This is a genomic window from Sphingomonas epibiotica, assembly GCF_039615155.1.
In the GTDB taxonomy this organism is placed as follows: domain Bacteria; phylum Pseudomonadota; class Alphaproteobacteria; order Sphingomonadales; family Sphingomonadaceae; genus Sphingomonas.
Genome location: NZ_JBDGHY010000011.1, coordinates 1 through 57046, shown reverse-complemented (window position 1 = coordinate 57046; position 57046 = coordinate 1). Strand labels below are relative to the sequence as shown.

50 protein-coding genes, 3 pseudogenes and 1 other annotated feature (1 of these 54 cut by a window edge) are annotated in these 57046 nt (G+C 64.0%); of the genes and pseudogenes, 22 read left to right on the top strand and 31 right to left on the bottom strand.

Going from position 1 to position 57046, the window contains the following annotated elements; all coding sequences use genetic code 11:
• A protein-coding gene (locus AAIO73_RS18085; protein ID WP_345879933.1) for a GFA family protein crosses the window boundary here: on the top strand, positions 1–265 show its 3' portion. Its footprint begins 230 nt before the window's first position; only the last 265 of its 495 coding nucleotides appear in the window; its start codon lies off the left edge, out of view; it ends in the stop codon at positions 263–265.
• Between the two features lie 30 nt (positions 266–295).
• Here AAIO73_RS18085 and AAIO73_RS18080 read toward each other — a convergent pair whose 3' ends face one another.
• The 3 genes from AAIO73_RS18080 to parA all read right to left on the bottom strand — a co-directional run bounded on the left by AAIO73_RS18080 (position 296) and on the right by parA (position 1487).
• Positions 296–436 (bottom strand): hypothetical protein, encoded by a 141-nt coding sequence (locus AAIO73_RS18080; RefSeq protein ID WP_345879931.1) that lies wholly within the window; start codon positions 434–436, stop codon positions 296–298.
• Positions 437–558: 122 nt separating this feature from the next.
• Complete coding sequence (locus AAIO73_RS18075) at positions 559–837, bottom strand: ribbon-helix-helix domain-containing protein (protein ID WP_345879928.1); 279 nt, start codon at positions 835–837, stop codon at positions 559–561.
• Complete coding sequence (gene parA, locus AAIO73_RS18070) at positions 834–1487, bottom strand: ParA family partition ATPase (RefSeq protein ID WP_345879927.1); 654 nt, start codon at positions 1485–1487, stop codon at positions 834–836. Before parA ends, AAIO73_RS18075 begins: the two co-directional genes overlap by 4 nt.
• Before the next feature lie 386 nt (positions 1488–1873).
• Between parA and AAIO73_RS18065 the strand changes: the two genes are divergently transcribed.
• Positions 1874–3610, top strand: a complete 1737-nt coding sequence (locus AAIO73_RS18065; RefSeq protein WP_345879926.1) for a methyl-accepting chemotaxis protein — start codon at positions 1874–1876, stop codon at positions 3608–3610.
• A gap of 40 nt (positions 3611–3650) precedes the next feature.
• Here the strand turns inward: AAIO73_RS18065 and poxB are convergent, their stop codons facing one another.
• From poxB to AAIO73_RS18050, 3 genes and pseudogenes are all read right to left on the bottom strand, one after another.
• A complete protein-coding gene (gene poxB, locus AAIO73_RS18060) occupies positions 3651–5369 on the bottom strand; it encodes a ubiquinone-dependent pyruvate dehydrogenase (RefSeq protein WP_345879925.1) in 1719 nt (572 codons plus the stop codon).
• A gap of 120 nt (positions 5370–5489) precedes the next feature.
• Entirely contained in the window at positions 5490–5699 is a 210-nt protein-coding gene (locus tag AAIO73_RS18055) for a hypothetical protein (protein ID WP_345879922.1), read from the bottom strand.
• A gap of 108 nt (positions 5700–5807) precedes the next feature.
• Positions 5808–6092 (bottom strand): annotated as a pseudogene (locus tag AAIO73_RS18050) (ABC transporter ATP-binding protein); the annotation flags it as partial.
• A gap of 57 nt (positions 6093–6149) precedes the next feature.
• On the opposite strand from AAIO73_RS18050, the pseudogene AAIO73_RS18045 reads away from it, so the two are divergent.
• The 3 genes and pseudogenes from AAIO73_RS18045 to AAIO73_RS18035 all read left to right on the top strand — a co-directional run bounded on the left by AAIO73_RS18045 (position 6150) and on the right by AAIO73_RS18035 (position 9271).
• Positions 6150–7110: pseudogene (locus AAIO73_RS18045) on the top strand (IS481 family transposase).
• 119 nt (positions 7111–7229) lie between these two features.
• Positions 7230–7883 carry a calcium-binding protein gene (locus tag AAIO73_RS18040; RefSeq protein WP_345879920.1) on the top strand — a complete coding sequence of 218 codons (654 nt, stop codon included), beginning with the start codon at positions 7230–7232 and terminating at the stop codon, positions 7881–7883.
• Positions 7884–8104: 221 nt separating this feature from the next.
• Complete coding sequence (locus AAIO73_RS18035; RefSeq protein ID WP_345879919.1) at positions 8105–9271, top strand: nucleotide sugar dehydrogenase; 1167 nt, start codon at positions 8105–8107, stop codon at positions 9269–9271.
• A gap of 146 nt (positions 9272–9417) precedes the next feature.
• Here the strand turns inward: AAIO73_RS18035 and AAIO73_RS18030 are convergent, their stop codons facing one another.
• The 3 genes from AAIO73_RS18030 to AAIO73_RS18020 form a co-directional block, all read right to left on the bottom strand.
• Positions 9418–10062 (bottom strand): helix-turn-helix transcriptional regulator, encoded by a 645-nt coding sequence (locus AAIO73_RS18030; RefSeq protein WP_345879917.1) that lies wholly within the window; start codon positions 10060–10062, stop codon positions 9418–9420.
• A gap of 140 nt (positions 10063–10202) precedes the next feature.
• On the bottom strand, positions 10203–11582 hold the full coding sequence (locus tag AAIO73_RS18025; protein ID WP_345879915.1) for a hypothetical protein: 1380 nt from the start codon (positions 11580–11582) through the stop codon (positions 10203–10205).
• A 171-nt stretch (positions 11583–11753) separates the two neighbouring features.
• Positions 11754–11909 carry a hypothetical protein gene (locus AAIO73_RS18020; RefSeq protein ID WP_345879914.1) on the bottom strand — a complete coding sequence of 52 codons (156 nt, stop codon included), beginning with the start codon at positions 11907–11909 and terminating at the stop codon, positions 11754–11756.
• Positions 11910–11975: 66 nt separating this feature from the next.
• Here AAIO73_RS18020 and AAIO73_RS18015 point away from each other — a divergent pair, with 66 nt between their 5' ends.
• A complete protein-coding gene (locus AAIO73_RS18015) occupies positions 11976–12149 on the top strand; it encodes a hypothetical protein (RefSeq protein WP_345879912.1) in 174 nt (57 codons plus the stop codon).
• Between the two features lie 87 nt (positions 12150–12236).
• Here the strand turns inward: AAIO73_RS18015 and AAIO73_RS18010 are convergent, their stop codons facing one another.
• Positions 12237–13574 (bottom strand): ABC1 kinase family protein, encoded by a 1338-nt coding sequence (locus AAIO73_RS18010; protein ID WP_345879910.1) that lies wholly within the window; start codon positions 13572–13574, stop codon positions 12237–12239.
• A 474-nt stretch (positions 13575–14048) separates the two neighbouring features.
• On the opposite strand from AAIO73_RS18010, the gene AAIO73_RS18005 reads away from it, so the two are divergent.
• The 3 genes from AAIO73_RS18005 (at position 14049) to AAIO73_RS17995 (ending at position 16986) form a co-directional block, all read left to right on the top strand.
• The gene (locus AAIO73_RS18005) at positions 14049–14417 is read left to right on the top strand and encodes a helix-turn-helix domain-containing protein (RefSeq protein WP_345879908.1); all 369 of its coding nucleotides are present in this window, start codon (positions 14049–14051) and stop codon (positions 14415–14417) included.
• A 251-nt stretch (positions 14418–14668) separates the two neighbouring features.
• Entirely contained in the window at positions 14669–15871 is a 1203-nt protein-coding gene (locus AAIO73_RS18000) for a GGDEF domain-containing protein (RefSeq protein ID WP_345879906.1), read from the top strand.
• Between the two features lie 77 nt (positions 15872–15948).
• Complete coding sequence (locus AAIO73_RS17995) at positions 15949–16986, top strand: GSU2403 family nucleotidyltransferase fold protein (RefSeq protein WP_345879904.1); 1038 nt, start codon at positions 15949–15951, stop codon at positions 16984–16986.
• Between the two features lie 38 nt (positions 16987–17024).
• Here the strand turns inward: AAIO73_RS17995 and AAIO73_RS17990 are convergent, their stop codons facing one another.
• Positions 17025–19511: a TonB-dependent receptor gene (locus tag AAIO73_RS17990; RefSeq protein WP_345879902.1), complete on the bottom strand. Its 2487-nt coding sequence runs from the start codon at positions 19509–19511 to the stop codon at positions 17025–17027.
• A gap of 195 nt (positions 19512–19706) precedes the next feature.
• Between AAIO73_RS17990 and AAIO73_RS17985 the strand changes: the two genes are divergently transcribed.
• Positions 19707–20891: a Fic family protein gene (locus tag AAIO73_RS17985; protein WP_345879901.1), complete on the top strand. Its 1185-nt coding sequence runs from the start codon at positions 19707–19709 to the stop codon at positions 20889–20891.
• Here AAIO73_RS17985 and AAIO73_RS17980 read toward each other — a convergent pair.
• The 4 genes from AAIO73_RS17980 to AAIO73_RS17965 all read right to left on the bottom strand — a co-directional run bounded on the left by AAIO73_RS17980 (position 20888) and on the right by AAIO73_RS17965 (position 24370).
• The gene (locus AAIO73_RS17980; protein ID WP_345879898.1) at positions 20888–21742 is read right to left on the bottom strand and encodes an MBL fold metallo-hydrolase; all 855 of its coding nucleotides are present in this window, start codon (positions 21740–21742) and stop codon (positions 20888–20890) included. The two genes, AAIO73_RS17985 and AAIO73_RS17980, sit on opposite strands and share 4 nt — an antisense overlap.
• 333 nt (positions 21743–22075) lie before the next feature.
• Positions 22076–23191 (bottom strand): glycoside hydrolase family 130 protein, encoded by a 1116-nt coding sequence (locus AAIO73_RS17975; protein ID WP_345879897.1) that lies wholly within the window; start codon positions 23189–23191, stop codon positions 22076–22078.
• Entirely contained in the window at positions 23188–23946 is a 759-nt protein-coding gene (locus AAIO73_RS17970) for an SDR family oxidoreductase (RefSeq protein WP_345879895.1), read from the bottom strand. Before AAIO73_RS17970 ends, AAIO73_RS17975 begins: the two co-directional genes overlap by 4 nt.
• Before the next feature lie 202 nt (positions 23947–24148).
• Positions 24149–24370 carry a hypothetical protein gene (locus AAIO73_RS17965; RefSeq protein WP_345879894.1) on the bottom strand — a complete coding sequence of 74 codons (222 nt, stop codon included), beginning with the start codon at positions 24368–24370 and terminating at the stop codon, positions 24149–24151.
• A gap of 356 nt (positions 24371–24726) precedes the next feature.
• Between AAIO73_RS17965 and AAIO73_RS17960 the strand changes: the two genes are divergently transcribed.
• From AAIO73_RS17960 to AAIO73_RS17950, 3 genes are all read left to right on the top strand, one after another.
• Positions 24727–25353 (top strand): hypothetical protein, encoded by a 627-nt coding sequence (locus AAIO73_RS17960; protein ID WP_345879893.1) that lies wholly within the window; start codon positions 24727–24729, stop codon positions 25351–25353.
• A gap of 243 nt (positions 25354–25596) precedes the next feature.
• Positions 25597–27552, top strand: coding sequence for a polysaccharide biosynthesis protein (locus tag AAIO73_RS17955; RefSeq protein ID WP_345879892.1), 1956 nt, complete (start codon positions 25597–25599; stop codon positions 27550–27552).
• 162 nt (positions 27553–27714) lie between these two features.
• Positions 27715–28281 (top strand): acyltransferase, encoded by a 567-nt coding sequence (locus tag AAIO73_RS17950; RefSeq protein ID WP_345879891.1) that lies wholly within the window; start codon positions 27715–27717, stop codon positions 28279–28281.
• A 592-nt stretch (positions 28282–28873) separates the two neighbouring features.
• Here AAIO73_RS17950 and AAIO73_RS17945 read toward each other — a convergent pair.
• The 11 genes from AAIO73_RS17945 to AAIO73_RS17895 all read right to left on the bottom strand — a co-directional run bounded on the left by AAIO73_RS17945 (position 28874) and on the right by AAIO73_RS17895 (position 41605).
• Positions 28874–30136 (bottom strand): glycosyltransferase, encoded by a 1263-nt coding sequence (locus AAIO73_RS17945; protein WP_345879890.1) that lies wholly within the window; start codon positions 30134–30136, stop codon positions 28874–28876.
• Positions 30137–30138: 2 nt separating this feature from the next.
• Positions 30139–30735 (bottom strand): sugar transferase, encoded by a 597-nt coding sequence (locus AAIO73_RS17940; RefSeq protein WP_345879888.1) that lies wholly within the window; start codon positions 30733–30735, stop codon positions 30139–30141.
• A gap of 4 nt (positions 30736–30739) precedes the next feature.
• Positions 30740–31957 (bottom strand): hypothetical protein, encoded by a 1218-nt coding sequence (locus tag AAIO73_RS17935; RefSeq protein WP_345879886.1) that lies wholly within the window; start codon positions 31955–31957, stop codon positions 30740–30742.
• A 4-nt stretch (positions 31958–31961) separates the two neighbouring features.
• Positions 31962–33071 carry an O-antigen ligase family protein gene (locus AAIO73_RS17930; protein WP_345879884.1) on the bottom strand — a complete coding sequence of 370 codons (1110 nt, stop codon included), beginning with the start codon at positions 33069–33071 and terminating at the stop codon, positions 31962–31964.
• A 105-nt stretch (positions 33072–33176) separates the two neighbouring features.
• Positions 33177–34301, bottom strand: coding sequence for a glycosyltransferase family 4 protein (locus AAIO73_RS17925; RefSeq protein WP_345879882.1), 1125 nt, complete (start codon positions 34299–34301; stop codon positions 33177–33179).
• A gap of 40 nt (positions 34302–34341) precedes the next feature.
• Positions 34342–35511: a DegT/DnrJ/EryC1/StrS family aminotransferase gene (locus AAIO73_RS17920; RefSeq protein WP_345879881.1), complete on the bottom strand. Its 1170-nt coding sequence runs from the start codon at positions 35509–35511 to the stop codon at positions 34342–34344.
• Positions 35512–35833: 322 nt separating this feature from the next.
• A complete protein-coding gene (locus tag AAIO73_RS17915) occupies positions 35834–37009 on the bottom strand; it encodes a DegT/DnrJ/EryC1/StrS family aminotransferase (RefSeq protein WP_345879880.1) in 1176 nt (391 codons plus the stop codon).
• Positions 37006–37962 (bottom strand): GDP-L-fucose synthase family protein, encoded by a 957-nt coding sequence (locus AAIO73_RS17910; protein WP_345879878.1) that lies wholly within the window; start codon positions 37960–37962, stop codon positions 37006–37008. The genes AAIO73_RS17915 and AAIO73_RS17910 overlap by 4 nt, the downstream gene beginning before the upstream one ends.
• Positions 37959–39026, bottom strand: coding sequence for a GDP-mannose 4,6-dehydratase (gene gmd / locus AAIO73_RS17905; protein ID WP_345879876.1), 1068 nt, complete (start codon positions 39024–39026; stop codon positions 37959–37961). Before gmd ends, AAIO73_RS17910 begins: the two co-directional genes overlap by 4 nt.
• A gap of 138 nt (positions 39027–39164) precedes the next feature.
• Positions 39165–39911, bottom strand: coding sequence for an O-fucosyltransferase family protein (locus AAIO73_RS17900; RefSeq protein ID WP_345879874.1), 747 nt, complete (start codon positions 39909–39911; stop codon positions 39165–39167).
• A 92-nt stretch (positions 39912–40003) separates the two neighbouring features.
• Positions 40004–41605 (bottom strand): hypothetical protein, encoded by a 1602-nt coding sequence (locus AAIO73_RS17895; protein WP_345879873.1) that lies wholly within the window; start codon positions 41603–41605, stop codon positions 40004–40006.
• A 143-nt stretch (positions 41606–41748) separates the two neighbouring features.
• Here AAIO73_RS17895 and AAIO73_RS17890 point away from each other — a divergent pair, with 143 nt between their 5' ends.
• From AAIO73_RS17890 to mqo, 8 genes and pseudogenes are all read left to right on the top strand, one after another.
• Positions 41749–43134 carry an O-antigen ligase family protein gene (locus tag AAIO73_RS17890; RefSeq protein ID WP_345879871.1) on the top strand — a complete coding sequence of 462 codons (1386 nt, stop codon included), beginning with the start codon at positions 41749–41751 and terminating at the stop codon, positions 43132–43134.
• Positions 43135–43175: 41 nt separating this feature from the next.
• The gene (locus AAIO73_RS17885) at positions 43176–43886 is read left to right on the top strand and encodes a polysaccharide biosynthesis/export family protein (protein WP_345879869.1); all 711 of its coding nucleotides are present in this window, start codon (positions 43176–43178) and stop codon (positions 43884–43886) included.
• Between the two features lie 13 nt (positions 43887–43899).
• Positions 43900–46095: a GumC family protein gene (locus AAIO73_RS17880; RefSeq protein ID WP_345879867.1), complete on the top strand. Its 2196-nt coding sequence runs from the start codon at positions 43900–43902 to the stop codon at positions 46093–46095.
• Complete coding sequence (locus tag AAIO73_RS17875; RefSeq protein ID WP_345879865.1) at positions 46095–47330, top strand: hypothetical protein; 1236 nt, start codon at positions 46095–46097, stop codon at positions 47328–47330. Before AAIO73_RS17880 ends, AAIO73_RS17875 begins: the two co-directional genes overlap by 1 nt.
• Positions 47331–47374: 44 nt before the next feature.
• Entirely contained in the window at positions 47375–47734 is a 360-nt protein-coding gene (locus AAIO73_RS17870; protein WP_345879864.1) for a hypothetical protein, read from the top strand.
• A 136-nt stretch (positions 47735–47870) separates the two neighbouring features.
• Positions 47871–48815 (top strand): replication initiator protein A, encoded by a 945-nt coding sequence (locus AAIO73_RS17865; protein WP_345879863.1) that lies wholly within the window; start codon positions 47871–47873, stop codon positions 48813–48815.
• Positions 48816–49230: 415 nt separating this feature from the next.
• Positions 49231–50052, top strand: coding sequence for a helix-turn-helix domain-containing protein (locus tag AAIO73_RS17860; RefSeq protein WP_345879861.1), 822 nt, complete (start codon positions 49231–49233; stop codon positions 50050–50052).
• A 263-nt stretch (positions 50053–50315) separates the two neighbouring features.
• Positions 50316–52036 (top strand): annotated as a pseudogene (gene mqo, locus AAIO73_RS17855) (malate dehydrogenase (quinone)).
• A gap of 204 nt (positions 52037–52240) precedes the next feature.
• Here mqo and AAIO73_RS17850 read toward each other — a convergent pair.
• The 5 genes from AAIO73_RS17850 to traD (AAIO73_RS17830) all read right to left on the bottom strand — a co-directional run bounded on the left by AAIO73_RS17850 (position 52241) and on the right by traD (AAIO73_RS17830) (position 56396).
• A complete protein-coding gene (locus tag AAIO73_RS17850) occupies positions 52241–53728 on the bottom strand; it encodes a SulP family inorganic anion transporter (protein ID WP_345879860.1) in 1488 nt (495 codons plus the stop codon).
• A gap of 62 nt (positions 53729–53790) precedes the next feature.
• Positions 53791–53846: a sequence feature (sul1 is cis-regulatory element that is thought to sense ions involved in sulfur or methionine metabolism; They are found in Alphaproteobacteria), on the bottom strand.
• A gap of 152 nt (positions 53847–53998) precedes the next feature.
• Positions 53999–55546: a type IV secretory system conjugative DNA transfer family protein gene (locus tag AAIO73_RS17845; protein WP_345879858.1), complete on the bottom strand. Its 1548-nt coding sequence runs from the start codon at positions 55544–55546 to the stop codon at positions 53999–54001.
• Positions 55546–55830: a hypothetical protein gene (locus AAIO73_RS17840; protein ID WP_345879856.1), complete on the bottom strand. Its 285-nt coding sequence runs from the start codon at positions 55828–55830 to the stop codon at positions 55546–55548. The genes AAIO73_RS17845 and AAIO73_RS17840 overlap by 1 nt, the downstream gene beginning before the upstream one ends.
• Positions 55817–56053 (bottom strand): conjugal transfer protein TraD, encoded by a 237-nt coding sequence (traD, locus tag AAIO73_RS17835; RefSeq protein WP_345879854.1) that lies wholly within the window; start codon positions 56051–56053, stop codon positions 55817–55819. Before traD (AAIO73_RS17835) ends, AAIO73_RS17840 begins: the two co-directional genes overlap by 14 nt.
• 16 nt (positions 56054–56069) lie before the next feature.
• On the bottom strand, positions 56070–56396 hold the full coding sequence (gene traD / locus AAIO73_RS17830; RefSeq protein ID WP_345879852.1) for a conjugal transfer protein TraD: 327 nt from the start codon (positions 56394–56396) through the stop codon (positions 56070–56072).
• A gap of 171 nt (positions 56397–56567) precedes the next feature.
• On the opposite strand from traD (AAIO73_RS17830), the gene mobQ reads away from it, so the two are divergent.
• Positions 56568–57046: MobQ family relaxase (mobQ, locus tag AAIO73_RS17825; protein WP_345879851.1), on the top strand; the 479-nt coding region annotated here is incomplete at its 3' end.

Below are 57046 nucleotides of genomic sequence, written 5' to 3'. Positions count from 1 at the left end.
CTTCGCCGGGGACCGCGTGTCGCTGGACGGACCGACCAGTCGCTGGTCGGCAGTCGAGGGCGACGGCACGCGAACGACCTATCATTTCTGCGCAACCTGCGGATCGACGCTCGCTTATACCAACGACGCCCGGCCGGGGCAGATCGCGATCCCCGTCGGCAGCTTTGCCGATCCGACGTTTCCGCCGCCCACCGTATCGGACTGGGAACAGACCCGCCAGCCCTGGGTCGCCATCACCGGCGACGCGGTCGAGCATCGCGACTGACGGAACCGTCGACCTGTCGACAGGTCGACGTCAGTGGCCGTAGCGTTTGATTCCGCGCTGGCGCAGGCGGCGGCGCTGGCGGCGGCGATAGGCGACGATCGCCCAGGGTATGACGATCAGTGCGACGACACCGATGATCGCATAGGCCAGGAATTCACGGGACAGGTCCATGGGCGTTTCTTGCAATCTCGAACGCGCCCTGTCCATCACCTGGAACGGTGGCAGGGCGGAAAATTAGATCCGGTCACCGATCCTGACTGCTCGACGTGTCGACAGGTAGAGCCGTCGACAGGCTATTCGCCGATCGGACTCTCGCCATATTTGCGCAGCACGTCGTTGAACGCCTCGGCCATCAGCGCCTGCAGGCTGCGGTCCTGCCGCCGCGCGAGCATGTGCATCGCCAGCGACATGTCGGGGGTGAAGAAACCGGCGATCTGCTTGCGACCCTGCCGGCTCGCCGGACCCTTGGCATCGGCAGTGACCGCCGGCGCCGCCGGCGCGGCCGCTACCGGGGCAGGGGGCGGCGGGGTCGCGCGGTCGCGTAGATGGGCGAAGGACGGCTTGCGGCTCATGCCATGACTTTCCGGAAACGGGGGGTCGGCATGTCGAGTTGTCGACATGTCCACTTGTAGAGTTCGCGAACTTCCTCGGCGGCTTTGCCGGCGGGTTCGCTTTCCATGACCGTGCGCCCCTCGGCACTGGCATGGCGGTATGCGGCGCGATCGGGCAGCAGTACGGGGCAGGGCGGTGTGCCGAAGCTGTCGACCAGCTCGCCCGCCTCCTGATACACGCGCGGCGCGTTGGGCGGGCCGGCGGTGAACACCACGAAGGCCGGGCGGCGCAACAGCTGCACCAGCTTGGCGGTGGTCTGGATCGCCGACAGGTCGAATGCGCTCGGCCGGCACGGGATCAGCACCAGATCCGCCGCTTCGACCGCGGCGCGCGCCGCGCTGTCGGCATGCGGCGGCGTATCGATGACGATCACCTCGGCGCCTTGCGTACGTGCAGCGGCGATCTTGGCGGCCAAGCGAGGCGGGGGACTGTCGATGACTTCGGGAGGCGCCTCGCCGCGCCACGACGCCCATTGGCTGGCGGTCGCCTGCGGATCGGTATCGACGACCAGCGCGACCCGGCCCGACGCCTGTGCGGCGGCAGCGAGGTGCAGCGCCAGCGTCGTCTTTCCTGCGCCGCCCTTCTGGCTGATAATGGCTATTGTCGGCATGTCGGCGCTTCTACGTGTCGACATGCCGACAGGTCAAGCTGTCGCACTGTCGACCCGCATCAGGCCGGGATCGACGATCGGCCCGACCGTTGCGCATGCGTTGCGAAAACCAGCAAAATACATAAATGTTTGAATAGTTCCATTGTTTGGCAAGATCTTTGTTGTTGCGCGAACGTCGTCTATACTTGCCGAGCAGCATTCCGATTACAGGAATTCTTAACAGTCTTTCGTATACCTGTCGACCGGTCAGACGCGGACGAACCGGTGGCAACGATGCGCAACATCGATCCTTCGCACTGTAAAACAACCATTATTTGTCCATCCACCCTGCCAATCCCGGCAATATCAATGGGACGCAGCCGATGCGGTTCTTCAACAACCTTTCCATGCCTCGCAAGCTTGCCGTCTGCCTCGGCATCATCCTCGCGCTCGCGCTGGTCGCGAACCTGATTATTTTCTCAAAACAACAACAAGTTCGCGAGACGACTGCGATCAACGAACATACGTTCAAGGTTATCGCGACCTCGAACAAGCTGGTCGAAGCAATGGTCAATCAGGAAACCGGATTTCGCGGATATCTGCTGACCGCCGACCGCAGCTTCCTCGCGCCCTATACGCAGGGGCGGACGGACTTCGCACAGGCGATGCAGAATGTGCGCACGCTGACCGCCGACAACCCGGCCCAGCAGCCGCGCCTCGCGCAAATCGCGGCGCTTGCCGAACGCTGGCGGGGCGAGGTCGCGGCACCGGCGATCGCGCAGATGGCCGATCCCGCGACCCAGGCATCAGCACGTGCGATGACCATGGGCGGCCGCGGCAAGGAATTGATGGACCAGTTGCGGGCACAGGTCGGCACGGTCATCGCGACCGAAAACATGCTGCTCGGCCAGCGACAGGCATCGCAGGCCGCGGCCTTCGCCACGATCACCCGGGCGATCTTCGGCGGCATGGCGCTCAGCCTGATCGCCGCCATCGGCATCGGCATATTGATGACCCGCACCATCGCCCGTCCGCTGGAGCGCGTGACCAATCTGCTGGGCAAGCTCGCCGATCCGGTCGACACCGGTCGCCGCGACGAGATCGGCCGGATGGAAGGCAGCGTGCAATCGGTCGAGGCGGCGTTCCATGACCTTTCGCGGGTGATGACTGCGCTGGCAGCCGGCGACCTGTCGGCGCGAATGGAGCGCGACCATGGCGGGATCAGCCGCGACGTCGCCACCGCCGCGCAGACGATGGTCGCCCGGCTGCGGACCGTGATCGGCGATGCGACTGGCGCGGCGCAGAACGTCGCTTCCGCCAGCCAGCAGCTATCCTCCTCGTCGGAACAGGTCAGCCAGGGCGCGACCGAACAAGCGGCGGCGACCGAGGAGGCCTCGGCATCGATGGAGCAGATGGCGGCCAACATCAAACAGAATGCCGACAATGCCGCTCAGACCGAAAAGATCGCGCGCCAGTCGTCGAAGGACGCCGAGGCCAGTGGCATCGCGGTCGGTCATGCGGTCGACGCGATCCGGGCGATCGTCGAAAAGATCGGTATCGTCCAGGAAATCGCGCGCCAGACCGATCTGCTGGCGCTGAACGCGGCGGTCGAGGCCGCGCGTGCCGGCGAACATGGTCGCGGCTTCGCGGTCGTCGCCGCCGAGGTCCGCAAGCTCGCCGAACGCAGCCAGTCGGCAGCGGGGGAGATTGGCGGCATGTCGTCGGAAACCATGGCGGCGGCGGCGCAGGCCGGCGACATGCTGACCAGGCTGGTGCCCGATATCCGCCGCACGACCGAACTGGTGTCGGAGATCAGCGCCGCGTGCCGCGAACAGGACATCGGCGCCGCCCAAGTCAATCAGGCGCTGCAACAGCTCGATCAGGTCATGCAGCAGAACGCGGCCGCCGCCGAGGAGATTTCGGCGACGTCGACCGAATTGTCCGGTCGTGCCGACGCACTGGAGGACAGCATCGCCTATTTCCGCCTGTCCGATGATGCGGTCCCCACGCGCCCGGCCACCCGGCACGCAAAGCCCCGCCCGGCAAAGGCCATGGCGAAGTTCGTGCGCCCGCGCGGCCATGCGCTCGACCTGACCACCGGCACGGCGGATCACGACGACGCCCGCTTCCACCGCGCCGCCTGACCTGCTCCCACGCTACCGGCCATCGATGGCCGGTAGCGTTTCACCGCAGCAAATTCGCCTTGGCCAGCTCGATCACCTCGTCGCCACGTCCGCTCATGATCGCGCGCAGCGTATAGAGGCTGAAGCCCTTGACCTGTTCGGCCTGGATCTTGGGCGGCATGGCGAGTTCGAGCGTCTCGGTCACCACATCGACCAGCGCCGGGCCGTCATGGGCAAAGGCGGCGCGCAGCACGCTCTCCAGCTCGTCCGATCGCGTCACCCGTGCGCCGAAAAAGCCCATCTGCGCCGCGACCGCGCCGAAATCGGGGTTCTTCAGCGCGACATTGGTGTCGACATAGCCCGCCGCCTTCTGCTCCATCTCGACGAAGCCCAATGTCGAATTGTTGAAGACGACGATTTTGATCGGCAGCTTCATCTGCACCGCGGTCAGCATGTCGCCCATCAACATGGTGAGGCCGCCATCGCCCGACAGCGACACGACTTGTCGCCCCGGATAGGCCGCCTGCATGCCCAGCGCCTGCGGCATCGCATTCGCCATCGATCCATGGTTGAACGACCCGATCAGCCGCCGCCGGCCATTCATCGTCAGGTATCGCGCCGCCCATACCGCCGGCGTACCGACGTCCGCCGTGAACACTGCATCCTCGGTCGCGAGCCGGTCGATCACCTTCGCCACATATTGCGGGTGCAGCGGCTTGTCGCCGTCGCGCGGGCTGGCGAGATCGTCAAGCCCCTCGCGCGCCTTGGCATAATGCGCCCGCGCTTTCGTCAGGAAGGCGTCGGAGCGATCGGGCGCGATCTGCGGGGTCAACAGCGCCGCCGCCTCGCGCACGTCGCCGACGATGCCGAGTTCGATCTGCGCCCGCCGCCCGAGCGCCGAGGGGTCGCGGTCGATCTGCGCGATCTTCGCCTTCTCGGGGTAGAAGTTGCGATAGGGAAAATCGGTGCCGAGCATCAGCAGCGTGTCGCACTCCATCATCGCATGATAGCCCGACGAAAAGCCGATCAGCCCGGTCATGCCGACGTCATAGGGGTTATCCCACTCGATCCATTCCTTGCCGCGATAGGCATGGACGATCGGAGCCTTGAGCGCCGCCGCCAGCGCCACGACCTCGTCATGCGCATGCGCCACCCCCGCGCCGCACAGCAGGGTCACCGCCTGCGATCGGTTGAGCAGTTCAGCGAGCCGCGCGATCTCGCCGGTCTGCGGCACGATGCGCGGGGGCAGGGGGGTCGCGAAACCGGCGCGAGCATTCTTCGGCGCGTCCTTCAGCGCGACGTCGCCGGGGATCACCAGCACCGCCACCCCCTGTTGCCCGATCGCGGTACGCAGCGCGCGGTGGAGCAGTTCGGGCATCTGTTCGGGGGTCTGCACCATTTCGCAGAAATGGCTGCATTCGCGGAACAGCTCGGTCGGGTGCGTCTCCTGGAAATAGTTCAAGCCGATCTCGCTCGACGGGATATGCGCGGCGATGGCGAGGACGGGTACGCGGTTGCGCTGGCAATCGAACAGCCCGTTGATCAGGTGGAGATTGCCCGGCCCGCAGCTCCCCGCGCACACCGCCAGCCTGCCCGTCGCCGCCGCCTCCGCGCCTGCCGAGAACGCCGCGACCTCCTCGTGGCGGACATGCATCCATTCGATCGCGCCCAAGCGACGCAAGCTGTCGTTGATCGCGTTCAGGCTGTCGCCGGTCACGCCCCAGATCCGCTCGACCCCCGCGGCGATCAGCGTGTCGGTGATGAGATCGGCGATCTTCATGGCATTTCCCTCCGATGCTATTCGAGGAAGGAAACCAGTGAAGGGCGTTTTGGCTTCGTCGTTCCGGTTGCAACGATGGCAAGCCGGGTTTCAGAGGAACCGCAGCGGCGGCGTTCGCGTCTATTGCGCGGTCGTGCCGGCAATGGCGACTTCCGCTACCCGCCCGCGACGGCGTTCCAGCATCTGCCGTTCGGACAGCCCATTGCCGACCGCCACCCGGTCCGCCGATCGCGCGCCTATCTTGTCCTCGGCATATCCGACCGCGATCATGCTGCCGAGAACGACGGCGCCGAATGCCCCGGCGGCGAGATACCCGTTACGCTTCGTCATAGGATCCATCCCGATGCCATGGGAAAATATCCCCTGAAAACAGGCATCGTCCCGTTTGGGTCCCCGCCATCCCGTTCGGTCTGAAGCGTACCTTTCGATTTTGGGCGATCAGGCGATCTCCGCCACCGCGGTTCCCGCCTGTCGCTCGAACAGCCGCCGACACTGGCCATCCTCCGCCGCAAGCAGCGTATCGTGGGTGCTGTCCTCGACGATCCGCCCGCCGGCGAACACCAGGATGCGGTCGAGCGCGTGGACGGTCGACAGGCGGTGGGCGATGACCATCGCGGTGCGGCCGACCATCAACCGCTCCATCGCCTGCTGAATCGCCGCCTCGCTTTCGGAATCGAGGCTGGAGATCGCTTCGTCGAGGATCAGGATCGGCGCATCCGCTAGGTGTTTGATCCCACGGTTTGATGGTGCGATCCTTTCGTTGGAATGGAAGGAAGCCATATGGGACAGGTTCGTCATGGGTGCGCCACGACCACGCACGCCGTCCGAGCAGCAATACAGCATGTCGCAAGCTTCGCTCACGACGCTGAGCCGTGAGTTGGGGATCAATCCCAAGACCGTGGCCAAATGGCGGAAGCGGGCCACGGTCGAGGATTTAAAGACCGGGCCGAAGGCCCCCAATTCCACCACCTTGTCCGAGGCCGAAGAGGCGATGGTTGTGGCGTTCCGCCGGCACACGCTGCTGCCGCTCGACGACTGCCTCTACGCCCTGCAGCCGTCGATCCCGCATCTGACCCGCTCAGCGCTGCACCGATGCCTCCAGCGACACGGGATCTCCCGCCTGCCGGACATCGAAGGCGACAAGCCGAAGCGGCAACGCTTCAAGCGTTACCCAATCGGCTTCTTCCATATCGATATCGCTGAGGTGCAAACTGCCGAGGGCAAACTGTATCTGTTCGTCGGCATCGACCGTACCAGCAAGTTCGCGGTCACCCAGCTGGTCGACAAGGCTGACAGGCGGACAGCGTGGGAGTTCCTCGAATACCTGCTGAAAGCTGTGCCTTGCCGCATTCACACCATCCTGACGGACAATGGCATTCAGTTCGCCGAGCAGCCTCGCAACCGCAACACCGCCTGGTCGCGCCAGATGCGCTTCGACATGATCTGCGAAGCGAACGATATCGAGCACCGGCTCACGAAGCCGAACCACCCTTGGACGAACGGTCAGGTCGAGCGGATGAACCGCACCATCAAGGAGGCAACCGTCAAACGCTTCCACTACGACAGCCATGACGAGCTCCGGACTCACCTCGCCGACTTCATGGCAGCCTACAACTTCGCCCGCCGGCTGAAGACGCTCAGTGGCCTCACGCCCTACGAATACATTGCCAAGATCTGGACGTCAGAGCCAGACCGGTTCATCGTCGACCCGATCCACCAGATGCCGGGACTAAACACCTAATGGTTGTGAGTAGCCCCCACCAAGTTGCCCAGGAACCGGCAACACCGGTAACACATGCCGACTCCCTCAGTGGTGGTGCTAGTAACGATACGCTCGGTAGTGGATACGGTGTAGGTACGATGGCCGGCGGCATTGGCGACGACGGCTATGTCGTCGACAATGCCGGCGACGTGATCGTGGAGGCTGCCGGTGAGGGAACCGATACGGTTACGACCTCGCTGCTCAGCTACACGCTGGGTGGCAACGTCGAGAAGCTCGTTTATTCGAGCAGTAAGGCCTTTACCGGCGTCGGCAACGCCCTTGGCAATACGATCACGTCCGGCAGCGGTGCGGACCTGTTGCAGGGCCTCGACGGCAACGACACGCTGTCCTCGGGTAGCGGCAACGACACGCTGGAGGGTGGCGCGGGCAGCGACGTGCTGACCGGTAGCACCGGCGGTGACGTGATGACCGGTGGCACGGGGGCGGATCGCTTCGTCTTTACGAAGGTCAGCGACTTCGGGACGGCTGATCTGCTCGACCGGATCACCGACTTCGTCGCGGCGGATGGGGATCGCATCGACATTGCGACGATCGACCCGTCGAGCGCCAGCAGGAACCAGGCATTCACCTTCATCGGCACCGCCGCGTTCACGACGACGTTCGAGCTGCGCTATCAGGCGGCCGCCGACGGCTATCTGCTGGTGCAGGGCGACAGCAACCGCGACGGCGTCGCCGACTTTGCGTTCCTGGTCTATGCGACGTCGCTCAGCGCGGGTGATTTTATGCTGTAATGGGTCGGGAGCGGCCGGTGCCCTGCGGGGCACCGGCGGTTCGGGTCGGCATCGCTTTTTTGCAACGCAACATTTTCTGGTCCGAAAAACCTTTATCTGCCCCGGATCGAAGCGCTTCGCCCTGTGCGACGCCGCGCCTAAAGGGGTTGTTGCATGCCCGTTCCGGGGTTAGGCGGTTTCGCATGCGGCGATGCGCCGGGCGGGCAAAGGGTGCTACGAACATGAAGATCGCGGTTTTCGGACTTGGCTATGTCGGCATGTCGAACGCGGTGCTGCTCGCGCAGCACAACACGGTTGTCGCCGTCGACATTTCGGACGACCGCGTCGCGCTGGTCAATGACCGCAAGTCGCCGATCGTCGATGCCGAGCTGGAACGCTTTCTCGCCGAACGCACACTCGACCTGACCGCGACCACCGATGCCGCACAGGCACTCGACAATGCCGACTATGTCATCGTCGCCACGCCGACCAATTACGACGTGCAGACCGACAAGTTCAACACCAGCTCGGTCGAGGCGGTCATCATCAAGGCGGCGGCAGCCGCACCGAACGCGACGATCATCGTCAAGTCGACCATCCCGGTCGGCTTCGTCGATGAAGTCCGCCAGCGGCTGAACGCGCCGAACGTTGTGTTCAGCCCCGAATTCCTGCGCGAAGGGCGCGCGCTGTACGACAATCTCCACCCGTCGCGGATCATCGTCGGCGAGCGGTCGGAGCGCGCGAAGATCTTTGCCGACCTGCTGCTGCAGGGTGCGGAGAAGAAGGATGCACCCATCCTCTTCACTGACAGCCGGGAGGCGGAGGCGATCAAGCTGTTCGCCAACACCTATCTCGCGATGCGCGTCGCCTTCTTCAACGAACTCGACAGCTATGCGATCGCCGGCGGCATGGACACCAAGCAGATCATCGAGGGCGTCGGCCTCGATCCGCGGGTTGGCATGCACTACAACAATCCGAGCTTCGGTTATGGCGGCTACTGCCTGCCCAAGGATACCAAGCAGCTGCTCGCCAACTATTCGGAAGTGCCGCAGAACCTGATCCGCGCGATCGTCGATGCGAACCGCACCCGCAAGGATTTCCTGGCCGATCAGATCATCGCGCGCCGCCCGAAGAAGGTCGGCGTCTATCGCCTGACGATGAAGGCCGGATCGGACAATTTCCGCCAGTCGTCGATCCAGGGGATCATGAAGCGGGTGAAGGCCAAGGGGATCGAGGTCGTCGTGTACGAACCGACCCTCGACGAGGACAATTTCTTCGGGTCGAAGGTCGTGAAGGACCTCGACGCGTTCAAGGCCGAGTGCGACGTGGTGATCGCGAACCGCGCCGCCCCCGAACTGGCGGATATCGGCGACCGGCTGTTCACCCGCGACATCTTCGGTTCGGACTGAGATCGTTGATCTGATTCAGCGAAGCTGGATCAAAGCGGCACCGGCCCGCTCCCCCCACCCGGCCACCCATTCAGGATACGCTGTGGGTGGCCGGGTGGGGGAGCGGGCCGGTGCCGCATCCCCGCTAGTGGATCGAATGTCGCCTGTTACCCCCGCCCGATCCGCGACAACAGGCTGACCAGGTCGGACTGGCGGGATACGCCGGTCTTGGCAAAGATGTGGCGCAGATGGACGCGCAGCGTCGTCTGGCGGCAATCGCGCGCTGCCGCCGCCGATTCCAGCGAATGCCCGGCCATCAGCAGCGCGGCGAGCGCGACCTCGCTGGGGGTCAGGTCGAATGCCTCGCGCCACAGCTGCGTCGCCGGGGCGGGGCGCTCGGCCGGGTCGATCAGCGACACCACCGCCGTGCCGGGCGTCGCATGCAGCAGCCGCATGCCCCATGGCACCGGCCGCGCGACCAGGATCAGCGGCGTGCGGCCGGGCGCGGGGTGATAGCGCAGCGCCGCCGCCTCCGGGGCGATGCGCGCGGTGGCGCGAGCGAGGGCGGCGTCGATCCGCGCCTGTTCGCACGGCAGCAGCGTCCAGCGTGCCACCCCGTCGCCGCCGGTGACCAGCAGGGCGTCGCAGGCAGGCGTCGTGCGCAGGATGCGCCCGGTGGCGTCGATGAGCGCGCCGGCTTCGTCCGCCTGATCGACGCGGCCCTGCCAATACAGGTCGCGGCCGGGATCCCCCGATCCCTGGTCCGCGACCTTCCCCCATTCGGTCGAAACGACCGTGCGTACCCCCGTCATATGGCTCCCCCGAACCGGTCGTTACCGAGGGGTGAAGGCTAAGCCCGCCGCAGCGGAATCGTCCGGTGGCAAGGTGTCGCAAAGCGTCGCATCGGGTGGTGACGCCGCGGAATCGGTGTAGAATCAGCCGGATCGACCGGTCAGGTGGGATCGATCCGCGGCTGTGCGAGTGCGCTCAGCGTGGCATCGATCGCCCGGTCGCCGGCATAGCGCGCGCGGATGCGGCGGACGAATCCGGCCGACCCCCATTGTTCGCCGCGCGCCCGCGCATCGTTCAGGATCGTGACCAGCGTCGCCCGGTCGCCCGCCACCGCCGCGACGAAGGCGGGCCAGCTATGGTCGGGCTGGTCGTCATTCTGGGTGATCGCCACCGCGCGGCTGAGGATCACCGCATAGGTCGCGGCCGGGCCGTTGCCGGCACGCCGGTCGCTGTCGATGGTCCGCTGGAGCGCGGTGCTGTAGGTGATGAGCTCGGGCTCGCCCCGCGCGTGGGCGCGGGCGGCGAGGTGGCGGGCATAGCCGGCAAGGTCGCCCTCGGCGAGCGCGGTGACGCTCAGCGCGTCATGGACGCTGGCTAGCGTCGGATACTGGCTGGCGAGGGTGGTGAGCAGCGCCTGCGCCTGCGCGGTGCGCCCCGCCGACCACAGGCCCCAGCCATAATCGGCGAGCAGCCATGGCGCGCCGGGCGCCAGCGTGCGTGCGGCGTCGAATTCGCGCTGGGCGGCGGGGTCCTCGCCATTGTCGGCAAGGATATTGGCATACCAGAGATGCGCCAGCGGATCGCCCGGGGCGTGGCCGATGGCGCGGCGGAACAACTCGCCCGCCAGCTGCGGCTTGCCGTCCCACCAATAGGCGATGACCCCGTCGACCCGGTCGGCGACCGCCGAGCGCGGATCGATCGCCCGCGCCGCCGCCGCCGCCGCCCGCGCCCGGCCGATGCTGAGCGTGTCGGAGGCCGATCCGAATTCGCGGGTCAGCAGCCATGCCTCGGCCAGCGCCTCCTGCACCTCGACATTGCCGGGATGGGTCTGGGCGAGGCGGGTGAGCGTGGCGATGGCGGCGTGGAGGCGCGGGGCGCTGCGCATCGCCACATCGTCGCGCGCGGCGACGAAACGGGCATGGGTCACCGCGTCGAGCCGGTCGATCGAGGGGCCGATCCAGTCGATCGCGGCGACGCTGACCCCCAGCAGCGCCAGCGCGCCGAGCACGATCGGCCAGCGCCGCGGCGGGGCGGGGCGGGGCAGCGCCAGCGGGTCGGAGGCTGGCAGTGGAACAGGGGGCGCGGCGGGTGGCGGGTCGGCGGGCGCGGGGTCGGGCGGCAGCGCCTCTTGTCCCGAGATCCAGGCGTCGAGTTCGTGGGCCAGTGCATAGACGCTGCGGGCGCGGCCGCCGGGCAGGGCATGGACCGGCAGGCCGCGCTCGCGTGCCCAGCGGATCGCGGTCGAGCGGTCGCGGCCGAGATAGGCGGCGATCGACTTCCATCCCTCGATCCGTCGTGCCGCTTCCCCGCCCTGCGCCATCGTGTCGCCACCCCCCGGCTTTCCTACTCGATACCGGGTACGCCACGGACCGTCCAGCGAGGGGGCGGGCAAAGGTGACGAAGGTGCCACGTAACGCATGGTGCGCGGGGTGGGGACGCGCATCCGGCCGGACCGGCCGAGCATGACGGGGGCGGGGCGTGTAGGAAAGGGTTAGGTGGCCTGTGTCTGCAGGCTGGCGAGGATCCGCTCAACGACGAGGTCGATCCCGCCACCAATCCGCATTTCGGCGAGACTTTCGGCGATCGAGGCGTCGAGCGCTGACAGCAGGGCGGGATCGGCGGGGGGCGGTGTGTCGTTGGCGGACATGGGGCGGCAGGCTATCGTGTCGAGATCGGATCTGGAAGACGGACCGGTCGAGCAAGGGAGAGCGTCATGACGACGAAGCCGGAAGGCGGCGATGGAAGCGATGATCTTGCCCGGATCAACGCGGCGATCGCGCGGGGGCTGGCCGATGCCGAAGCGGGGCGGGTCACGCCGGCGGAGGAGGTGTTCGATCGGCTCGAGGCGAAATATCGGGCGATGCTTCGGCACAAGGTTGGCGGCTAGTACCTTTTGCAGCCTCAGCGCGTGCGGCGGCGCCCCTCCACCAGCTTCGCTGGTCCCCCTCCCCATAGGATGGGGAGGATTAGTGGTCTACATGTCGACACGTCGACCCGTTGCCTTCGCCGCCATGCCGCGCACATCCACCCGTGCCTTCAGCCTTGCCCCCAATAGCGCGGTGCCGCTGATCTTGCGTTGGACGAACAGGGTTTCGACATGGGGCACGTGCCACGTCGCCCGGTCGGTGGCGAGCGCGCGGGCTTCCTCGCGGACCACCGGCACGAAGGCGCGGTCGCCGAAGTCGAAGGGGCCGGGGCGCGCCATGGCGTCGTCGATCGCGGCGATGATCCGGTCGACCGCGCCACGATGCGCCGCTACCGCCGCTTCGCCCAGAAAGCCGGTTTCGACCGCCACGTCGCGGATCGTGTCGCGGTCGTGCGCGAGGCCAGCGGCGATCAGGCGGGCGTACGCGTCGGCAGTGTCGGGCGGGACCGGACGGGTCGCGCCGAAATCGAGCAGGACGATGCGGCCGCTGTCCGCCTGCCAGCGATAGTTGGCGAAATTGGGGTCGGTCTGCATCTTGGCGAATTCGAACAGTTCGCGGAGCACCAAGTCGATCAGCGCGGTCATCGCCGCGTCGCGCGTCGCCTGCGGTGCGGTCGCCAGCCCCTCGATCGGGGTGCCGTCGATATAGTCCATGGTGAGGATGCGCGGCGTGGTCAGCGCGTCGACCGGTGCCGGCACGACATAGCGGGTGTCGCCGGCAAGCCGCTCGCCATAGCGGCGCATCGCGTCGGCCTCGCGCAGATAATCGGCTTCGTCGGCCAATTGGCGCTTGGCCTCGGCGAGCAGTGGTTTGAGGTCCAGTTCGCGCGGCAGCAGGTTGGAGACGCGCAGCAGCGTCGCGACATTGTCGACATCGGCGTCGATGCTTTCGCGCACGCCGGGATATTGCACCTTGATGGCAAGGCGGCGGCCGTCCTTCAGCTCGCCGCGATGGACCTGCCCGATCGAGGCGGCGGCGATCGGGTTCGCGTCGAACTTGCCGAGCTTCGTCCGCCAGTCGGGGCCCCATTCGGCGATCAGCAGCCGGTCGAGCTGCGCGGGCGGCATGGGCTGGCCCTGATTGCGCAGTTGGGCGAGGATGGTCGACAGTTCGGGCGGCAACAGGTCGCCCGCATCCATCGAGATCATCTGCCCCAATTTCATCGCCGCGCCGCGCAGGTGCGACAGGCGATCGGCCATGCGCTTGGCATTGGCGGGGGTGAGGATCAGGTCGCTCATGTGCGGGCGCTCGCCGCTGGCGAGGCGTCGTGCCCCCTCGGCCAGCACGCCGCCCGCTATGCCGCCGGCCAGGCGGCCGAAACCGGACAGGCGCGACAGGCGGCCGGCGGGAACGGCGCGGCCGGGGCGGTTGGGTTCGTCGGTCATATCGGCGGAGCGACTGGGGTGGCGTTGGGTTCCGGTGCGTGGGGGACGGCGCCGAAGAAGGCTGGTTCACGCGGAGGCGCGGAGATGCGGAGGGAAGAAGATATGGGTTCACGCGAAGGCGCGAAGGGCGAAGAAGAAATGGTTCGCGCAGAGGCCCAGAGGGGGTGCGCCTTTGGTGGACGTCCCTCCGCGCAAGCGGCCTTTGGCTACCTGTCAGCGGGGAAGAGGTGTCTCCCCGATCGCGGGCGCTCGCTCGGACCCCTCTGCGCCTCCGCGCCTCTGCGCCTCTGCGCCTCTGCGCCTCTGCGCCTCTGCGCCTCTGCGCCTCTGCGCCTCTGCGCGATCAATCTATCTTCTTCGCGCCTTCGCGTGAACCATTATCCCTTTTCCATGAAAATAGATCAGAAACGGGATAACGTATCGGACCATCCGAACCCTGACGGTGAGCCTGTTTTGATGGAAGGAAATGCGACCATGCATATTCGCCCGATCCGGAGCGATACCGATCATGAGGACGCGCTGCGCGAAATCGAAACATTATGGGGGGCGGAGGAAGGGACCGAGGCAGGGGACCGGCTCGACGTGCTGGTGACGCTGGCCGAAACCTATGAACGCCAGCGCTGGCCGATCGAGTCGCTCGATCCGGTGCAGGCGATCGAGGCAGCGATGGAAACGAACGGCTATACCCGTGCCCAACTGGCCGCGTTGATCGGACAGTCGCGTGCGACCGAGATACTGGGTCGCCGCCGGGGGCTGACGCTGCCGATGATCCGGGCGATTTCGCAAGCGTGGCACGTTCCTGCCGAGGTGCTGGTACAGGATTATGCGCTGACCGGTCGTTAGGGCGGTGATCGGGATGTCGACATGTAGGCGTGTCTAAGCTGTTAGGCGGCTATTGCCGATCAGGCCCTTGATCGGGGTAGGATGACCCGGTCCTTCCCTGCATAACCTGCCCCGGGCAGAGGCGAAATGCCCCTCGCACTGACTTGTCAGGCGCGACGATGGCGGTTCGGCAATGCCAAGTAATCGCGACCGGTCGTCACTCGCGAAGGATGTAGTACAAATTCTTAATCCTGTATGTCTATCGGCGGGACATGCAAATCCCGGTCCATCCGATCGATCTGACGACGATGTTTTTCGCCAATGGGATGACGTCGCTTGCGACTGCATTGCTGTTCCTGGGGTTCTGGCGCGTTACCAATTACCTGACGCGATCGGACAGCCTGTTGTACTGGGGGGCGGCCTATGGGCTGTTGAGCATCGGTTTTATGATGATGGCGTCCAATATCGTCGGGTTGGTGGTGCCGCGGGGCCAGTTGATCGCGAACCTGGCGATCGATGCCGGGATCGCGCTGTCGCTGGTCGCGACCAACCGGTTGTTCGGCCGCCCGGTGCGTGAGAACTGGCCGATCGCGGTCGCGGTGGTGATTGCGGTCGGCGAAGTTGCCTATGCCCTGTCACGGCCGGTGCCCGATTACAGCGTCATGCTGATCGTCGGCGTCGCGGTGCGCGGCCCGTTGACGGTCGCCACCGGGCTTGCATTGTGGCGCCATGCCGATGCGTCGCATCGCCCGCCGGCTAGGCTGGCGGCGATATTCCATTTCGCCTGGGCCGCGACGATGGCGATGCGGGCGGTGCCGGTGCTGATCGAAACGCAGGATATGCATGCGTTCGAAATCAGTTCGGTCGTGGCGCTAGTCGTCCGGCTGCTGCTGTCGTGGGTGATCGCGATCTGCCTGTTGTGGATGATCGCACGGCAGCTCGACGAACGGCTGATCCGCTATGCCAATTGCGACACGCTGACCGGCCTGTCGAACCGGCGGGTGATGTGGGAGGCGGGCACGCAGCGCATCGCCGCGCCCGACCGCAACGGGGGCGATGTGGTGCTGATCCTGCTCGACATCGATCATTTCAAGCAGGTCAACGACCGCTGGGGGCATCCGGCGGGCGATGCGGTGCTGGCAACGGTGGCGAAGCGGATCGGCGAAACCGTGCGGCCGGGCGATCTGGTCGGCCGGGTCGGTGGTGAGGAGTTCATGATCCTGCTCGGCACCGCATCGCCGGTTGTCGTCGCCGATCTGGCCGAGCGCGTCCGCTCGGCGATCGAAGCGACGCCGATCGTCGTTGCCGAGGGCCATGAGATCCGCTGCACGATCAGCTTGGGGTGCAGCCGGACCGGCCGGGGCGGCGCGAGTTGGGAAACGCTGATCGCGCAGGCCGATGCCGCGCTCTATGCCGCCAAACATGGCGGGCGCAACCGGGTGGTCGACCATGCCGCGCTTGCCGAAGCAGCCTGACGCGGGCGGGTTGACGTTCCGCTACCAGTTATCCCTTTTACATTGGAATTTCCCGAAAAAGGGATAACGGTGCGGTCATGTTGGACCTGACCGCACAACAGACCCGGCAATGGATCGATTGCGAACAGCTTTACGCCACCTATCGCGACACGACCCGCGAACTGGCGACACGTTTTGCCGGGGCAATGTCCTGGAAGACGGTCAAGGACCGGACCTATCTGTACCGCAAGACGGGCGATACGTGGAAAAGCCTGGGCCCCGAGGATGATCGTACCCGGGAAGCGTATGCCGCCTTTCATCAGGGGCGCGACGCGTTGCGTGCGCGACGCGAGATGCTCGACCAGCGGTTGCGCGAAATGGCACCGGTCAACCGGGCGATGCGCCTGGGCCGGGTGCCGGTACTGTCCGCGCGGATCATCCGTCGGCTCGACCGTGAGCGGTTGCTGGGGGGCGGGCTGAAGATCGTCGGGACGCACGCCCTCTACGCCTATGAGGCGATGGGGGCGGTACAGTTCGGCGAGGAAGCGATGACCACGATGGACATCGACATCCTGTACGACGCGCGGGTGTCGCTGAAGATGGTCGGCACGATGCAGGCCGACGGACTGATCGGACTGTTACAAGGACTGGACAAGAGCTTTCGCGCCAGCGCGCCGGGCAGTTTCCGGGCGGTCAACGATGCCGGCTATATGGTCGACCTGATTACGCCCGCCGCGTGCTTTGCGACCGTCCCACGGTCGCAGGCACGGATCGGCGAGCGCGACGACGATCTGGCGGCGGTGGAGATTGCCGGGCTGGCATGGTTGGAAAACGTACCGGTGATCGAGCGGATCACCATCGACGAACAGGGGTTTCCGCTGCTGCTGATCGTGCCCGATCCCCGCGCGTTCCTGTGCCACAAGCTGTGGGTTGCGGGTCGCAACGATCGCGAGGTGATGAAGCAGCGGCGCGACCGGCATCAGGCACATACGCTGGCTGAGATGCTGGCGACCCGGCTGCCGGGAATGCGGTTCGACGATCCGGTACTTACCGCCGTGCCGGCGGCGGTGCTGGCGCCGGGGGCCGATCTGGTCGCGTCGTTTGCCGGTGGTTCGGGAGTGGGCTGGGACGAATGAACGGCGCGATCCGGGCATTACCGGATCGCGCCCTATCTTCAGAACGATGCCGAGATCGTCACGCCGTACGTCCGCGGGTCGCCGGGCTGGCCGACGATCAGGCCGGTATTGCCCGACTGGGTCGCGAGCAGTTCATAGTAATTCTGGTCGAAGGCGTTGCGCAGCCACAGGAACGCGTTCCACCCGGCATCGGCGCGATAGCCCAGACGGAAATTGGTGAGGGCGTAGCCGTCGATATAGGTATAGGCCGAGGGCGACGGGTTGGACGAGAAGCGCGAGCGATAGCTGCCGTCGAAGCCGAGATAGGCATTGCCGTCCTCTCCGCCGATCCGCGCGGGCAGGGCATATTCGGCGCCATAGCTGAACGCCCATTTCGAGATGCCGGGCAGCCGCTGTCCCGATACGTCGCAGGCATTGGGGCTGATCCCGCCGGGGGTGCCGGGCGCGCTGGGCGTCTCGCCCGCCGCCGGTGCGCGGCCGCCCGACAATTCGGGCGGGCAGGGCGCGTCGGTGAAGCGGACATATTTCGCGTCGGTATAGGCGGCGTTGGCATAGAGGTTCAGCCGCTCGGTCGGGCGGAAGGCGGTGTCGAGCTCGACCCCGCGGGTGCGCACCTGATCGGCATTCGCCAGATAGCCGCGCAGCACACCGAGCTGTCCGTTGGTGACGGTCGCCTGATAGTCGCTGATATCGGTCCAGAAGGCGGCGAGGTTGGCGGTGATCCGCCGATCAAGCCACTGGGTCTTCACGCCCAGTTCGTAGTGATTGACCTGTTCGGGCTTGACCTGTGCCGCCGCCAGGATCGGGTTGTTGCTGCCGTCGAGCGGCAGGCCCGACAGGTTGATGCCGCCCGACTTATAGCTGCGGGCATAGGTGGCGTACGCATGGACGTCGCGCGCCACGTCATAGGCGAGGGTGACGTCGCCCGACACGTTCCAGTCGTCAAAATCGGGGCGGTAGCTTTGCGGGGCGAGCACGCCGCGCTGGTCGTTGGTCAGCGTGGTCGATCCGCTGCCGGTGGTGACGACCGAGACATACGACCCAGTCTTCTTGTCATAGTTCACGCGCACGCCCGGCGCGATCGAGAGCGCGTCGGTGATGTGCCACGTCGCCTTGCCGAATACCGCCGCGCTGGTGTTCGAGAAACCGATGGTGTTGCGCGCGGTCAGGCCGTTCAGCACCGCCGGGTTGCACGCCGCGGTCGTCGCGGTGGCGCAGCCGGCGCTGCCCGGCGCGACATTGCCGGGGTTGAGCAGGAAGCGCGAGGCGGCCGGGCCCTGTACCTGCAGTCCCTGGGTATCAATGGTCTGGTGGAAATAGAACAGGCCGGCGACGTAATCGACCGGACGCTTGCCGTTCGACGCGACGCGCAGTTCCTGGCTCCACTGGCGCTGCTGCGACGGATTGGCGGAGACGGTGGTGATCGGCAGGCCGGTGAAGTCGCGGTCGTTCGACGGGTCCCAGTCCCAGAACCGCCATGCGCTGACCGAGGTCACCGTCGCGCCGCCGAGATCGAGATTGCCGACCAGCGAGACGCCGCCCAGCTCCTGTCGTGCACGCAGCGGCGTGTCGAGGTCGGTCAGCCGGTCGAAGGCGTTGGTCGAGGGCGGGGCATAGCCGAACGCGGCGGCGAGCGCGGCATATTGCCGGTTCAGCGGGCGCTGCGTCGTGCCGGTGCGGACATAGATTTGCGCGCAGCAATCGGGGTTCTGGTGCCCATAATCGCCGTACAGCGTCACATCGAGGTTCGGCGCGGGCGTCCACAGCAGCTGGCCGCGCACGCTCTGATTGTCCTGTGCATTGGCATAGCCGCCGAGCACGGTGTTGCGGATCGTGCCGCGCCGCGAGGTGACCGAGGCGGAGATGCGCGCGGCCAGCTTGCCGTCGACGAGCGGGCCGGAGGCGGAGGCCTTGGCCTGGATGAAGTCGTAATTGCCGGTGGTCAGTTCCACGCGCGCTTCGGGGGTGAAGCTGGGCTTGCGGGTCGTGATGTTGATCGCGCCCGCCGTGGTGTTCTTGCCATAGAGCGTGCCCTGCGGCCCGCGCAGGATCTCGATGCGTTCGGTGTCGGTGAAGTCGAACGTCGCAGAGGCAATGCGGCTGTAATAGACGCCGTCGACATAGATGCCGACGCCCTGTTCGATGCCGTCGTTGGTGAGACCAAAGGGCGCGCCCAGGCCCCGGATATTGGCAGCCGAATTGCGCGGGTTGGTCGAATAGAATTGCAGCGTCGGTTGCAGCTGGGTCAGGCGGTTGACGTTGTACGCGCCGGTATCGGCCAGCGTCGTGCCGCCAATGACCGAGATGGCGATCGGCACCGACTGCACGGTTTCGACGCGGCGCCGCGCGGTGACGACGATCTCGCCGCCGCCCTGTGCCGGGGCGAGGCGGCCGGTGTCGGGGCGGGGCGTGTCCTGTGCGTCGGTGGTTTCGGGGGTGGCGGGGGTGGCTTGGGCGGGCGCGACCGGTTCGGGCGCCACCGGGGTGGCGACCTGCGCCAGAATCAGCGCCAACGACAATGCCATAGATAATCTCCCTGTATTGAGTGGGAGAATGGCGGAGGCGGCATTGCCGAGCAATAGAGTGGGGATTTAGGCCGGGGGTAGTTTTGCTTGGGGGGCAGTAATCTTCGGCAAGGTGCCGGCATCCGCTTCTTGTGCAGGTTTAACCTGCTAACCTTTATTATGGATCGAGTATAGCGGTCATGATAAAGGCTGCCGATGCGCCGTGACGACCTGTGCCATGCGATCCGCCAGCGGCTCGAACGCCTGCCCGAACCCTATGCGGCGCATTATGGCGTGGTGCCGCCGCCCCCACCCGAGGACGCGGTGCCGCTGGGGCAGGGGCTGGCTAGCCATCAGCGCGCGACCGAGGCGCTGGCGCAGATCGACATGCTGGCGCGGCAGATGGGCGACCCCTATCCGGTCAGCCGCCTGCTCAGCCGGCGTGAGGCGGTGAGCAGTTCGTCGATCGAGGGGACGCACAGCACGCTCGACGAGCTGCTGACACTGGAGGAGGAAGCGGGTAACGAGCGGCGCGACGCGGCGCGGCAGGTCCGCGACTATGCGCTGATCCTCGACCGGCTCGTGCCGCAGGCGGCGGCGCAGGGGCCGGCGATCTTCACGCGCGAGCTGATCGCTGAACTGCACCGCGGGGCAATGCGGAGCGATCCCGACTATGGCGATATCCCGGGGGTGCTGCGCGACCGGGTGGTGTGGATCGGCGGGGTGCGCGACATCGCCTATTCGCTCTACAACCCCGCCCCGCCGGCGCGGGTGCCAGCGTGTCTCGACGACAGCATCGCCTATCTGCGGGCCGAGGGGATGCAGGTCATGACCCAGAGCCTGATTACGCGCATGGCGATCGCCCATGCCTATTTCGAAGCGGTGCACCCCTATCGCGACGGCAATGGCCGGGTCGGGCGGCTGTTACTGCCGCTGATGATGGCCGCCGATGGCAAGGTGCCGCTGTACCTGTCACCCTATATCGAAGCGCATACATCCGCCTATTACGACGCTCTGAAGGCGGCGCAGCAGCGGCTCGACTGGGCGCCGATGGTCGCTTTCATCGCCGATGCGATCATCGGTACGGTCGACGAGCTGATGGCGACGCGCGCGGCGCTGGTCCGGCTTGGGGGCATGTGGCAGGCGCGGCGGCGCTATCGGGACAAGTCGGCGGCGCTGCGCGCGCTCGACCTGTTGCCCGACTATCCGGTGATTACCGCCGGACGGCTTGGCGAACGGCTCGGCGTGTCGGCTCCGGCGGCGAATACGGCGATCGCGCAGCTGGTCGAGGCGAGGGTGTTGGTCGAGCGGACCGGCTATCGTCGCAACCGGGTGTTCGTGGCGCAGGACGTGTTGCGGGTGCTCAACCGGCCGTTCGGCGCGGAACCGATCTTGGATTAGAGCGGCCGGCCCGCCTGCGCGCGCTCCAGCTCGACGGGATCGTGGGTGCAGGTGACGGTCACTTCGTCACGGCGGTCGATCGACAGGCTGCGAAGGCGCGACTGGTTGTCCATCCGGCTGCGCGCGTCGACCTCCATCAGCCGTTGATAGGCGCGCAGGCCCGGCGTGCAGCTGCGGCGGGCCGATCGCATCTCGCCACGGTAGAAATAGGCGTCGCCGGCATGGAGCAGCCAGCGGCCATCGGCCTGGCGGATCGCGACGCCGGCATGGCCCCAGGTGTGGCCGGGTAGCGGCACCAGCAGGAGTTCGGGCGGCAGGCCGGTCAGGTCGCGGACCGCGTCGAAGCCGAACCACGGCTCGCCGTGCGCGCCATAGCGCTGCCAGTGGTGCACCCCGTCGAGCTGGCGCGGACGCCAGCGGTTGCGGGCGACGATGCCGGCGCGCGGGCCGGTCGCGTCGTCATATTCGCGCTGCATGACATGGACGGTGGCGTTCGGGAAATCCTCGAGGCCGCCGGCATGGTCGAAATCGAGATGGGTGACGAGGATGTGGCGCACGTCGTTCGCGGTGAAGCCCAGCGCCTCAATTTGCCGGATCGCCGTCTCGTGCTCGCGCAGGCGGATGTTGAGCAGCATCCGCCATGGCAGGGTGATGCGCGGATCGAGGTGGCGGTGCGGATGGTCGACGTCTTTGAGGCCATAACCGGTATCGACCAGCACCAGCCCGTGCGCATCGGTCTCGATCAGCAGGCAGTGGCAGACGATCTGCCCGAGCGGACCGACGCTGCGCCCGTCGAACAGCGCCCCGCCCAACGGGCAGTCGGTGCCGCAATTAAGGTGGTGGATGCGCATGGCGGTGGCTCCCAGTTGTGGTGGGGCAACGGGTGGGGAGGTGATAAGTGTCTTTAGTGGTAGGCAAATCTTATTAATCTGGGACAGGAAGAAGGTTGGTTCACGCGAAGGCGCCGAGGCACGAAGAGAAGAAGAGAGGGATTTCGCGCAGAGGCGCAGAGAGGTCGCGGTCGAAGCGAGCGCTCGCGATCGGGAGACGCCTGCGTCCGCTGCAACGGGGATGAGGCCCGCTGGCGCGGGGGGGGGGGGGGGCCGCGAACGCCTCCTCTGCGCCTCTGCGCGAAATCTACCTTCTTCCTGCTCTCTTCGAGCCCTTCGCGCCTTCGCGTGAACCTATGCGAACCGCGCCTTCGGGATATGCGTGATTCGGCAGGCAAGGTCCGCCTCGCCCGAAGCTACGACATAATGGTCGCCGTCGTCCGCAATGCCGGTCGTGAACACTACGTCGCGGACGTACATCTGCTCCTCTAAGTCTCGGGTCAGCTCGGGGTTAGCCTCCAGCAGCGGAGCATGGTCGGTCGCCACCGTCCGGCTCGGGTCGTTCGCGTCGAGGATCGACCAATAGGTGCGATAGACGCCGATGATCTCCTTAGGCTCGACGCCGTGCCACAGCGTCAGCCAGCCCCGGTCGGTCCGGATCGGCGGCGTGCCCCCGCCCATACGTGCCGTCGCGACCGTCGCGGCATGCGGGCGGATGCCGGGCTTCAGGTACGGTTTCCAATGCCGCGCATCGGGCGAGGTGGCGAGGTTGATCGACGGCCCGGCACGCCACTCGCTACCCGGCGGATAGGCGAAATAGAGGTCGCCGAGCGGCCGGGTCTGCGCCCAATACTGCCCGTCGATCCGGCCCTCGAAGATCAGCATGTCCTTGTTCTGATGGTCGAGCACGATGTCGGCGAAGCTCCAGTCGAGGCCGTTGGTCGAGGTATAGAGCGTGGTCGAATGCCGCTCCGGGCTGACCGAACAGGTCGTCATCAGCCATTCGTCGCCGACCTTGCTGATTCGCGCATCCTCGACGCCGTACATCTGGAAATCACCCTGTGGTGCCACGGCGCGATCGTAATGGAGCGCGACGACCTCCAGCCCGTTGGGGGTCAGCTCGACCGGCAACAGCCATGACAGCGAGGTCAGCGCCATCACCTGCCAGCGCCCGCCGTTCAGCAGAAACTTGCGCGGATCGGCGGTGTCGACCGCGTCCAGCGGCCGTGCGTCGAGCATATACCGCCGCTCGCTCCAACGGATATTGTGGATATGGCCGTCGAAGGTCGGTTTCCGCAGCGCCTCGGCGACCCGCACCATCATCAGCAGATTGCCGCTGGGCAACCGCGTCAGCGCCGGGTTGAACGCGCCCAGCACATAGGTCTCGACCCCCAATTGCCCGGCGAGCGGCGAGCGCGACAGGTCGATATCGTCGGGGGTCAGGACCAGTCGGTCGATGGCGAAGCTCATTCCTCCGCCTGATCGCGCGGGACGATGGTCAGTTGCTGGACGATGGCGCGGCGGGGCTGGGTCAGCAGGTAATGGACGCCGACCGCGATATCCTCGGCGCGCAACATGGTTTCGTCGGCGATGCGTTCGCGCTGCTCGTCAGGCTGGATATCGGGCAGCTGCATGTCGGAGCCGGTCAGGCCCGGTTCGACATTGCTGACGCGAATGCCCTTCGGCCCCAGTTCGCGGCGCAGCGCCTGGGTAAAGCCCTGAATCCCGTACTTGATCCCGGCATAGATGGTCGATCCCGGCCCCAGTGCATAGGCGCTGGTCGATCCGATGAAGACGATATCGCCCGCGTCGCCGACGCGTTTGGCGGCGTGGTGCGCGCTCAAGAGATAGCCGGTGAAGTTGATCGCGATCACCTCGCGCAGCGTCGCCTCGTCGGTGTCGGTGATCCCCTCGGCGGCGACGGCGGCGTTGATGATGGCGGTGTCGATGCCGCCCATTTTCTCCTCGGCGGCGTCGAAGAAGTGGGCGACATTGTCGGCCTCGGCTAGGTCGATGGCGATCCCGCTACCTCTGCCGACTTCCTCGATCCGGGCGAGCGCCTCGGCGAGATGGTCTTCGTTCCGGCCGCACAGGAATACCTCGGCTCCTTCGCTGGCGAGCAGCACCGCGATGGCGCGGCCGATGCCGGTGGTCCCGCCGGTAATCGCCGCGCGGCGACCGGCGAGGGTTGGTTGTTGCGTGTGCGCGTCGGTGGCGGGGGTCATGGGCGGCTCCTATCGCTGTCGGTTCGACAAGCGAGGCAGGGCGCGGGAGGTTCCTTTGCGAATGCAGTAACTTGGGTGAGGGTGGTCGATCCACCTCCGTTCAGTTCGAGCCTGTCGAGAACGGATAGTGTGCGGCGGGTTCTCGACAGGTGCTTCTCGACAGGCTCGAAGCTGCTCGAACCGAACGGAGGGAAGGGGGAATTTACCGCCCCTTGAGCGCTGCCGCTTCCGCCGCCGCGTCCAGTGGGTCGCTCGCTGCCATCGCCTGCCCATCGGCCATCAGCGTGGCCATCGGCGATCCGGCTTGGGCATAGGCGGTGCCGCCATTGCCGGCCATGCCGCCGCGCAATTGTTCGATCCGCCATGGTCCCTGCCCCTGCGCACAGGCGATGCCGCCGGTGGTGCCTGTTCGAAGGTGCGGCACAGGCCGCCGGCGCGGTCGCGGAAGGTGATGCCGATGCGGACCGGGCGCGGGGTGGTTTGTGGGGGTGCCGGACACCGGTGCGGTAGGGGCGAGCCACATCTCACCCAAAGCGTCGCCCCAGCGAATGCTGGGGCATCGCGCGGCTCCTGCGACGCTATCACCGGAAGATCCCAGCCTTCGCTGGGATGACGTCGGTGCAGGGCGGAGGAAAATTCTTCCCCCCGCAAAAAATCCCCCTCGCCGGGATTAAACCGGAAACGGCATCCGTTCTCCTTGTCGAAGCGCCTTTGCAGGCGCACCAACCAAGGAGACATTGCGATGAAGACCCTGTTCCTGTGGGCGCGGCGTTGGCCACAGTGGCGATTACCTCGGCTTCGGCGCAGCTGGTGGGCGGCGGTGGCGGGCTGACCGGTGGTCTGGGCGGCAGCCTGAGCGGCAATCTCGGCGGCAGCCTTGAGCGGAGCGTCACCCCGACCCTCGACCGGGTCCGCGATGGCGCCGACACCAGCGTTCGCAGCGCGCGGCGCGGCAGCGGCGAGGTGACCGCCGAGCGCAGCGTCGATCGCCGCAGCGGCCGGGTCCGGGCCGGCGGGTCGGCACGCGGCGACGACGCGGCCGACAGCACGGTGCAGGCGCTGGGCGGGACGCTCGGCGGCGCGGGCAGCTTGAGCGGCGCGGCTTCGGGAAGCGGGTCGGGTTCGGCCGGCAACGGATCGGCATCGGGATCGGGCGAGGGCGCGCTGTCGCTGATGGGTAGCGGGGCACTGCCCGCGCTCAACCCCGGCAGCATGGTGCGCGACGCGATCGGCCGCGTCCAGTCGGTCCGCCGCAACGCCGCCGGCAAGGTCGAGGCGGTGATGATGGCAGTCGGCCGCCTCACCGCGACTCTGCCCGCCGACAATTTCCACGTGCAGGGCGACGTGCTGGTTTCGGCGATGGGCGAGGGTCAGGTGACGCGCGCTGCGAAGGGCCAGGCGGAGTAACGGCCTATTATTTTTATGGGAACGTCGGCGGCAGGGGGATCCTGTAGCCGGCGTTCTATATTTGCGGACCAGGCTGGGTACTCGTTCGCGGAGAAGCAATGCGGCATCGGGTTTCAACTTGGGGCAAGCCCGGTCACCATATCGATGTAGCGCCAATGGACCGTCGGTTGCCCGATACGTCGGATCAGAGTAGCGGGTTTTCGTTAGCCCGGACTGGGCAGTTTTTCGGTTAGAGACGTCATAATGCAACGGATGCTTACGAACGCAGGCACGGTCGTGCGTGAAGGGGTGACCCCTTCGCTGATGGCAGCGCCGCGTGGATTGAAGCGGACGATGGTTATTGTCGGCGATGCCATGGCATGTGTCATCGCGACCGTCATCGCCATCTACCTACGCCTTGGCTATCTACCCGTTCCGACACGTCCGCTTGTCTTTTCGGTGATGTTTTCGGCGGTGTTGTGTCTTGGCGTATTTGCGCTAGGCAACGCCTACCGTGTTCTGTTCCGATATGTTGGTACCTCAACGGTACGGATGCTGGCGCGCAACGTCCTGATCTACGCGATGCCCTATGCCGGCGTCTTTACCTACTACGGCATTAATGGTGTTCCGCGGACATTGGGACTGTTACAGCCTGCCATTTTGTTGATGGTCATTCTGACTGAACGAATGCTGATTGCACAGCTGCTGCAACAGATGGGGTCGGAGCGAACCAGCAGTGATCGGCCGCGTGTTCTCATTTATGGTTCCGGATCGGCAGGCCGACAGTTGTTGATGGCGCTGCGGCAAAGCCAAGAAATGATCGTTGTCGGCTTTGTCGACGACGATATTACCCTGTCGGGTCAGACGCTGGATGGCCTACAAGTAATCCGCCCGGCACAATTGGCCGACGTCATTGCCAAGAAGCGGGTGTCCGACGTGCTGCTGGCCATCCCGTCTGCTACCCGCAAGCGTCGCGATGATATCATCGTCGACCTGCGCCGCTTTTCGGTGAACGTTCGGACACTGCCAGGGATGCTCGACCTTGTGCATGGCCGTGTCAAAGTATCGGACCTGCATGAAGTGACGATCGACGACCTGCTGGGACGTGATCGTGTCGCGCCCGACAGCATGTTGTTGCGTCGCAACGTCACGGGCAAGGTTGTGCTGGTCACCGGCGCGGGTGGTTCGATCGGCAGTGAATTGTGCCGCCAGATCATTGAGAACGCACCGGCATCGATCCTGCTGCTCGATCATAGCGAGTTCGCCCTGTACGCAATCCACCGCGAACTTTCCGAGCTGGTTGGGCAGGAAGGGCGCAACATCGAAGTCGTTCCGCTACTGGGGTCGGTTGTAGACGAACGAATGGTGAACCATGTTTTTGGAACATGGCGACCGCAGTTGGTGTTCCACGCCGCAGCCTACAAGCATGTTCCGTTGGTCGAGCAGAATGTGGTCGAGGCCGTCCGCAACAACGTGATCGGCACGTTGCGTCTGACCCAGGCAGCGTTGTGTCACGGGACTGCGCATGTCGTGCTGATTTCCACCGACAAGGCTGTCCGCCCGACTAGCATTATGGGGACGACCAAGCGCCTTGCCGAGCAAGTCCTGCAGGCGCTGGCGACCACTCAGTCCCAAACTTGTCTAAGCATGGTGCGGTTCGGCAACGTTCTGGGTTCCAGCGGCTCGGTCGTGCCGCTGTTCCGGGCTCAGGCCCATGCCGGCGGCCCGGTGACGATTACCCATCGCGAAATGACCCGCTATTTCATGCTGATCCCAGAGGCAGCACAGCTGGTCATCCAGGCGGGGGCGATGGCAAAGGGCGGAGAGGTCTTCTTGCTCGACATGGGCGAACCGGTAAAGATCATCGACCTGGCGCACAGCGTCATCGCCCTGTCCGGGCTGACGGTACGCGATGACGCCAATCCCGATGGCGATATCGAAATCCGTGAAGTCGGCCTGCGGCCGGGTGAGAAGCTGTACGAGGAACTGCTGATTGAGGATGCGGCGGAAGCGTCTGACCATCCCCTCATCATGAAAGCCAGCGAAGCGTTCATCTCGTGGGAACGTCTGGAACCAGAGTTGATCCAACTGCAGGCGCTGATCGAACGAAACGACGAAGCCGCGCTGATTAATGCGCTTCAGGCGCTCGTGCCCGAGTTCGTCGGCCGGCGGGATGCCGTTGCGAGCGATGTGGTCAGACACCCTGCAATGTCGGGATAATCTTCTTGGCGGCGGGGCCGATCCATGCACCGCGCGACTGACATTGACGTTTCGAATGCTGTTGGGCACTCATTGCCCATGTTACGTCAAATCTATCTTGGGCCGGTCGGACGATTGATATCGTTCCTCATGCGAACTATTGCGTGGTTCAAACGGCCATTCATGGTCTATGGCTATCGGGACCGCGTTTCGGGGCAATTCCGCAAGCTGACCCGTATCAGTTCCAATGCCATATTAGGCGACGGCCACCAGATCGCGATCGGCGACAATGTCTGGATCTGGCATCACAGCATCATCGATGGCAGCAATGGCGTGTCGATCGGCGAAGGGGCGCAGATCGGCGCGTGGGTCGGTATCTTTTCGCACGGTAGCCAGGTTTCGGTTCGCCTCTACGGAGCGGACTATATCACCATCCCGAAGGAAGATCGGAAAGGCTATACCAGAGCGGGCGTGCGGATTGGCCGCTATGCCTTTATCGGTGCCGGCGCGAAGATCATGCCCGGCGTCACGATCGGTGATGGCGCACTGATCGCAGCCGGTGCCATCGTGGCGTGTGACGTTCCCGATTTCGGTATCGCCCGCGGCAGCCCGGCCAAGGTGGTAGGTGACGTCCGCAAGCTCGACGAAAAATTTTGGAACGATCCCGACGTTGAGCATCGATATTTCGATCAGGAAGGTCGGGCCACCTGGATCGCGGCAAAAGCATCTCTTTCACAAGAGATCGCATAGCGGTCGGTGCACAGAACTGCTTTTCCGATCCTTCCGGCAAGGTGCGGTACGCAACAGGTAGCCGAGCTACCTGAAAGGTTCGTGACGCAGCCGACGGGCTCAACAGGGCAACTGCCTCGCGGCGGGTCGACTTTGGCTTAGGGCTTGTCGCTCATCGGTCACGATACCACGAGCTTCGATAGGGTCGCCAACCGCTCTAACGTCGGGAGCTGTGCAAGCGCGGGGCTAGCAAGAGCAGTGCCGACCAGCGCAATTTTACTGAGCATGTTTCACCGGGGAACCGGCAGCATGGTGGTGCCAGTTGGCACCGGGCGCACCGATGACTTCGGGGCACTTGCCGACCGGTTGCTTCCCAACGATGCTTTTCCGTCATGGTGGTGGATTGCTGGAGAAGCAGGATGCTTGGAGCGCTTTCCGACCATGTTGAACTGCCGTCATCACCCTGCGGGCGACCGCTGACGCGGCGGGGTGATTTTCGATCCGGGGCGGTGTTGCTTGACGAGCACGATACGTTGGCATCGCGCGCTCCTCCCGTCTTGCCCCAAGCCGAAATCACCGCCGCGCCGGTGATCCAGCCTGATCAGAAAATGCTCTAGCCCTGTCGGGATGTCACGTTGGCCGTCACCATTTCGATCCACGGTACCAAGCGGGCGTGTTGCGTGTCCTTGTTGAATTGCATGCCGATGTTCCACGATGCCTGTCGCAATTGCGCGGCTTGCTCGGGATCTTTTTCGATCGCGACCAGCGCTTGGGTCAGCGATGCTGCATCGCCCGCACGATATTGCATCCCCAGGCCGGACCCTTCGATCCAGTCGCGGACCTCACCCTGCAGGGAATTGACGACGATCAATCCAGCGGCGGTATAGTCGTAGAACTTGTCGCACATTTCGACATTGGAACTCGCCGAATAGCAGGATAACCCGACGTCACACCGCCCGTAGACCCGCGGCAGCATGTCGGGGGCCAGCTTGCCCAGATAGACAAGGTTCGCACATCTCGCAGCCGCGGCTTCAATCTTTGGCCGCTCGGGACCATCGCCGGCGATGTATATCGTAGTGTCGCTGCCTGCGCGTTCCATGGCAGATGCCGCATCAATCATCGGACCGACGTCATAGGACGGGCCCAGCGATCCGGCGAAGATCGCCTTCAGCCCCGGGCCATCGAACGCCAGGGCCATCGCGTCGGGCAACGGTTGCTGCATGACTCTGCGGAATGTCGGCACATCGATCCCGTTATAGACGACTAGCGACGGGATCGACCGGTTCACGGGCAGTTCGTCGAGAATCGAAGTCAAATAAGGTTTGGCGAGTGCCATCGCACCGTCAAGCTTGCCGAACATGGTACGGCGGATGCGATAGATCGGCGCGAACAGCAGGTGGCCGATTGGGCGCGCGCGTGGCGGAAGGCTTTGCACCATCAGTTCCGGCCACAGGTCCATCTGGTCGTAGAGGAGCGTTGCACCGGTCTTCGTCGCAAGCCTGACTCCGGCCAAGCCACCCATGGTGGCGGGTTCGGAGGTTAGGACGACGTCGGGGGGGGGCAGGGTCCGCGCCCGCCGATAGGCACGCCAACCGAAGACGATATCGCGCCAAAACCGGCCTGGACTGATGTTGCGCCGGTATCCTGGCGTTGGAACCAGTCGCAAGACCAACCCCGACGACAGGATGCGATCTTCCCAGTCTCCACTGCGAAACGTTTTGAAATGATGCGAAAAGTTTGACGTCCACCAGATGACGTCATGGCCGGCTGCCGCTAGGGCGGATCCGATCGTGACATAGCTATATTCGCGCCATCCTTCGCCGGGCAGCGGGCCATAGGGATTGAACAGCCAGATGCGGAGGCGGGGGCTGGACATGCTCAACGATCCATCAGGACGGAACGAACAGTCGCGACGATGATCCGCAGATCCCGGCCGAAACTCGGGCGCTCGGCATAGGAGGCACCCATCCGCAATTTATCCAGCATGATGATCTCCAGATAATAGCGGTCGGGGTCGCTTTGCGCCGCCAGCAATTCATTCTCGTTGCGATATTTGATCGACGCCAGATCGGTAATTCCCGGCCGGACGCTCAACACCTTTGCGCGGAGATCCTTCGGGTAACGCGCGACGTAGGAGGGCACGTCAGGGCGCGGACCGACCAAGCTCATGTCGCCACGCAGAACGTTGATGAGCTGCGGCAGTTCGTCGATCTTCCATTTGCGCAGGACGGCACCGATTGGCGTGATCCGCCGGTCGTTGCCGACGGTGATCTCGCGGTCGGTGGCGGTTGCCGGGTCCATGGTTCGGAATTTTAGAATATTGAAGGATTTGCCGCCGCGCCCGACCCGCTGCTGTCGAAAAATCACCGGACCGGGTGAAGACCGGCGAACGGCGATTGCGGCGACCAGCATCAGCGGCGCGGTCACGATCAGCAGGATCGCGCTTACCAACACGTCTACCAGGCGTTTCATCATGATGTTATTTTCTCTGACCGTGCGGCACGGTTGAGGGCATGCCTAGCACCGCACGATGACGCGCCAGTACGCCCGGCATGAATACCCCGCCATAGGACAGGAACAGCGCCAGAATGCCGATGCCGGCCAGCGGATGGCGGAGCATCACCGCTAGCAATGCTGCCGACAGGCTGAGAATCAGGATTTGGCATTGCAAAGTTCCCAACGGAATGCCGCGATTATAGAGCATTGAGGATTCGGCATTGATCATTGCCATGATTGGCAGGATTACGATCGCGAACAGGATCGGTAATTGTGGTGCGGCCAGTGCCACCACGCCACCGATCACCGCGAACGCAGTCACACCGCCCAGCAGCAGGCGACGCTTGTCGAGTATGGTAGCCTCGAAGCTTTCGAACCCGCTGCCGGTCTGGCGATAGAAGATGCGCGAACTCATTGCGTTGATCGTTAGCGATATGATCGCGGCGAAAGAGTGCAGCGACCGGAACAGCGTAACGTTGACCGAAAGGGCGTCCAGATTGCCGGTAAGCTGGGCATGGATCGCCGGAAGGGACACGGCACAGGCCGCAACGAGCTGTTGTGCCAGCGATGTGCCGATATAGCCGCCGATCCAGCGGCGACTGAACGCAGGCGGTACCTCGTTAATCGGTGCGGTAATGGTGTCGACCGTGGCCGCGGCATGGGCCTCGCGGACGGGCAGGGCCAGCGTCACCAGACGCGCCAGCGGAAAGCTGATGATTGGCAGCAACAATATCTGCCATGACAGATGCACCAGCCAGTAGAATGCGATCACCACCGCCAGTAGCGACAGTTCGAGGCCGGACAGCAGCCATTGCCGGCTGCGCTGCGCGATCCAGCGTTCCCATACGAACCCCATCGCTCCAAGAGGCCACGCGCCGATCAGTAGCAGTTGCTGTGCCCAGGAGGTGGGGTAGGACAGGCCTGCAATGAAAACCGCACCGATCAGTGCCAGCGCTACCAACGCATAGATTTGGCGTAGGTTGATGATGGCGTCCAAAGGTTTTACCCCGCGCAAATGCGCAGCGCGGGAAGCCGACTGGATGAGGATGTCGAAAAATGCCAGAAACGGAAGATAGCCAATGACCAGCAGGATATAAGCGTCGCCTGATATGCGGCCAATCGTTAGAACGGAGAATGCGAACGCGGCAAGCCGCGCAACCGACGTCGCCAGCTGCAGACCTGTAAGAAGAAGGTTTTGCATCCGCCTATGTCGATCGCGCGATCACAATGCCATATCGCTGGCTGAAAGCAGCCAGCATCCCTAGTACCGGGAAAATCCATCCGATCCGCCATGCTAGCAAATCGTGGCCCATTCCGAAAATGGCGGTCGCAGTCAATCCCGCCAGTATCGACCGGCAGGCTGTATCGTTGAACATGATATCGACTTGGGCAAGGCGGTACAGGCGCAGCCACGCGATCGACAACATGGTGAAAATCAACGCCGCCGTCGCCCAGCCATTTTCGGTGATGATTTCGGCATAGGAGTTGTGCGCGCCGATCGGGTCACCATCGACGCTGCTGATACCCGTATAGAGCGGGGTCATGCCTGGTCCGATGCCCAAGGGATGATCGGCTGCAACGGCAAGGGCCGCCCGTGTGTACACGAAGCCGAAGCGTTCCTTTTCGGCGGAATCGTTCTGGACCAGGATCGTGCGGAAGCGTTCCGACACGTCCTCGACATTGTTCGACGAATTGAACACTCCCATCGAGACGACCATTACGCTGATGACCATCACGAAACTCGCCAAGACCATACGCATGCTGATCGATCGCCGCGCAACCAGGAAATAGACGATCAGCCCGGCCGCAGCGGCCGCCCATGCGGACCGCGATCCCGAGACCAGCAGGATGGTCAGCCCGCCAGCAAGCCCGACATATGATATCATAGTGTTGGTGGTCGAGATGTTCGCGCGGATTACGCGATCGAGGAAGAAATAGATTGAAAAGGCGGCGGTCAGTCCGGTCATGTTCGGATCGCCCGACGGCCCCTTAAACCTGCCATCGAGAAAGATGTCGAACACGATCGACAAAGGCCACAAACCGACGCTCCACAGGAGCAGCACGAGAGCGTTCAGCGCGATGAAGCCGCCGAACAGAGCCATACCGATCGGGAATCGGTCGTCCTTTTCCGTCACCCAATATACCGCAAGCGTGAAGAACATGCCCGACAATGCATAGAAGATGAACGACGGGGACCGCCATCCCGACAGGCAGGACAGGCCATAGAATGCGATGACCAGGAACATGGCGACACGCACCATGGGTGTGATCCGGTTGAACAGCAGCGTTCCCGGAGACAGGAACAAAACGAGCATGCTGACGCCCGTGAAAATGGCATCGGCAGGATCGCTGCCGACAAAGTTTAGGCTGAGCAAAGCGCAGCCAAGCATGACAATGGCCTGGAGTGTACGTTGCATCGCCTATGCGTCCAGATCCGAAAGCAGTTTCGCCAGCGATGCGCGCGCTATCGCTGGCGACAGGCTGCGCTCGCGATAGGCGCAGGCTTCCTGACTGAAACGACAATACGACGCATCACTGTCGCAAATGTCGAGGACGGCCAATGCCATCCGGTCGGACGTCGTGACGATACCGCCGCCAAATTCCGGCATACATCCCACATTCGTTGAAACGAAGGGAACTCCCTTGGCCAGTGCGTCGACGGCGACGATCGGCTGCACGTCTTTTGATGGCGACGTGATGAGCAATACATCGCTGGCTGCCATGGTGGCTTCGAGTTCGGAACGCTTGCGACCAATGATGAAATGCAGCCGGTGGCGTATCCCTGCCTGATCGGCAATGGCCTTCACCAGCGACAGATGCGAGGTCTCGCGTGGAAAGGCAAGGGTAAGATGGAAACGCTCGGGCAATGCCGCGAGAACGCGAACCGCTGTCTCGGGCGATTTATGCGGCTTCATTTCGCCAACATGGATCAGGTTCACCCGTTCCGCCGACAGGGCATGGCCCATCGTCGGCGCATAAGTCGAACTGTTGGGACAGACATAGAGAGGGACCTGGTGCCGGCGAAAGCGTCGTACATCTTGAAAGCGGAACCGATCTTCCCATGACGACAGGACGATGGCGGCGGAGAGCTGCCGCATGATCGCCCGGCTGCGCGTGGATTCTTCCCAGCGATACGCCATCGCCCTCGCAAAATGGGACGGACGCCGCTGTTCCAGAAAGAGGTCCGCCGACCCATGGCTCGACAATATGACATGGCGGGCATGTTGCTTGAACCGCGGCAACAAAACCGCCCCGGTTGTGAACCACCCTTCGGCGATTACGATATCGGGCTGCTCCTCGGCATTGAAGCGCAGCAATTCATCGATGTCGCCGTCCAGCCTGCTCCACGGCAGGCCGCTGCCCGATACGTCAAAATGGCGAACCGCATAATCGATCACTTCACTGATCCCGTCCGTTTCAGCACGGGGAGCAATGACGGTGACATCCGCGCCCAGTTCCCGCAGCAGCGTCGCATGGACGTGGGCGGCATAGGTCATGCCGACCAGCGACGGAAAGAACGAAGGCGTATGAATATGGACCTTCACGGCCTGTCACCTGGTCCGGCGGGAAGGAACATGCCGCGTCCTATGCCGCGACGTGACGCCGAACCGAGGCGATCACCCGTTCGGCGTCGTTGTCGGTCATGGCGGTATAAAGCGGCAAGCTGACCAAGCTCGCGAACGCTTCGTCGGCACGGGGGAAATTGCTGGCCTGCAGGTCGTAGCGGTCGCGCCAGAACGGTTGCCGGTGCAGCGGGATATAGTGGACGCTGGTTCCGATGCCGTCGTCCATCAATCCGGCGATAAAGCGATCACGCCATTCCGGCCGGACGGCACCGTCACGATGACGGACCGCATAAATATGCCAAGCATGGGCGTCGCCATCGGCGGCATAGGCGGGAAGGACGAGCGGCAGGTCGGAGAATGCTTTCCGGTAGCGATCGGCCAATTCGTTGCGCCGCGCCGCAAAGGCATCGATCCGCCCGAGCTGCACGCGTCCCATCGCGGCCGCGATGTCGGTCATGTTGTATTTGAAGCCCGGTGCCACGACTTGATAGTGCCAAGCCGGTGTCCGCGACTGGAACCGGCCGAACGCATCGCGGTCGATACCATGCAGGCGCATGATCCGCATCCGTTTCGCGAGCTCGTCATCCCGGGTGGCGATCATCCCGCCTTCCCCTGTCGTCATCGTCTTGTTGGCATAGAAACTGAAGACGGTGACATCCGACTGCAACGTGCCAACAAGCCGCCCGCGATAGCGCGTGGGAAAGGCATGGGCGGCGTCTTCGATGACCTTCAGCCCGTGCGACCGGGCGATGGCATGGATCGCATCCATGTCGCAAGCTAGACCGCCATAATGCACCACGACGATCGCCTTGGTCCGCGGCGTGACGGCGCATTCGACCGCTTGGGGGCAGATGTTCAGCGTCGCCGTATCGCAGTCGACCATGACCGGATCTGCACCGAGGTACCGGACCACTTCCGCCGTGGCGGTAAAGGTCATGGTCGGGACGATCACCTCGTCGCCGGAACCGATCCCGATCGCCTCCAGCGCCAGATGCAGTCCGGCAGTTGCCGAATTGACCGCAAGCATATGGCCACTGCCAAGATATTGACCGAATTCTCGTTCGAATGCAGCGGTTTCAGGACCCGTCGTCACCCAACCGCTTGCGATCGCATTGGCGACGGCATCGATCTCCGCCTGTCCAGTGTCGGGGCGGGAATAAGGAAGGAAGGGGGGGGCGCTATCTTGCATAAGGCTGTTCCTGCGAAGGCTCGGCGGGATGGATCGGACGCGTCTTGAAGCGATCACGGCCAGTGGTCTTCACCGTGGCCGGAGAGGATTTGCGCCACGTGTGGTCCTCGGTCCCCTGCGAATACATGATTGTCGCGCCATAGCGCCGATAATCCGCCGACCATGAAGTTGCAAGTTGCCGGTAGGGAACTCCTGGCCTGGAACGGTTGGCGTTCGCCGGTGCGGAGCGGACATCTATTTATCGGGAGCGGTACAAAGGCATCGCTCCCGATAAGCTGCGGGCGGAACCACGGTCTTGCGCGGGTTGGTATCAGCAGTCCTTCTAATTCGCCCCGATCGTCTGCAGCGCTGCGATTGCCTCGTCTATCGGGAAATGATGATTGCCGATGAACAGGCCATGGGCATCGATATGGTCGGCATTCTTGAGATCGCCGAAGATGCTGTGGCCGAAATAGCGAACGACTTCCTTGCGTGCGAAATTGCCGCTCACGATCGGGCGATATTCGAAACCAAGCGTCTCGAGCCGGTGCATCAGCGTGGTGCGAGTCATCGTACTGCCGGGACGGATGACCAGGCTGAAGCCGAACCAGCTGCTCTTGCCGATTTCCTGTTGGATTAATAGATCGGGATGGTCCGAAAGCCCCTTTTGCAGCAGCGTGCCGTTGCGGCGACGCTCCTCGATCAGACGGGGCAGCTTGGCGATCTGTTCGATCCCGATTGCGCCCGACATCTCAAGCGGGCGCAGATTGTAGCCGGGCAGGACGAAGCGGAACGACTCTTCGAACGCATCGTCACCCTTGCGACCGACGACCTGGTTCTCTGCTGGCAACTGCCGCGTCCAGCCATGCGCGCGCAGCGACAGCATCAGGTGGTAGAGTTCCTCGTCATTAGTAGTGACGAGCCCGCCTTCCATCGTCGAGATGTGATGCGAAAAGAAGCAGCTTTGGCTGCCCATGATGCCAAACGATCCGGTCTTGCGACCATCAAACTCGGCACCCATCGATTCACAATTGTCCTCAAGGATGACCAGATTATGCCGGTCGGCCAATGCCTGGATCGCCGCGAAGTCGTTGGGATTGCCCAGCAAGTTCACGCAGAAGATCGCACGGGTCCGTGAGGTGATCGCCGCCTCCAGCGCAGCGAGATCAAAATTGAGCGTTGCAAGGTCGATGTCGACGAAGCGCAGATGCAGCCCATATTGTTCGAGCGGGCTGTACGTCGTGCTCCACGAAACCGCGGGCACGATCACCTCGTCGCCCTTGTCGAGGCGTAGCGCCGGGTTCTTCGTATAGCGTAAAGCTGCGATCATCAGCAGGTTGGCCGACGATCCCGAATTGCACATTACCGAATAGCGGGTACCGGAATAGGCCGCGAATGCTTCCTCGCAGGCCTTTACCTTGTGCCCCATCGAAAATTGGCCGGAGGCGATGACGTCCTGCATCGCCTGATATTCTGCTTCGTCCCACGATGTTGTGGCGAGCGGGAACCGCTTGGTCATGATGCTTGTGCCTGCTGCTGATAGAATTGGATAGTGGCTGCGATGCCGTCCTGCAGCGAGGTTGGGGCGGTCCATCCCCATCCGCGTTGCAACGATACGTCGCTCAATTTGCGCTGCATACCAACCGGCCGGGTAAGGTCGAACCGAAAACGACCGGTCCATCCCAGCGCCTGCGCCACGGCTTCGTAATATGCGCGGATCGTATGATCGTCGCCCAGCCCGATGTTCATTAGTTGCGGCAGGGCCGCGGGCGCTTCCGCCGCGCGCCATACCGCATCGGCTAGATCGGCCGCGTACATGAATTCACGGCGGGCGGTGCCGTCGCCCCAAATTTCGACCTCGTCTTCGCCACACGCGACGGCTTGGCTGACTTTGGCAATGATGGCGGGGACCAGATGCGATGCTTTGGGATCGAATTTATCGTGCCGGCCGTATAGGTTGCACGGAATGATTGTGCGATAGGCAAGGTCGGCATCCGCGCGCGCAATATAGTCGCACAGACGGGTCGATACAATTTTGGCGAGAGCGTAGCCCTCGTTGGTCGGCTCCAACTCGCCGGTCATTATGTCACTCTCGCGTAGCGCATGATTGCGACCGCGCGGATACATGCACGAACTGGCGAGGTTGATGAGTGCCGGCACGCCCATCTCAAACGCGCCCATGATGACGTTGCGGCCCATGTCGAGGTTGTTGACCAAGAAGCCAACGGGATCTGCCATGTTGGCCTGGATACCGCCGACTTGGCCGGCGGCGTGGATCACCAAGTCGGGACGTTGTGTGCGGACGAAGTCCAGCACTGCCTGTCGATCAGACAGATCAAGCTCGGCACGACCGGGTGCGATGATATCCCAATCGGCCGCGCGTGAATGCTCACGCAGGTTGCGGCCAACCATGCCGTTGCCGCCGGTGATCCAGACCCGGCGACGCTTCGCCGGGACCGTGCCTGCCGTCATGCCCCCTTGCCGATCGGTGCGTCGCGCATGATGTGCATGTCCGCCTCGACCATCTCGCGCGCCAGATCGCGGGGGCTGGTCTTGTGCGTCCAGCCAAGCATTTCGCGGGCCTTGGTCGGATCGCCGATCAGTAGTTCGACCTCTGTCGGACGGAAATAGCGCGGATCGATCGCGACCAACAGGCGCCCGGTTTCCTGGCAATAGCCCTTTTCGTCGACGCCTTGCCCTTCCCAGCGCAGGTTGATGCCGGCATCGGCGAACGCCCATTCGACGAAGGTGCGGACGCGCGTAGTTTCACCGGTCGCCAGCACGAAATCGTCTGGTGTGTCGGCCTGTACGATACGCCACATGCCCTCGACATATTCACGGGCGTGGCCCCAGTCACGCTGGGCATCGAGATTGCCGAGATACAACATCTTCTGGCGACCCAGCGCGATTGCGGCGGCTGCGCGGGTGATCTTGCGCGTCACAAATGTCTCGCCGCGCAGCGGGCTTTCGTGGTTGAACAGGATGCCGTTACTGGCGTGCATTCCATATGCTTCGCGATAGTTGACCGTGATCCAGTAGGCATAAAGCTTGGCCGCGGCATAAGGGCTGCGCGGGTAGAAGGGCGTGGTCTCGCGTTGCGGTACTTCTTGCACTTTGCCATATAGTTCGGACGTCGATGCCTGATAGAAGCGGGTCTTTTCCTCCATCTTCAGCAGGCGGATTGCCTCCAGCAAGCGAAGCGTGCCGATGGCATCGGCGTTGGCCGTATATTCCGGCGTTTCGAAGCTGACCTGGACGTGGCTCTGCGCGGCAAGGTTGTAGATCTCGTCAGGCTGGGTTTCCTGAACGAGCCGGATCAGAGCCGTTGAGTCCGTCATGTCGCCATAATGGAGGTGGAAGGTTGGGTTCGGTGCATGAGGATCTTCGTAAATGTCCTCGATGCGGCCGGTATTGAACGACGACGAACGGCGCTTGAGGCCATGGACCGTGTAGCCCTTGTCCAGCAGGAGCTGTGCCAGATAGGCACCGTCCTGACCGGTGACACCGGTGATGAGTGCCGTTTTACCCGTGGCCATATCGTCCTCTTTCATGAAATTGTCTGGCAAGCCCGCGCATGGGCATAATGATTTGCGACTATCGAACGACGTTCCATGGGTCCAGCGGACAATATCGCCGATCCTTGGAGTAGCTCGATAAGGCCCGGCGGAACCCCGTCAATATCCCAGAATTTGAAAGAAGCGTCCGCGCAGTTCGCGCAGTTCGGGGGTTTTGAAGTCGCAGTCCATGCCCGACAACACCGATGCCCAGAACAGAAGCGTGCTGTCGTTGCCGTCGACTGTGCGGAACGACGCCAGCGTCCGCAATACGTCTTCGGCGGACATGTCGCCGGTCGGGAGGATGCGGGCATTGGCCGCGTCGAGCGCGGCGCGCACACCCGGCGTGGAAAGCCGTGCCTCTTCGTTTGTGACGATATAGGCACCAGTCCTAACCCGGGCGAGGCGCTCGTCAAGGTGTTCCGCGATGGCAGCTTCTGTCTTGAAGAAATCACCCATACGTAGGTGGACGCCGTGATCGTGCGTCGGCATGTCAGAAATGCCGAGTTCTCTGCGCAGTCGCAACAGTTCGTGGCGGATCGGTTCGTCCGGAAAGGAGGCGTAATCCGCTACCTTCTGAAAATATCCGTCCAGATACACAGTCCCCAGCAGCTTGATGGCATCGCGACGCACCTTGAAGCGGGTCACAATCTTGGGCAGTCGCAGTTCTGACAGAATCTTCGCAATGCCGTGCGGTGCCGGGTGACGCGACAATTCGCTGCTTCGGTCGAAGGCATGGGGATAACGAAGGTCGTGCGTCTCCAAGAGGGCTGCACCGGATCGCACTGCAAACAAACGCGCATACAGTAGCTGAAATATTTGATTGCCCAGCCCGCCATGCGTGCGAACGACAACGCGCATCTGCATAATTCCGTTGTAGAAGGGACCAACGCGGCCGATTTGCCGGGTTGCTACAGGTAAACCTCGGCGCGCGTCAATCGTAGCGGACGGCGATGATGTCAGGGCATGAACTTCACCCTGTTGCGGTCGGCGGGGTCGTACCACAGTCGACTTGCGCCTTGCGGTGGAGGGCTGTTCGGCAGGTTGCGCAACTGCACACCCCCCTGATCGAACATCGCCATATCCGACAGTTTCACCTTGCCATTCCCGGGTGGGGCGTAGCGCAGGACCAGTTGCCCTGAGATCGTGAGCAACAGCGCAAATCCAGGATTTTGGGGATTGTCCAATATGCCCTCATACGGGCCAGTCATGCGCAGATTGCTAGAAAACACCATGCTGCTGCCGGCGAACTGAATGCCCACGCGATGTTTTTCGCGCCAGCCCATGTTCTGATATGCAATCCCCGCTGAGCCGCCATTGCCGGTATGTAGCGTCTCCGCTTGCGAATTGACCGCCGCCAAGTCGATGCGCCATCCGGCGCCGACCGGACCCTGTACGAACGGGCCGTTGGCCGCATAGGCCAGAGGCGACAGCCGCAGGTTGTTACAGGTCCCCCGTGTCCGCAGGAAAGTGGCGGGGCCCTCGACATCGCCACCGATCATCGACAGGGCATCGACGTTGACGAGGTCGAGAAAAGCACCCTCGCTGCCCTGCAGAACCACGTTACTCAACAGTATGCCGACCGCTGCATGCAAATGGAGGTTTGCGGCATCGAGGGTATCGAAATGAATCGTGGTCGCAGTGCTGCTGTCATGACCAACCACAAAGCAGCGCCGGGTGACAACCTGCGTATAGTGGTTGACATAGGCACCACCCCAATTCCCGTTGCGCCCTGCTTCGCCGAGCGTATGGCTATCAATGACGAGCCCGATGGCCGTAGCGTGCTGGCGAGCCTTGTCGATGTCGATGCGTTCGAGCTGCACATACCATCCGCCATATTGGAAGATGCCGACGGCATGGGGGATATGCGCCATGTCAAGGGTAAAGTCCGATAACCGGCAATGGCTGGCCTGATGCAGAAGGATCGCACACTCCCCCCCGCCGACGATCTGCAGGACGGGCGGTTGGGTATAGCTCGCACCGGCGGCAACGGAGCGCACGTCGATAACCTTTCCCTGGCCGACCGTCGCGATCACCGCCGCTCCATCATGGGTCGGGCTATCGGAGACCTCTATCAACGGCGTCGATGCGAGGTCTGCCCCGGGCGAGACAAGGCGAACGCCACGAACCTTGCCTCCATTTAGCAGCGCGTTCAGCACCGGTAGGGTCGGCGCGCGTGCCGGGGCGGACATGCGCAGGATCGTCGCCCCGGGTCCGGCCCCTGCAATCGACGAACCGTTGTTGTGCAATTCGAACAAGGGCCCATTGTCGGGGCCGATGACCTGGGCATGGCCGATCTTGAACGAAACCGGCTTCGCACCGTCGCGGATCGTGTGTCCCAGACGATAGATGCGGGGGCCCGGCAAGTAGATTGCCCCGCCGCTGGCAGGCAGGGCGTCGACTGCCGCCTGGATCGCGGGGGCATCGTCGCCCCGGCCATCGCCTGCGGCCGAAAACGGCGCAGCGGTCACGTCGATCGTGTCGCCTTCCAACGGAGCGCTGCTCCTGTCGTTCGTCGTGCGCGCGGTGGCATCCGATCCGGTAAGCATCAGGGTCAGCAACGAACCGCCCATGGCAGCTGCATCCCGGCGGGTGAGTGAGGTCGGCATACACCGGACCTAAGCGGTTGATGGCCGGTCAACAAGACAGGCGGGGATTGTCGCGGGTTCCGTTCCCCTGATCTATCGGGTAGGGCGGCCAGGTTATGTCGCCCCTATCCCGCCCCGCCCGTTTCGTCCGACCCAGCTTTGCTTTTTTGGTTCTCTGCATTCTGCTTGGGCTGGCTTGGTTGACGGGGGGCGCATCGCGTGCCGATGCGCTTGGCCAGATCATCATGCGGACGGGAGCCTGGCTTGCCCTGATAGGACTGGGCCTGTTCGGGCCGCGTCCCATCCTGCGTCAAGCTGGACCCGTCATGTGGCTTCTCATGGGATCGCTGGGCCTCGTCCTGTTACAGCTGGTGCCGCTGCCACTCGATCTGTGGCAAGGCCTTTCAGGTCGTGACGCGCTTCAGGGCACAACGCAGCTTGCCGGCCAAGTGCCGGAATGGCGTCCGTTGTCCATCGTGCCGGGAGCGACTTTGAATGCGGCGGCATCTCTGGTTGTACCGGTAGCGATATTGATCGCTACGCTCGGCATTGCCGAGCGTGAGCGGACATGGCTCCCGGCGATCCTCCTAAGCCTCGTCCTGCTCTGCGCGTTGATCGGGCTGCTTCAGTTTTCCGGCGCGGGCTTCAACAACCCGTTCGTGAACGATGCGCCGGGACAAGTGAGCGGCACTTTCGCCAACCGCAACCATTTCGCGTTGTTCATGGCGATCGGTTGCGTTCTGGCACCGGTATGGGCGTTCCAGGAAGGGCGGCGTCCGCAACGGCGGGCACCGGTGGCCGTAGGGCTCGTATTGCTGTTCGTCCTGACCATCCTAGCCAGTGGATCACGCGCGGGCATCATCGTTGGCATCTTGGGCGCGGTAACGGGAATACTAGTCGTCGGCGCTTCATTGCTCCGCGAACTACGTCGCTATCCGCGCTGGGTCGTGTTGCTGCTGTTGCTTGCTGTCGCGGGCGTGATCGTCGGCTTCGTCGCGCTTAGCGTCTCTGCCGATCGAGCGGAATCTATCAATCGCGTCGTAATGGACGAAGGTGATGAGGATATGCGGATGCGCGCGCTTCCGATCCTTTTTGCTCTTGAAAAGCTGTATTGGCCGGTCGGCACGGGCTTTGGCAGCTTCGATCCCGTCTTTCGCATGGCGGAACCAGGCAGCTTGTTGAAGCCCACCTATTTCAATCATGCGCATAACGATTTCCTTGAGATCATGCTTGACGGCGGACTGGCTGGTGCCTTGCTGCTAGCCGGCGCAATAGGATGGTGGGGATGGGCTAGCTTCCGAGCCTGGCTCGTTGGTGCGGGACTGGCCAGGGCGCGGGCCGGATCGGCGATCCTGTTGCTAATTCTGGTGGCGAGCCTGTTCGATTATCCTGCGCGGACGCCGATGATGATGACCGTCATAATGCTTGCCGCATTGTGGCTGAACGAAGGCAGCAAACTATCATCTCGCTTGGCTTTACCCTTCAGGGGCCAGCAACTATAGGCTTCGCCTTCTTCTCAATCCATCGTGGATTTCCCAAGCGCATGCGCAAGTTTTGTATCGCCGTATTGATGGCTAGCGCCCTTGCAGGATGCACGCGCCACGAACCCATCCAAAGTTCGCCTCATTTGACTGTCGTCGAAGGTAGTTCGATCCTGCCGGCGCCGGATCGAGGCGATCTGACAGCTGCAGACCGTCCTGCGCTCATCGGCCCGCTCGATACGATTCAAGTGGATGTGTTCAACGTCCCCGATCTCAACCGGGAAATGCAAGTCGATGCCAGCGGGCGGATCGCGATGCCGCTCGCCGGGACGATCGATGCCCGTGGCCGTACCGCAGAGGAACTGGCCAAGCTGATCGAAGCGGCACTCCGCACGCGATACGTCCGCAACCCCGAGGTGACCGTCAATATCAAAAGTTCGGTCAGCCAAGTCGTGACAATCGATGGTCAAGTCGTGGAACCTGGACTGTATCCGGTGACAAACCAGATGACGTTGATGCGGGTCATCGCGTCTGCGAAGGGGCTGTCGGAGTTCGCGCGACAGGACGATGTTGTCATCCTGCGCACCGTAGGTAACCAGCGCATGGCCGGCCTATATAACGTCGCCGCAATCCGGCGTGGCGCTTATGACGACCCACCCGTCTTTGCAAACGACGTCATCGTCGTCGGAGATTCGCCGCAGCGTCGCCTGTTCCGTGATTTCGTATCGCTTTCACCGCTACTAGCCGCTCCGTTGATCGCGGTTCTGCAATAAGGCCCTGCACGACATGAACCTGATCGCTTCCAGTCCGCAGGGCGGCATCGCGCCCGTCCCGGTTGCGGTGGCCGGCAATGATGCCCCTACCATTCGCCAGTATCTGCGCATGGCAATTCGCTGGCGCTATGTCATCCTTGGCGCTGTCGCTATTTGTGTGCTGCTCGGCCTGATCGCTACTCTGCTGATGACGCCGCAATATACGGCGTCGGCAACGATCGAGATTTCGCGCGAATCCAGCCAGGTCACAAATTTCCAAGGCGTGGAACGCGAAACGAGCGTCTCCGATCAGGAATTCTACCAGACGCAATATGGGCTGCTGCAGTCGCGTTCCCTGTCTGAACGCGTAGCGACCCAGCTTCGGATCGTCGACGATCCGAAATTTTACGAACGATTTGGTGTTGCTCGTAGCGAACCAGCATTCCAGCTAGTCAACGGACGATATCCGGCGGCAGGGCTCACGACCCGTCAGAGGATCGCCGGTGAAATACTGCGCCAACATCTGGATGTAGCACCGACCCGTCTCTCGCGACTTGTCGATATTCGTTTTACCAGCCCCGATCCGGAATTTTCGGCCAAGGTAGTGAATACATGGTCGGATGCCTTCATCCAGACCAATCTCGAGCGTAAGGTGCAGGCCACCTCCTATGGCCGCAACCTGCTCCAGCGTCAGCTGGCACAGCAAAAAGAGCGGCTTGACGAAAGTCAGCGCCAGCTGGTCGCTTATGCGTCGCAGGAACGCATCATAAATCTGCCGGCGCAGCAGAATGGCGACGGATCAACCGCAGAGCGTTCGATCGTTGCCGATGATCTGGCATCGCTCAATGCCGCCCTGAGCCAGGCGACCGCGGAACGGATTGCCGCCGAAGCTCGCTTCCGCGAAGGAAGCCGGGCAGGCGCATCTTCGGAAGCGCTACGCAATCAGGCGATCAATTCGCTGCGTCAGCGTCGCGCCGAATATGCCGCCGAATATCAGAAGCTGATGACCCAGTTCGAACCAGGCTATCCGGCGGCCCTGGCGCTGAAGTCCCAGATCGATCAACTAGATCGCAGCATTGCGAATGAAGAACGTCGCGTGTCGGGATCGATCGAAACCGAATATCGCGGTGCGGTCGAACGGGAACGGGCACTCAAGGTACGTGTCGAACAACTCAAGGGCAGCTATCTCGATCTGCGTCGCCGTTCGATCCAGTATAATATCTTTCAGCAGGAGGTGGATACCAATCGCGCCCTGTATGAAGGGTTGCTCCAGCGCTTCAAGGAGATCGGCGTAGCCGGAGGCGTCGGCGTCAATAATATTTCGGTGGTCGATCAGGCGGACGTGCCACAGAAACCCTCCAGCCCACGTCTGCTCATCAACCTCGCGATCGCGCTACTAGTTGGACTCGGTATTGGCGCGGCGTTGGCCTTTGCGCTCGAACAGATGGACGAGGCAATTGCCGATCCGGCAGAGGTCCAGCGACGGCTCGGCCTGCCGCTCTTGGGGTCGGTGCCGAAGGTCGACGGCGTCACGCCCAAGGAAGCGCTGCTCGATCGCAAGTCCGATCTGGTCGATGCCTATCTGGCGATCCAGACCAACCTCGCCTTCACCACTGAGCATGGCGTGCCGCGCTCGCTGTCTGTCACCTCGACCCGCCCGGCCGAAGGCAAGTCGACGACTGCGCTGGCGCTGGCGACCATGCTGGCGCGCAGCGGCAAGCGGGTGATCCTGGTCGATGGTGATATGCGTTCGCCTTCCGTCCATCATCTGGGCGGTGTGAACCACGACCATGGGCTGAGTAATTTCCTTGCTGGCCAAGATGATATCGCGCCGCTGACTTTCGACATGAGCGATCTAGGCTTCACTGCTATGTCGGCCGGGCCGATCCCCCCCAACGCCGCCGAACTGCTGACCGGCAGCCGGTTGTCGCTGCTGATCGAACGGCTGCACGAGCATTTCGACCATGTCGTGATCGACAGCCCGCCGGTGATGGGGCTGGCCGACGCGCCGTTGATCGCGAGCCGGGTCGAGGGCGTGGTGTATGCCGTGGAATCGCACGGCATTCGCTCGACGCTGGTCAAGACCGCGCTGGCGCGGCTTGCCTCGGCCAATGCGCATATCTTCGGCGGGGTGCTGACCAAGTTCGAGGCGCGCAAGGCGCATTACGGCTATGGCTATGAATATGGCTATGGTTATGGTCGCGACAAAGCCGCCGAGGCCAAGGGCTGATGGCCAAACGTCGCGTCACCCGTCCCCGGCAGTCGGCGACCGAATGGGGGGTGCGCGGCGCGCTGGCGATCGCGGCCGCGGGGCTGGGTACCCTCTCGGTCACCCATTCGCTGGCCTATATGATACGCGGCAGCGCGCCGGCGCGGGCGCATGCGCTGGCGCCCTGGGACGGGCGGATCACGGCGTTGCTGTCCGAGCAATTGTCCGGCCCGGACGCGACGCCCGCTGATCGCAAACGTGCCGACGACCTGGCACGGCTTGCGCTGCGCCAGGACCCGACGGCGGTGCCGGCGGTCGCAACGCTGGGGATCAACGCGCAGGTGCGGGGTGATACGGCGGCGGCGCGGCGCATCTTCGCTCATTCGGAAAAGCTGTCGCGGCGTGACCTGCGGACCCGGTTATGGGCGATCGAGGATGCGGTCGGCCGCGGTGATATTCCGGGGGCGCTGCGTAACTATGACATCGCACTGCGTACGTCGCGGGTCGCGCCGGACCTGCTATTCCCGGTACTGGCATCGGCGATCAGCGATACCGATATCCGTCAGGCACTCTTTGCGACGCTGCTACAGCGGCCGGCATGGAGCGACCAGTTTCTGGCTTTTGTCGCCAGCACCGGTCCCGATGCACGCGCGACCGCCAGTCTGTTCGAAGCGCTGCAACGCCGCCGCATCGCGCTGCCGGCCGGAGCAGCGCCGGCACTGGTCGGGCGGCTGTTGGCCGAGAACCATGTCGACGACGCTTGGCGCTTCTATGCCGCATTGACCCCCGGTGCCGACCGGCGGGTCGCGCGCGATCCCGGCTTTACCGCCAATCTGACGTCACCGACGCCGTTCGACTGGACTCCGGTCACCGATAGCGGCGTGTCGGCGACGCTGCAGCGGGGCGAGCAGGGGGGCATCTTCGATTTCGCGGTGCCGTCCAACCTTGGCGGTCCGATCCTGCGCCAGACGCAGCTGCTGCCGCCGGGCAATTACGCGATTGAGGGGCGCAGCATCGGAGTCGAACAGGCCGACAATGCCCTGCCCTATTGGACGCTTACGTGCCCCGACGGGCGCGAGCTGGGCCGGGTGGTCGTGCCCAATTCAGCACAGGCGAACGGCCGCTTTGCCGGGCGCTTTACGGTGCCGGCAGGCTGTCTGGTGCAGCAGTTGGTGTTGGTCGCGCGGCCGTCGGAGCAATTGTCGGGCCTGACCGGTCAGATCGACGACATCCGGCTGCGGCCGGCGGCAAGCTGAACCAACCTATGCGACGGGGGGCTGATCAGGCTATGAGCGATGTGATGCGGATCGCCTCCCTCCTGCTGGCCCTGTGCCTCTCTGCGCCGACCATGGCGCAGGATCGCTATCCGGACGACACGCAGGATCAGGCCGCGCCGGTCCAGCAGCCGCTCCCCGAAACCCGCCAAGGCGAAACCGCGCGGTCGGCTGCCGGGCAGGCCGGACAGCGCCAGACGCGCGAGGAAGTGGCTGCCGAGGCCGGGATCGAGCCGATGGGGCGGATCAACGGGCGGGTCCAGAACCGGGTCCAGTCGCGTATCCGCAACCGCATCGACCGCTATTACGATCCGCAGGCCAATGCGACCTCGCCGTTCGCGGTCGCGGGCGATCAGGCGCGTACCGCCGGACGTCCGCGCCGGTGATAGCGGCGGGCGGGCGGGGGCACCGTCCGGCCATTTCCTACTCGAAAGCACGAATGGTCGCAGGCCGCTGCGACATGCGCCTGCGAGTAGGCCGCATTCTGCATCCCATCTTCGTGCTTTCGAGTATCAAAGCCCCATGACCCGCAAGCCCCCTGCCCCCCGCACGCCTGCCAAGCCCCCGGCTCGTCCGCAGGGCGATCTGTTTCGGCTCGACAGCCCGCTGACCGCCGAGATCCGCGGCGAACGGTCGTTGATGGCGTTTCCGTTCTTCGCGCTCGCCAAGAATGCGTGGATGAAGCCGCTGACCTATCAGGCGAACGCCATCTCGATCGAAGTACGGCCCTCGGCCAGCGGCGTCGCCACCATCTATGACAAGGAAATCGTGTTGTATGTCGCCAGCTTGATGCTGGCGAAGATCGAGATCGGCGAAACGGTGACGCAGGATTTCATCTTTACCGCGCATGATCTGTTCACGGTGACCGGCGCCAATCATTCGGCGCGGTCGTACGGTCGACTGTCGGAGGCGCTCGAACGACTGCAGGGTACCCAGATCAAGACCAACATCGAAGCCGGGGGTGAGGGCGAGGAAGGCTTCTTCTCGTGGCTGTCCGAAGCCAAGCTGCATTATTCGCGCACGCGCGGCGGCGAGCGGCGGCTGAAGGCGGTCAAGGTGCGCTTATGCGACTGGCTGTTCCGCGCGATCCTGCTCGACCGGCATGTGCTTGACTATGCCGCCGCCTATTTCCAACTCGGGCCGATCGAGCGGCGCATCTATGAGGTGGCGCGCTCGAGCGGCGAGGAGCGGTTGGAAACCGACCTCGCGACCTTCCGCCTGCAGATCGGCTATCAGAACCCGCTCGCAAATTTTCGCAATTCTTTGAAGCAGATAGCGGCAGCGGACAGCATTCCCGACTATCGCTTGGAGCTGATCGAGCAGGAAGCGCCCGAGGATGAGGCGCCGCGGCGTGGCCGGCGCGCGACCCCGGTACAGGTGGTGCTGACCCGGCGGCCGCGCGCGCTCGGCAGCGACGAAGCGGGTGATTCGGGTGCGCCCGAATCGGCGGACGCGCCCGCCGCCTAATTCCTATTCGAAAGCACGAATCGGACCGGGTATTTTCTACCCGAAAGCACGAACGTACCGGCATATTGCTATCCGAAAGCACGAATCGTTCGCGGCAATTTGCGCCGAAACGAGCGTAATTCCCGCTTTCCTACCCGAAAGCACGAACCGGGAACGCTTCCGATGTTGGATTTGATCTGCAAAGGTCGCGGAAACCGGCAGCGGGGCCGGGAGACAAGGGAATTGGCCGTGACAACATAAAGGAAAGCCCGGCACGAAGGCCGGGCGTCCCAGGGTTTTGGAGCGACGTCGCCAAACGTCGAACCGGTCTTAGCAGGCCCTCCAAATACTCCTGATCGATTGTCGGTTCAAGGACGCGCGTTTCGCGCCACGCCCCTTTTTTGCATGTTTGTCGCGGCCCCGGACAAAGGGGACGATGATGGCGCTTATCCTGGCGCAGGCGATCGCGCGCATGGCCAATTCGGGCCATGGCACACGACCACGCAGTGGCGGCGTGCACCGCACCGGTGCGCTCGTGCGGCGCGGCAGCGTTGAGGCGGGGACGGTCGAGGAGAGCTTCTTCGCGGTGCCGGCCAAGGGCGAGACCGACCGGCTGCTGCGCACGGCGCGCGCCGCGCTCGATGCCGGGCGCGCCCGACGCCGTGCGGCACGCGCCGAGGGCCGCGCGCTGACCGCGGCTGAGGCGGCGCTGTGCGGCCTGACCGCGGGCGCGGTGCGGGTGTTCGAGGAGATCTGCACCCTCGCCCGGCTGAATGGCGGGCGGGTATTCCCGACCTATGACCATCTGGCCAAGGCGACCGCGCTTGGCCGGGCGACGGTCGCACGGGCACTGGCGGCGCTGGAGGCGGCCGGGTTCCTCGTTCGCCAGCGGCGCTTCTGTCGCAACCACGGCGCGGGGCCGCGCTATCGCCAGACGTCGAACCTCTATCGTGCGCTGCTGCCCGGCGCGTTGCTGCGCTTCCTGCCGCGCCGCTTTCACCCTGCGCCACTGCCCAACGATATGGCGGCGCATCGGGCGCAGGCGGCGGCGGAGCTTGCGGCGATGCGCGCGACGCTGAGTTGCCGGGAACTGGCCGAGGTGACGTTGGGCGGCGCGCTTGGCCGGGTGCTCGCTTCGCTCGGTGCGGCGATCGATCGTGCCGCGTGCGAGTCTCATTCCGATCCGCAACCGCTCTCAGAATCATTTAATCAGACGACGAATGTCGTCGGCCTTGCCGGTCGACGGCGTCCGGCCTGACGGCCAACGTTGCCGTAAGGTCCAAGACCCAATGCACCGCAACCATAACAAACAAGGACAGAACGCACCGGCTGACGCCGGCGCGATGCTCTCCGACGAGAGCAGGGAGCCGTGGGTGGCCGAATATTACATAATATTGCCCGGAACCAGCGAATTTGCGTGGGATTGCGTGATCGTATAACGCGTTCAACAGGAAGATTTTCCGGCGCGGTCCGAACCGAATACGGCGTTCCCGCGCGCTTATCTTCCAACGGATCCGTTCGATGCAATCACCCTCCGAACCGGCGCCACGCCGGCCCCGCTGGCGCAAGACCAAGATCGCGCTCGGTATTCTCGTAGTGCTGCTGCTCGCAGCGATCGCCTTTCTGTTCCGGCCGATGGCCTCCTCCGCCGGCCCCGCGGCGCAAGACGACCGCCCGCTCGACATGGTCGTGATTGGCGGCGGGGTAATGAGCGTGACGCTCGCCACCTATCTGCAGGAGCTAGAGCCGAACTGGCGGGTGGCGATGTTCGAACGGCTCGGCAATGTCGCCGAGGAAAGCTCGAACGGGTGGAATAACGCGGGCACCGGCCATTCGGGCTTTGCCGAGCTGAACTATACCCCCGAAAACCCCGATGGCAGCATCGACACGATCAAGGCGGTGGCGATCGCCGAACAGTTCGAGATCGCGCGCCAATTCTGGGCGCATAAGGTGAAAACCGGGCGTCTGGGCGCGCCGAAAGGCTTTATCAACCCGACCCCGCATATGAGCTTCGTATGGGGCGACGCCAATATCGACTATCTGCGCAAGCGGCAGGCGGCTTTGGTCCGGAACCCGCTCTTCTACGGCATGGAATATACCCAGGACCCGGCGAAGATCCGCGCCTAGGCGCCGCTGGTGATGGAGGGCCGCGACCCCAACCAGAAGGTCGCCGCGACCTACATGCCGATCGGCACCGACGTGAACTGGGGCGTCATCACCCGCCAACCGGCCGCAGCGCTGACCAAGAACCCCAATTTCGACCTCGAACTTCGCCACGAGGTTCGCGGCCTCAACCGCGGCACCGACGGTATCTGGAACGTGACGGTGCGCGATCTGGCGACGGGCAAGGACCGCACCGTCCGCGCGCGCTTCGTGTTCATCGGCGCGGGCGGCGCGTCGCTGAAGCTGCTCCAGATGTCGGGCATTCCGGAGGCGAAGGATTATGGCGGCTTCCCCGTCGGCGGCCAGATCCTCGCCTTTGAAGCGCCGGCGATCACCGCGCGCCACGACGTCAAGGTCTATGGCAAGGCCGAGGCCGGATCGCCGCCGATGTCGGTGCCGCATCTCGACGCGCGCAAGCTCGATGGGAAATCGGTGATCCTGTTCGGCCCGTTCGCGCTGCAAAGCACCAAGTTCCTGAAGAACGGATCGTGGCGCGACCTGTTCAACAGCGTCTATAAGGACAATGTCGGGCCGATGATGGCGGTCGGCGCCGAAAATGCCGAGCTGGTCGAATATCTGGTCAAAGAGGCGATGCGACCGACAAGGATCGCCAGGCCGAGCTGGTCAAATATTTCCCGAACGCCAAACAGGGCGACTGGAAGCTGATTACCGCCGGACAGCGGGTGCAGGTCATCAAGCGCGATCCGAAAAAGGGTCCGGTGCTGCAATTCGGGACCGAGATCGGGACCGACAAACAGGGGACGATCGCCGCGCTGCTCGGTGCGTCGCCCGGGGCCTCGACCTCGCCCGCGATCATGCTGGAGGTGTTGAAAAAGGCGTTCCCGCAGCGGCTTGCTAGCATCTGGACGCCGAAGATCGAAGCGATGATCCTGTCCTATGGCCGCACGCTCAACGACGATCCGGCCTTCACCAACCAGATACGGCGGATGACCAGCGCGGCGCTGAGCCTGCCCTTCGTCGATGTGCCGGCAGGTGTCCGCGCGGGTGCCGCCGCCGCCCCGGCGCCGGTCGCGACCCCGCCCGTACGCAGCCTGAACCGCGAGCAGCAGGCGATGTAAGGGCGTGGGACGCGGACTATGGCGGCATAAGGCGAAACCGTTCGTCCTGAGTAACCATTGAGCTTCTCGAAATGGCGTATCGAAGGACCGCCAAGGGTACTTCGATACGGGTCTTCGACAAGCTCAGCCCCTACTCAGCACGAACGGTTCTACCCGGCCGTATCGATCTCTGGTCAGCCTGCGCTGGGGCGACGGTTTGCCCCATCAATGCGGCACGACGCCCAGCTCGACCCCGGTCTTGTCGTGCAACGCGAAGCGGTCGACCAGGTCGGCGCTCGCCCGGTTATAGCCGGTCACCGCCACCTCAGCCCCGTTCTGGCGCAGCCGGGCGACGACCTTGTCGAGCGCGTCGACCCCCGAAATGTCCCAGAAATGCGCCGCGGTGACATCGATCGTCACCGGCACCGCCCCCTCCACCGCAAAGGCGCGGCGAAAGCGATCGACCGAGGCGAAGAAGATCTGGCCGGTCACGCGGTAGGTAACGCCGCCATCGTCGACGACCCGCGCGACCGCGAACATCCGCTGCACTTTCCCGGCGAAGAACACCCCCGACAGCAGCACCCCGGCCAGCACGCCCAGCGACAGATCGCGGGTCGCGACGACGACCGCGACCGTCACCAGCATCACGATCGATGAGGTCGGCGGATGGCGCCTGAGATTGGCGAGCGAGTTCCAGCTGAACGTGCCGATCGACACCATGATCATCACCGCGACCAGCGCCGGCATTGGCACCCGCCCGACCCACGGCCCCAGAACCGCGAGCAGGAACAACAGGAACGCTCCGGCGACGAAGGTCGACAGCCGCCCGCGCCCCCCTGAGGTCACGTTGATGACCGACTGCCCGATCATCGCGCAGCCGCCCATCCCGCCGAACAGCGCGGCGACGATATTGGCGCCGCCCTGACCCGCGCATTCCTGCCGCTTATCGCTGTCGCTATCGGTCATGTCGTCGACGATCTGCGCGGTCAGCAGCGATTCCAGCAGGCCGACGGCGGCCATGGTCAGCGCAGTGGGCAGGATGATCCGCAGCGTGTCGAGCGTCAGTGGCACCTGCGGCCATGCGAAGCTCGGCAAGCCTTCAGGCAGCTTGCCCATGTCGCCGACGGTGTTGACCGGCAGGTTCAGCGCGATGCTGACGACGCTCAGCACCAGAATGGCGACCAACGGCGACGGCACCGCCCGCGTGACCCGCGGCAACAGGTAGATGATGGCAAGCCCGCCAACGATCAGCGCATGGCTGTGCCACGTCACGCCCGTCAGCTGCGGCAACTGCGCCAGGAAGATCAGGATGGCGAGCGCGTTGACGAAGCCGGTGATGACCGACCGCGACACGAACTGCATCACCCGGTCGAGCCGGAGCAATCCCGCGACGATCTGGATCAACCCCATCAGGATGGTGGCGGCGAACAGATACTCGACGCCATGGTCGCGGACCAGCGGCCCGACCAGCACCGCGACCGCCGCGGTCGCCGCCGAGATCATCCCCGGCCGCCCGCCGATAGCAGCGATGGTAATCGCGATCGCGACCGAGGCATAGAGGCCGATGCGCGGGTCGACCCCGGCGATGATCGAAAAGCCGATCGCCTCGGGGATCAGCGCCAGCGCGACGACGATGCCGGCCAATATGTCGCGGCGGATCTGCGCCGCTCCGCCAAACCATTGGCGGGGATAGGAGGTAAAATCGAAGGTCATGGAAAATCCACATCAAGCCACATGGCGCCGGCAGCGGCGCGACGATTTCAGGTCATGTGCGATGTTGTCCGGCGGATCGGCGGCCGGAATAGCCACCCGGAATTGCACCGGGTCCTTGCGAATGGTGCGATCATAGCGGGAGCAAGGTTCGACAGGCAAGAGGTGAAGCTCAGCTCCACCTCCAACCGGCAATGCCGGTAGAGACGACCATGCACTAATTAATAACCCGGATTGCCGGGTGGGAGCTATCGGCTTGACCGGTGTGTGCGATCACGCTGGATCGTAGAGGCCAGCAAACTCACCCTCTGCATAGTAGCGGATTTTGCCGACAACGAGCGGGTGCTGCCCCTGCCTCAGCAGCAGAATGTCGTCGGCATTCATCCGCATGATCTCGTCGGGCGTCGCCAACCGGCGGGCGGCGACATGGCCGCTGGCGCTTTCCGATCGGGCGCCGTCGCTGAAGATGCCCGCCGGACGAGACGTGCCGAACGTCTCATATTCGATGGTGGTGTCGCCGATCGTACGCGACAGCATGTCGGCGGTGGCAAGATCGTTGACTCCGAAGGTCTGGATCACGCCGGCGTTGGACATGAAGGTACCGGCGCGCTCGCCATAGGTCGCCTTGAGTTGGTGCATGTCTTGAAGGATCGGCCAGAGCTGCATCCCGTAACCCGCCATCAGCCCCATCGCGCGCTCTACAGGGTCGAGGCGGCCGAGCGCGGCGAACTCGTCGAGCAGGAACAGAACCGGGCGTTCCGGCCGGGCAGGGGAGCGCGCCATATCCGTGACGGCTTGGCTGACCAGCAGTCGCAGCCAGCGGGCATAAGTATCGAGCCGGTCGGGCGGTAGGCACAGGAACACGGTGCCCGGTCGTTCCTTCAGGTCCGCAAACCGGAAATCGGACGCCGACGTGCTGTCCACGATGCGTGGGCTGTCGAGGAAATGGGTATGGCGCTGAGCAGACGACAGCACGCCCGCGGCTTCGCGATCTGACTTGCCGAGATGGCGGTTTGCAGCACGCGCGATCAGGCCGTGCGCACCGGTGCTGGCTTGCATGTCGGCGAGCAGCTCGGCGAAGCCGGCGGGATCGCGGGTGAGCTTGTCGCGCACCGTCGCCAGCGTGGCGAGGGCAGGGGGCTCGTGGATGACGGTGTGCAGGATGATGCCGGCGATGAGCGCCTTGGCTTCCTCGTTCCAGTGCGCCTCGCCTGATTGTCCCGGCGCATCGTGGACCAGTGCGTCGGCGATCGTCTGCGCATCTTCCGCGAGGTCCGGGCTGACAGCATCAAGCCACGCCAGCGGGTTGTAGCGGGCCGCTGGGCGCCCGGAGACGCCGAAGGGGTCCAGACACCACACATCGCCCTTCCTGGCCCGCGTGCGTGCCGTGACGCGGGCATTCTCGCCCTTGGGGTCGATGCAGATCACCGAACGGTCGAGCAACAGTAGGTTGGGGATGATCGTGCCGACACCCTTGCCCGATCGGGTGGGTGCCATCGTCAGCAGATGGGCCGCGCCGCCATAGTGAAGGAGCTTGTTGGTCCGACCCGACCGGCCGATGATGAGGTCGCCGTCACCTTCCATCTTCGCCAGGTCACGCCGATCGCCGAAGCGGGCCGAACCCATCAACGTATTGCCGCGGTCCTTGCCCCGACGATTGAACTTCCAGATCGCGAACAGGGTGAGGCCGGTCAGCAGGAATGGCACGTCGGTCGCAATTTCGCCGACGCCGAAAATTCCCTTGAGCCAGCTATTGGTTGCCACCAGCACGACGAAGGCAATGAGCAGTGCCCATAGCGGCCTGATCCGGCGGGGCGGCATTACCAGTCCGATCCTACGGGTGTGACCGCAAGGCTGCGATCGGCGTCGGGATGATCGTGCAACCGGAGGATGATCTGCGTCGCCAGGTGAGGTGGCACCGCTTCGTCACGCAGCATGTCGAACAGCGCGTCCTCAACGGGAGAAAACACCAGCCCCTCGATGACGTTGTTGTGGCGGGCATCCGCGTCCGCCTCGCGCCATTCTTGTTGTTCGGCCGGGGTGCCGCGGACGTAATCCAGCGCGCGGACCTCCGCCCTGACCGCTTCTACATCAAGCCCGCTCATCGCCCGTCTCCAATGCTTCCGCCTCCGCGTCGAACGCCCGCCTGCCGCGTCGCTTCCAGAGTGCAAGCGTGTCGCCCGCGGTGTCACCTTGAGCCCTTCCGACCAGCTCGAGCAGCGCGCCATAGATGGTCGCGCGATCGTCGTCGGCGAGGTCAACCAGTCCGGCCTTCTGGACGAGGCCACCCAGCTCGATCAGGTGGCGGGTGCGTTCGCGTCGTTGCACGACCCAGCCTCGCGTATCAGTCCGACGCCGCACCGCTTCCAGGCGCAGGATCAGCGCCCGGTTGCGACGCTCCGCTGTTGCCGTTGCTGTCAGTCTTTCGCGTACTTTTACGCCCGCGCCGCTGAAAGAAGGCGGCGCCACTCGCACGCCATCCCTCCTTCTCGTCCGTGTTCTGGGATTTGACGGCACTGAGCAGCACGCCGGCAAGCGTTTCCATATCGAGCGTATCCGCGCCGGTGGAGGTGACAAGTGCCCCGAGTTGTTCGACCCGGCGCGCCTTCAGAGATCGCGCCTTCTCCTCCAGCGCCTTCAGTTCCGCGTCATAGTCTCGCACCTTGCGCATGGTGCCTCCATTCTCTCGCGTCATGATCGTACCAGCCTAACAAACCAATCATGCAGGACAACCCAATTCAGGGGATAGCATCAGGTCAATCAGGAGATGCGTAGCAGATCGTGAGTGCGCGCTTATACGTCGTTGCCGACGTGCGCTAAGAAAGGCAGAATGGCAGCTGCAATGGCGATCTACCATTTCAGCGCCAAGGTTATCAGCCGAGCTAACGGCTCCAGCGCGGTCGCGTCCGCTGCGTATCGCTCCGCATCCGAGCTGCATGACGAGCGACTTGGACGTAACCACGACTTCTCGAACAAGGCGGGTGTCATTCACTCCGAAGTGCTGTTGCCAGAAGGCACACCGGAGCGATTGTCCGACCGTACGACGCTGTGGAACGAGGTAGAGGCGGGAGAGAAGCGCAAGGACGCGCAGCTTGCCCGTGAGGTGGAGTTTTCGATTCCGCGCGAACTAAATGAAAAGCAGGGCATCGCGCTCGCACGCGACTTCGTGAAAGAGCAGTTTGTGAAGCGCGGGATGGTCGCGGACCTCAACGTGCATTGGGACAAGGCGAAGGACGGAAGCCCGAAGCCGCATGCGCATGTCATGCTGTCGATGCGCGACGTCGGACCAGACGGGTTCGGACAGAAGAAACGCGACTGGAA

What these genes read in the sequence shown, in the direction of transcription:
- AAIO73_RS18080 (WP_345879931.1), bottom strand. Translation starts at nt 436, where the DNA reads ATGGACCTGTCCCGTGAATTCCTGGCCTATGCGATCATCGGTGTCGTC.
- AAIO73_RS18075 (WP_345879928.1), bottom strand. Translation starts at nt 837, where the DNA reads ATGAGCCGCAAGCCGTCCTTCGCCCATCTACGCGACCGCGCGACCCCG.
- parA (WP_345879927.1), bottom strand. Translation starts at nt 1,487, where the DNA reads ATGCCGACAATAGCCATTATCAGCCAGAAGGGCGGCGCAGGAAAGACG.
- AAIO73_RS18065 (WP_345879926.1), top strand. Translation starts at nt 1,874, where the DNA reads ATGCCTCGCAAGCTTGCCGTCTGCCTCGGCATCATCCTCGCGCTCGCG.
- poxB (WP_345879925.1), bottom strand. Translation starts at nt 5,369, where the DNA reads ATGAAGATCGCCGATCTCATCACCGACACGCTGATCGCCGCGGGGGTC.
- AAIO73_RS18055 (WP_345879922.1), bottom strand. Translation starts at nt 5,699, where the DNA reads ATGACGAAGCGTAACGGGTATCTCGCCGCCGGGGCATTCGGCGCCGTC.
- AAIO73_RS18040 (WP_345879920.1), top strand. Translation starts at nt 7,230, where the DNA reads ATGGCCGGCGGCATTGGCGACGACGGCTATGTCGTCGACAATGCCGGC.
- AAIO73_RS18035 (WP_345879919.1), top strand. Translation starts at nt 8,105, where the DNA reads ATGAAGATCGCGGTTTTCGGACTTGGCTATGTCGGCATGTCGAACGCG.
- AAIO73_RS18030 (WP_345879917.1), bottom strand. Translation starts at nt 10,062, where the DNA reads ATGACGGGGGTACGCACGGTCGTTTCGACCGAATGGGGGAAGGTCGCG.
- AAIO73_RS18025 (WP_345879915.1), bottom strand. Translation starts at nt 11,582, where the DNA reads ATGGCGCAGGGCGGGGAAGCGGCACGACGGATCGAGGGATGGAAGTCG.
- AAIO73_RS18020 (WP_345879914.1), bottom strand. Translation starts at nt 11,909, where the DNA reads ATGTCCGCCAACGACACACCGCCCCCCGCCGATCCCGCCCTGCTGTCA.
- AAIO73_RS18015 (WP_345879912.1), top strand. Translation starts at nt 11,976, where the DNA reads ATGACGACGAAGCCGGAAGGCGGCGATGGAAGCGATGATCTTGCCCGG.
- AAIO73_RS18010 (WP_345879910.1), bottom strand. Translation starts at nt 13,574, where the DNA reads ATGACCGACGAACCCAACCGCCCCGGCCGCGCCGTTCCCGCCGGCCGC.
- AAIO73_RS18005 (WP_345879908.1), top strand. Translation starts at nt 14,049, where the DNA reads ATGCATATTCGCCCGATCCGGAGCGATACCGATCATGAGGACGCGCTG.
- AAIO73_RS18000 (WP_345879906.1), top strand. Translation starts at nt 14,669, where the DNA reads ATGCAAATCCCGGTCCATCCGATCGATCTGACGACGATGTTTTTCGCC.
- AAIO73_RS17995 (WP_345879904.1), top strand. Translation starts at nt 15,949, where the DNA reads ATGTTGGACCTGACCGCACAACAGACCCGGCAATGGATCGATTGCGAA.
- AAIO73_RS17990 (WP_345879902.1), bottom strand. Translation starts at nt 19,511, where the DNA reads ATGGCATTGTCGTTGGCGCTGATTCTGGCGCAGGTCGCCACCCCGGTG.
- AAIO73_RS17985 (WP_345879901.1), top strand. Translation starts at nt 19,707, where the DNA reads ATGCGCCGTGACGACCTGTGCCATGCGATCCGCCAGCGGCTCGAACGC.
- AAIO73_RS17980 (WP_345879898.1), bottom strand. Translation starts at nt 21,742, where the DNA reads ATGCGCATCCACCACCTTAATTGCGGCACCGACTGCCCGTTGGGCGGG.
- AAIO73_RS17975 (WP_345879897.1), bottom strand. Translation starts at nt 23,191, where the DNA reads ATGAGCTTCGCCATCGACCGACTGGTCCTGACCCCCGACGATATCGAC.
- AAIO73_RS17970 (WP_345879895.1), bottom strand. Translation starts at nt 23,946, where the DNA reads ATGACCCCCGCCACCGACGCGCACACGCAACAACCAACCCTCGCCGGT.
- AAIO73_RS17955 (WP_345879892.1), top strand. Translation starts at nt 25,597, where the DNA reads ATGCAACGGATGCTTACGAACGCAGGCACGGTCGTGCGTGAAGGGGTG.
- AAIO73_RS17950 (WP_345879891.1), top strand. Translation starts at nt 27,715, where the DNA reads ATGGTCTATGGCTATCGGGACCGCGTTTCGGGGCAATTCCGCAAGCTG.
- AAIO73_RS17945 (WP_345879890.1), bottom strand. Translation starts at nt 30,136, where the DNA reads ATGTCCAGCCCCCGCCTCCGCATCTGGCTGTTCAATCCCTATGGCCCG.
- AAIO73_RS17940 (WP_345879888.1), bottom strand. Translation starts at nt 30,735, where the DNA reads ATGATGAAACGCCTGGTAGACGTGTTGGTAAGCGCGATCCTGCTGATC.
- AAIO73_RS17935 (WP_345879886.1), bottom strand. Translation starts at nt 31,957, where the DNA reads ATGCAAAACCTTCTTCTTACAGGTCTGCAGCTGGCGACGTCGGTTGCG.
- AAIO73_RS17930 (WP_345879884.1), bottom strand. Translation starts at nt 33,071, where the DNA reads ATGCTCGTTTTGTTCCTGTCTCCGGGAACGCTGCTGTTCAACCGGATC.
- AAIO73_RS17920 (WP_345879881.1), bottom strand. Translation starts at nt 35,511, where the DNA reads ATGCAAGATAGCGCCCCCCCCTTCCTTCCTTATTCCCGCCCCGACACT.
- AAIO73_RS17915 (WP_345879880.1), bottom strand. Translation starts at nt 37,009, where the DNA reads ATGACCAAGCGGTTCCCGCTCGCCACAACATCGTGGGACGAAGCAGAA.
- AAIO73_RS17910 (WP_345879878.1), bottom strand. Translation starts at nt 37,962, where the DNA reads ATGACGGCAGGCACGGTCCCGGCGAAGCGTCGCCGGGTCTGGATCACC.
- gmd (WP_345879876.1), bottom strand. Translation starts at nt 39,026, where the DNA reads ATGGCCACGGGTAAAACGGCACTCATCACCGGTGTCACCGGTCAGGAC.
- AAIO73_RS17900 (WP_345879874.1), bottom strand. Translation starts at nt 39,911, where the DNA reads ATGCAGATGCGCGTTGTCGTTCGCACGCATGGCGGGCTGGGCAATCAA.
- AAIO73_RS17890 (WP_345879871.1), top strand. Translation starts at nt 41,749, where the DNA reads ATGTCGCCCCTATCCCGCCCCGCCCGTTTCGTCCGACCCAGCTTTGCT.
- AAIO73_RS17885 (WP_345879869.1), top strand. Translation starts at nt 43,176, where the DNA reads ATGCGCAAGTTTTGTATCGCCGTATTGATGGCTAGCGCCCTTGCAGGA.
- AAIO73_RS17880 (WP_345879867.1), top strand. Translation starts at nt 43,900, where the DNA reads ATGAACCTGATCGCTTCCAGTCCGCAGGGCGGCATCGCGCCCGTCCCG.
- AAIO73_RS17875 (WP_345879865.1), top strand. Translation starts at nt 46,095, where the DNA reads ATGGCCAAACGTCGCGTCACCCGTCCCCGGCAGTCGGCGACCGAATGG.
- AAIO73_RS17870 (WP_345879864.1), top strand. Translation starts at nt 47,375, where the DNA reads ATGCGGATCGCCTCCCTCCTGCTGGCCCTGTGCCTCTCTGCGCCGACC.
- AAIO73_RS17865 (WP_345879863.1), top strand. Translation starts at nt 47,871, where the DNA reads ATGACCCGCAAGCCCCCTGCCCCCCGCACGCCTGCCAAGCCCCCGGCT.
- AAIO73_RS17860 (WP_345879861.1), top strand. Translation starts at nt 49,231, where the DNA reads ATGATGGCGCTTATCCTGGCGCAGGCGATCGCGCGCATGGCCAATTCG.
- AAIO73_RS17850 (WP_345879860.1), bottom strand. Translation starts at nt 53,728, where the DNA reads ATGACCTTCGATTTTACCTCCTATCCCCGCCAATGGTTTGGCGGAGCG.
- AAIO73_RS17845 (WP_345879858.1), bottom strand. Translation starts at nt 55,546, where the DNA reads ATGCCGCCCCGCCGGATCAGGCCGCTATGGGCACTGCTCATTGCCTTC.
- AAIO73_RS17840 (WP_345879856.1), bottom strand. Translation starts at nt 55,830, where the DNA reads ATGAGCGGGCTTGATGTAGAAGCGGTCAGGGCGGAGGTCCGCGCGCTG.
- traD (WP_345879852.1), bottom strand. Translation starts at nt 56,396, where the DNA reads ATGCGCAAGGTGCGAGACTATGACGCGGAACTGAAGGCGCTGGAGGAG.